This is a genomic window from Eubacterium aggregans (assembly GCF_900107815.1).
Classification (GTDB): Bacteria; Bacillota; Clostridia; order Eubacteriales; family Eubacteriaceae; genus Eubacterium_O; species Eubacterium_O aggregans.
Map to the genome: position 1 here is coordinate 1 of NZ_FNRK01000015.1, position 57671 is coordinate 57671.

51 protein-coding genes, 2 pseudogenes and 1 riboswitch (1 of these 54 running past the window's edge) are annotated in these 57671 nt (G+C 52.7%); of the genes and pseudogenes, 17 read left to right on the top strand and 36 right to left on the bottom strand.

Annotated features, from left to right (window positions below; genetic code table 11):
• Positions 1 to 157 precede the first annotated feature (157 nt).
• Entirely contained in the window at positions 158 to 745 is a 588-nt protein-coding gene (locus BLW33_RS09245) for a LysE family transporter (RefSeq protein ID WP_090307965.1), read from the bottom strand.
• 103 nt (positions 746 to 848) lie between these two features.
• On the opposite strand from BLW33_RS09245, the gene BLW33_RS09250 reads away from it, so the two are divergent.
• Together BLW33_RS09250 and BLW33_RS09255 are read left to right on the top strand one after the other, a co-directional pair.
• The gene (locus BLW33_RS09250; RefSeq protein WP_242911643.1) at positions 849 to 1664 is read left to right on the top strand and encodes a LysR family transcriptional regulator; all 816 of its coding nucleotides are present in this window, start codon (positions 849 to 851) and stop codon (positions 1662 to 1664) included.
• Between the two features lie 171 nt (positions 1665 to 1835).
• A complete protein-coding gene (locus BLW33_RS09255) occupies positions 1836 to 2357 on the top strand; it encodes a nitroreductase family protein (protein ID WP_090307966.1) in 522 nt (173 codons plus the stop codon).
• Between the two features lie 141 nt (positions 2358 to 2498).
• On the opposite strand, the gene BLW33_RS09260 is transcribed toward BLW33_RS09255, so the two are convergent.
• From BLW33_RS09260 to BLW33_RS09305, 10 genes are all read right to left on the bottom strand, one after another.
• The gene (locus BLW33_RS09260) at positions 2499 to 3254 is read right to left on the bottom strand and encodes an acyl-CoA dehydratase activase (RefSeq protein WP_090307969.1); all 756 of its coding nucleotides are present in this window, start codon (positions 3252 to 3254) and stop codon (positions 2499 to 2501) included.
• Between the two features lie 7 nt (positions 3255 to 3261).
• On the bottom strand, positions 3262 to 4413 hold the full coding sequence (locus tag BLW33_RS09265) for a double-cubane-cluster-containing anaerobic reductase (protein ID WP_090307970.1): 1152 nt from the start codon (positions 4411 to 4413) through the stop codon (positions 3262 to 3264).
• Between the two features lie 47 nt (positions 4414 to 4460).
• Positions 4461 to 4733 (bottom strand): putative Se/S carrier protein, encoded by a 273-nt coding sequence (locus tag BLW33_RS09270; protein WP_090307973.1) that lies wholly within the window; start codon positions 4731 to 4733, stop codon positions 4461 to 4463.
• Positions 4730 to 5350 carry a sulfurtransferase-like selenium metabolism protein YedF gene (gene yedF / locus BLW33_RS09275; RefSeq protein ID WP_090307974.1) on the bottom strand — a complete coding sequence of 207 codons (621 nt, stop codon included), beginning with the start codon at positions 5348 to 5350 and terminating at the stop codon, positions 4730 to 4732. Before yedF ends, BLW33_RS09270 begins: the two co-directional genes overlap by 4 nt.
• 32 nt (positions 5351 to 5382) lie before the next feature.
• Entirely contained in the window at positions 5383 to 6534 is a 1152-nt protein-coding gene (locus tag BLW33_RS09280; protein ID WP_090307977.1) for an aminotransferase class V-fold PLP-dependent enzyme, read from the bottom strand.
• On the bottom strand, positions 6531 to 7343 hold the full coding sequence (yqeB, locus tag BLW33_RS09285; RefSeq protein WP_090307979.1) for a selenium-dependent molybdenum cofactor biosynthesis protein YqeB: 813 nt from the start codon (positions 7341 to 7343) through the stop codon (positions 6531 to 6533). Before yqeB ends, BLW33_RS09280 begins: the two co-directional genes overlap by 4 nt.
• On the bottom strand, positions 7318 to 7917 hold the full coding sequence (locus BLW33_RS09290; RefSeq protein ID WP_176966690.1) for a nucleotidyltransferase family protein: 600 nt from the start codon (positions 7915 to 7917) through the stop codon (positions 7318 to 7320). Before BLW33_RS09290 ends, yqeB begins: the two co-directional genes overlap by 26 nt.
• Complete coding sequence (gene yqeC, locus BLW33_RS09295; protein ID WP_090307986.1) at positions 7896 to 8633, bottom strand: selenium cofactor biosynthesis protein YqeC; 738 nt, start codon at positions 8631 to 8633, stop codon at positions 7896 to 7898. The genes BLW33_RS09290 and yqeC overlap by 22 nt, the downstream gene beginning before the upstream one ends.
• On the bottom strand, positions 8626 to 9282 hold the full coding sequence (locus BLW33_RS09300) for a helix-turn-helix transcriptional regulator (RefSeq protein WP_090307989.1): 657 nt from the start codon (positions 9280 to 9282) through the stop codon (positions 8626 to 8628). The genes yqeC and BLW33_RS09300 overlap by 8 nt, the downstream gene beginning before the upstream one ends.
• Positions 9283 to 9440: 158 nt before the next feature.
• On the bottom strand, positions 9441 to 10436 hold the full coding sequence (locus tag BLW33_RS09305; RefSeq protein ID WP_090307992.1) for a uroporphyrinogen decarboxylase family protein: 996 nt from the start codon (positions 10434 to 10436) through the stop codon (positions 9441 to 9443).
• A gap of 202 nt (positions 10437 to 10638) precedes the next feature.
• Here BLW33_RS09305 and BLW33_RS09310 point away from each other — a divergent pair, with 202 nt between their 5' ends.
• On the top strand, positions 10639 to 12183 hold the full coding sequence (locus BLW33_RS09310; RefSeq protein WP_090307994.1) for a PucR family transcriptional regulator: 1545 nt from the start codon (positions 10639 to 10641) through the stop codon (positions 12181 to 12183).
• 74 nt (positions 12184 to 12257) lie between these two features.
• Here BLW33_RS09310 and BLW33_RS09315 read toward each other — a convergent pair whose 3' ends face one another.
• The 7 genes from BLW33_RS09315 to BLW33_RS09345 all read right to left on the bottom strand — a co-directional run bounded on the left by BLW33_RS09315 (position 12258) and on the right by BLW33_RS09345 (position 19790).
• Complete coding sequence (locus BLW33_RS09315) at positions 12258 to 13646, bottom strand: uracil-xanthine permease family protein (RefSeq protein WP_090307997.1); 1389 nt, start codon at positions 13644 to 13646, stop codon at positions 12258 to 12260.
• A 194-nt stretch (positions 13647 to 13840) separates the two neighbouring features.
• Positions 13841 to 14218: a RidA family protein gene (locus BLW33_RS09320; protein WP_090308000.1), complete on the bottom strand. Its 378-nt coding sequence runs from the start codon at positions 14216 to 14218 to the stop codon at positions 13841 to 13843.
• A gap of 9 nt (positions 14219 to 14227) precedes the next feature.
• Positions 14228 to 15160 (bottom strand): carbamate kinase, encoded by a 933-nt coding sequence (gene arcC / locus BLW33_RS09325; protein WP_090308003.1) that lies wholly within the window; start codon positions 15158 to 15160, stop codon positions 14228 to 14230.
• A 136-nt stretch (positions 15161 to 15296) separates the two neighbouring features.
• Complete coding sequence (ygeW, locus tag BLW33_RS09330; protein ID WP_090308005.1) at positions 15297 to 16493, bottom strand: knotted carbamoyltransferase YgeW; 1197 nt, start codon at positions 16491 to 16493, stop codon at positions 15297 to 15299.
• Positions 16494 to 16522: 29 nt separating this feature from the next.
• Complete coding sequence (locus BLW33_RS09335; RefSeq protein ID WP_090308008.1) at positions 16523 to 17836, bottom strand: YgeY family selenium metabolism-linked hydrolase; 1314 nt, start codon at positions 17834 to 17836, stop codon at positions 16523 to 16525.
• A 71-nt stretch (positions 17837 to 17907) separates the two neighbouring features.
• Positions 17908 to 19122 carry a diaminopropionate ammonia-lyase gene (dpaL, locus tag BLW33_RS09340; protein WP_090308011.1) on the bottom strand — a complete coding sequence of 405 codons (1215 nt, stop codon included), beginning with the start codon at positions 19120 to 19122 and terminating at the stop codon, positions 17908 to 17910.
• 17 nt (positions 19123 to 19139) lie between these two features.
• Positions 19140 to 19790, bottom strand: a complete 651-nt coding sequence (locus tag BLW33_RS09345) for a helix-turn-helix transcriptional regulator (RefSeq protein WP_090246949.1) — start codon at positions 19788 to 19790, stop codon at positions 19140 to 19142.
• 474 nt (positions 19791 to 20264) lie between these two features.
• On the opposite strand from BLW33_RS09345, the gene ssnA reads away from it, so the two are divergent.
• The 4 genes from ssnA (at position 20265) to hydA (ending at position 26534) form a co-directional block, all read left to right on the top strand.
• Positions 20265 to 21599 (top strand): putative aminohydrolase SsnA, encoded by a 1335-nt coding sequence (gene ssnA / locus BLW33_RS09350; RefSeq protein WP_090308014.1) that lies wholly within the window; start codon positions 20265 to 20267, stop codon positions 21597 to 21599.
• Positions 21600 to 21621: 22 nt separating this feature from the next.
• On the top strand, positions 21622 to 24609 hold the full coding sequence (gene ygfK / locus BLW33_RS09355) for a putative selenate reductase subunit YgfK (protein ID WP_090308016.1): 2988 nt from the start codon (positions 21622 to 21624) through the stop codon (positions 24607 to 24609).
• Positions 24610 to 24674: 65 nt separating this feature from the next.
• Positions 24675 to 24845: a hypothetical protein gene (locus BLW33_RS14135; RefSeq protein WP_176966691.1), complete on the top strand. Its 171-nt coding sequence runs from the start codon at positions 24675 to 24677 to the stop codon at positions 24843 to 24845.
• Between the two features lie 300 nt (positions 24846 to 25145).
• Entirely contained in the window at positions 25146 to 26534 is a 1389-nt protein-coding gene (gene hydA / locus BLW33_RS09360) for a dihydropyrimidinase (protein ID WP_090308019.1), read from the top strand.
• Positions 26535 to 26784: 250 nt separating this feature from the next.
• On the opposite strand, the gene BLW33_RS09365 is transcribed toward hydA, so the two are convergent.
• A complete protein-coding gene (locus BLW33_RS09365; RefSeq protein ID WP_090308022.1) occupies positions 26785 to 27288 on the bottom strand; it encodes a hypothetical protein in 504 nt (167 codons plus the stop codon).
• 194 nt (positions 27289 to 27482) lie between these two features.
• On the bottom strand, positions 27483 to 27803 hold the full coding sequence (locus BLW33_RS09370; RefSeq protein ID WP_090247028.1) for a helix-turn-helix domain-containing protein: 321 nt from the start codon (positions 27801 to 27803) through the stop codon (positions 27483 to 27485).
• Positions 27804 to 27964: 161 nt separating this feature from the next.
• On the opposite strand from BLW33_RS09370, the gene BLW33_RS09375 reads away from it, so the two are divergent.
• Positions 27965 to 29314: a putative bifunctional diguanylate cyclase/phosphodiesterase gene (locus BLW33_RS09375; RefSeq protein ID WP_090308024.1), complete on the top strand. Its 1350-nt coding sequence runs from the start codon at positions 27965 to 27967 to the stop codon at positions 29312 to 29314.
• 20 nt (positions 29315 to 29334) lie between these two features.
• The gene (locus BLW33_RS09380; protein ID WP_242911644.1) at positions 29335 to 29814 is read left to right on the top strand and encodes a pyridoxamine 5'-phosphate oxidase family protein; all 480 of its coding nucleotides are present in this window, start codon (positions 29335 to 29337) and stop codon (positions 29812 to 29814) included.
• A 12-nt stretch (positions 29815 to 29826) separates the two neighbouring features.
• Here the strand turns inward: BLW33_RS09380 and BLW33_RS09385 are convergent, their stop codons facing one another.
• From BLW33_RS09385 to BLW33_RS09405, 5 genes are all read right to left on the bottom strand, one after another.
• Positions 29827 to 32367 (bottom strand): ABC transporter permease, encoded by a 2541-nt coding sequence (locus tag BLW33_RS09385; RefSeq protein WP_090308030.1) that lies wholly within the window; start codon positions 32365 to 32367, stop codon positions 29827 to 29829.
• Positions 32364 to 33053, bottom strand: coding sequence for an ABC transporter ATP-binding protein (locus BLW33_RS09390; RefSeq protein WP_090308033.1), 690 nt, complete (start codon positions 33051 to 33053; stop codon positions 32364 to 32366). The genes BLW33_RS09385 and BLW33_RS09390 overlap by 4 nt, the downstream gene beginning before the upstream one ends.
• An 84-nt stretch (positions 33054 to 33137) precedes the next feature.
• Positions 33138 to 34139: a sensor histidine kinase gene (locus BLW33_RS09395; protein ID WP_090308035.1), complete on the bottom strand. Its 1002-nt coding sequence runs from the start codon at positions 34137 to 34139 to the stop codon at positions 33138 to 33140.
• A complete protein-coding gene (locus BLW33_RS09400) occupies positions 34126 to 34812 on the bottom strand; it encodes a response regulator transcription factor (protein WP_090308037.1) in 687 nt (228 codons plus the stop codon). Before BLW33_RS09400 ends, BLW33_RS09395 begins: the two co-directional genes overlap by 14 nt.
• Positions 34813 to 34849: 37 nt before the next feature.
• Positions 34850 to 35770, bottom strand: coding sequence for a DMT family transporter (locus tag BLW33_RS09405; protein ID WP_341456155.1), 921 nt, complete (start codon positions 35768 to 35770; stop codon positions 34850 to 34852).
• A 153-nt stretch (positions 35771 to 35923) separates the two neighbouring features.
• Here BLW33_RS09405 and BLW33_RS09410 point away from each other — a divergent pair, with 153 nt between their 5' ends.
• Entirely contained in the window at positions 35924 to 39397 is a 3474-nt protein-coding gene (locus BLW33_RS09410) for a S8 family serine peptidase (RefSeq protein WP_090308040.1), read from the top strand.
• A 345-nt stretch (positions 39398 to 39742) separates the two neighbouring features.
• Here BLW33_RS09410 and BLW33_RS09415 read toward each other — a convergent pair whose 3' ends face one another.
• From BLW33_RS09415 to ilvA, 7 genes are all read right to left on the bottom strand, one after another.
• The gene (locus BLW33_RS09415; protein ID WP_090308042.1) at positions 39743 to 40570 is read right to left on the bottom strand and encodes a LytR/AlgR family response regulator transcription factor; all 828 of its coding nucleotides are present in this window, start codon (positions 40568 to 40570) and stop codon (positions 39743 to 39745) included.
• The gene (locus tag BLW33_RS09420; protein WP_090308045.1) at positions 40551 to 41369 is read right to left on the bottom strand and encodes a LytTR family DNA-binding domain-containing protein; all 819 of its coding nucleotides are present in this window, start codon (positions 41367 to 41369) and stop codon (positions 40551 to 40553) included. Before BLW33_RS09420 ends, BLW33_RS09415 begins: the two co-directional genes overlap by 20 nt.
• A 24-nt stretch (positions 41370 to 41393) precedes the next feature.
• Positions 41394 to 41885 (bottom strand): xanthine dehydrogenase subunit XdhC, encoded by a 492-nt coding sequence (gene xdhC / locus BLW33_RS09425; RefSeq protein ID WP_090308048.1) that lies wholly within the window; start codon positions 41883 to 41885, stop codon positions 41394 to 41396.
• Positions 41878 to 42765 carry a xanthine dehydrogenase subunit XdhB gene (gene xdhB, locus BLW33_RS09430; RefSeq protein ID WP_090308051.1) on the bottom strand — a complete coding sequence of 296 codons (888 nt, stop codon included), beginning with the start codon at positions 42763 to 42765 and terminating at the stop codon, positions 41878 to 41880. Before xdhB ends, xdhC begins: the two co-directional genes overlap by 8 nt.
• 1 nt (position 42766) lies before the next feature.
• Complete coding sequence (gene xdhA / locus BLW33_RS09435) at positions 42767 to 45067, bottom strand: xanthine dehydrogenase subunit XdhA (RefSeq protein ID WP_090308054.1); 2301 nt, start codon at positions 45065 to 45067, stop codon at positions 42767 to 42769.
• A gap of 162 nt (positions 45068 to 45229) precedes the next feature.
• A riboswitch (purine riboswitch) is annotated at positions 45230 to 45326 on the bottom strand.
• Positions 45327 to 45343: 17 nt separating this feature from the next.
• The gene (locus BLW33_RS09440) at positions 45344 to 46726 is read right to left on the bottom strand and encodes a uracil-xanthine permease family protein (protein ID WP_090247009.1); all 1383 of its coding nucleotides are present in this window, start codon (positions 46724 to 46726) and stop codon (positions 45344 to 45346) included.
• Positions 46727 to 47172: 446 nt separating this feature from the next.
• Positions 47173 to 48411: a threonine ammonia-lyase gene (gene ilvA / locus BLW33_RS09450; protein ID WP_090308056.1), complete on the bottom strand. Its 1239-nt coding sequence runs from the start codon at positions 48409 to 48411 to the stop codon at positions 47173 to 47175.
• A gap of 201 nt (positions 48412 to 48612) precedes the next feature.
• Here ilvA and BLW33_RS09455 point away from each other — a divergent pair, with 201 nt between their 5' ends.
• Genes BLW33_RS09455 through BLW33_RS09465 form a run of 3 tightly spaced genes read left to right on the top strand, consistent with a single transcriptional unit; the run spans position 48613 to position 51446 of the window.
• Positions 48613 to 49338, top strand: coding sequence for a DUF5058 family protein (locus BLW33_RS09455; protein WP_090308059.1), 726 nt, complete (start codon positions 48613 to 48615; stop codon positions 49336 to 49338).
• A gap of 3 nt (positions 49339 to 49341) precedes the next feature.
• The gene (locus BLW33_RS09460; protein ID WP_090308062.1) at positions 49342 to 50004 is read left to right on the top strand and encodes a hypothetical protein; all 663 of its coding nucleotides are present in this window, start codon (positions 49342 to 49344) and stop codon (positions 50002 to 50004) included.
• Positions 49995 to 51446, top strand: coding sequence for a M20/M25/M40 family metallo-hydrolase (locus BLW33_RS09465; protein ID WP_242911645.1), 1452 nt, complete (start codon positions 49995 to 49997; stop codon positions 51444 to 51446). Before BLW33_RS09460 ends, BLW33_RS09465 begins: the two co-directional genes overlap by 10 nt.
• Positions 51447 to 51465: 19 nt before the next feature.
• Here the strand turns inward: BLW33_RS09465 and BLW33_RS14355 are convergent.
• A pseudogene (locus BLW33_RS14355) lies at positions 51466 to 51699 on the bottom strand (N-acetylglucosamine-6-phosphate deacetylase); the annotation flags it as partial.
• Here BLW33_RS14355 and BLW33_RS09470 point away from each other — a divergent pair.
• The 4 genes and pseudogenes from BLW33_RS09470 to BLW33_RS09485 all read left to right on the top strand — a co-directional run bounded on the left by BLW33_RS09470 (position 51671) and on the right by BLW33_RS09485 (position 55346).
• Positions 51671 to 52709: pseudogene (locus BLW33_RS09470) on the top strand (SIS domain-containing protein). The pseudogenes BLW33_RS14355 and BLW33_RS09470 overlap by 29 nt on opposite strands.
• Before the next feature lie 11 nt (positions 52710 to 52720).
• Positions 52721 to 53152: a PTS sugar transporter subunit IIA gene (locus tag BLW33_RS09475; RefSeq protein WP_090308067.1), complete on the top strand. Its 432-nt coding sequence runs from the start codon at positions 52721 to 52723 to the stop codon at positions 53150 to 53152.
• A gap of 8 nt (positions 53153 to 53160) precedes the next feature.
• Positions 53161 to 54030, top strand: a complete 870-nt coding sequence (locus tag BLW33_RS09480; RefSeq protein ID WP_090308122.1) for a tagatose-bisphosphate aldolase subunit GatY — start codon at positions 53161 to 53163, stop codon at positions 54028 to 54030.
• On the top strand, positions 54027 to 55346 hold the full coding sequence (locus BLW33_RS09485; protein ID WP_090308068.1) for a class II D-tagatose-bisphosphate aldolase, non-catalytic subunit: 1320 nt from the start codon (positions 54027 to 54029) through the stop codon (positions 55344 to 55346). The genes BLW33_RS09480 and BLW33_RS09485 overlap by 4 nt, the downstream gene beginning before the upstream one ends.
• A gap of 74 nt (positions 55347 to 55420) precedes the next feature.
• Here BLW33_RS09485 and BLW33_RS09490 read toward each other — a convergent pair whose 3' ends face one another.
• The 3 genes from BLW33_RS09490 to arsA all read right to left on the bottom strand — a co-directional run.
• Entirely contained in the window at positions 55421 to 55801 is a 381-nt protein-coding gene (locus BLW33_RS09490) for an ArsR/SmtB family transcription factor (RefSeq protein ID WP_090308071.1), read from the bottom strand.
• A gap of 65 nt (positions 55802 to 55866) precedes the next feature.
• On the bottom strand, positions 55867 to 56268 hold the full coding sequence (arsD, locus tag BLW33_RS09495) for an arsenite efflux transporter metallochaperone ArsD (RefSeq protein WP_090308074.1): 402 nt from the start codon (positions 56266 to 56268) through the stop codon (positions 55867 to 55869).
• A 32-nt stretch (positions 56269 to 56300) separates the two neighbouring features.
• Positions 56301 to 57671 carry the 3' portion of an arsenical pump-driving ATPase gene (gene arsA, locus BLW33_RS09500; protein WP_090308077.1) on the bottom strand. Its footprint extends 348 nt past the window's final position, so the window shows 1371 of its 1719 coding nt (coding positions 349-1719); its start codon lies off the right edge, out of view; it ends in the stop codon at positions 56301 to 56303.

Here is a 57671-nt window from a genome sequence, read left to right on the forward strand (position 1 = left end):
ATCCTATGAGCGAGAGCGAATAGGCCCCGGTACCCGATGGTCCGTAACTAAGATGGTTTTTTTATGGCATCTGCCGCACAAGCGGTATGATGCCATTATTGTATTACAGAAAAAATCATTTTGCGCCCAAGGGTCATGGGGATGGGGTGCATACGCCTTAAAGATTAAAGGCCAGAGCCACGGCACACCAAAGCAGCACCAGGGCCATCAGGCCATTGAAGAGACGGTAATGCTTCGTCAGGAAGGTCTGGAAGAGACCCCCGGCCGCCGCCCATGCCAGATTCCCGGCCACCCCAATGGCTGTCAGGACGACAGAATGGATGAGCAGTATGCCAAGATCTGTCGTATAGGGCATCACATAGCCGGTATAAACCGTAATGGCATAGAGGATAATCTTCACATTGACGAATTCCAGGAGGAAGCCCTTCATGAAGGACACGGGCTCCCCTCCGCCGTCCTCTGGCTGACTCAAAGCGACATGGATGGCCAAATAGACGATATAGGCCGCACCAATATATTTGAGCATCCCCACCATTGAGGGGATGAGCTGTGCCAGCTCGTAGCAGAACAAAGCACAAAGAACCATCACACATAAAAAGCCAAGGCCGATCCCCAGGAGGGTGTTCTTCCCCCGGCGCCATCCCCCATGGCTGATGGCATAAAAGGCGACGATGTTGTTGGGTCCCGGGGTGAAGGCCGTCACCAAGGTATAGGGCAGATAGGAAATAATAATGGAAAATAACACTTGCGCACCTCCGTTTCAACATCTATAATACAGCCATCAGATGATTTAATCAAATTGAAAGTATAGAATAAATAATTCGATTTTATCGAAGAATTGGAGCCAGATGATGGATTTAAAATACCTCAATACCTTTCGGGTCATCGCGGAGGAAGGCAGTTTTTCCAAGGCGGCGAAGCGCCTGAATTATGCCCAGTCCACCATAACCTTTCAAATCGCCCAGCTTGAGCAGGAGCTGTCCACCCATCTTTTTGAAAAGATTGGCAGGAAAATGGTCATCACCCAGGCGGGTGAGCACCTCCTGCCTTATGTAGAGGACGTGCTCACCTTGGTTACGCGGTTGCAGAACTTTGAAGACGATTTGACAGAATGTCAGGGTGATTTGCGCATCGGCATTGGCGAGACGCTGCTGTGCTACCGCATGCCTGCAGTCTTAAAAGAATTTCACCGGCAAGCGCCCAAGGCCCGCCTATTTCTGCGCTCTATGAACTGCTATGATATCCGGGATGCACTGATGGACGGTACACTGGATCTTGGTGTTTTTTACGACGACGTGGGCGGCTTTGGGACAAGCCTGGTGACCTGGCCCATGACACGCTGCTCCCTGGCACTGGTGGCATCCCCGGAACTCAAAGCCCAGTATCCCGACTTCATCACCCCGGACCAGCAGATCCCCGTGCCCTTCATCATCAATGAGCCAAGCTGTATTTTCAGACAGATCTTCGAGGCCTATCTACGGGAAAAATCCATTGTGCTGGACCACACCATTGAGCTGTGGAGTATCCCAACCATTAAAAACCTGGTAGCCAGTCATATGGGGCCCCCGATTTGCAGTGCAGGAGGAGCTGGAGGGCGGTACCCTGGCGGAGCTGCCCACCGACCTGATGGGCCGGGAGATTTCAGCGGTTTGCGGGCATCATAAAAACAAGTGGATCAGCCCATTGATGCAGCTTTTCATTGATTTGTGCAGAGAAAGTAAGCGGAGGTGAGGGACACATGGGTGTTATCCACATTTTGGCAGAAAATGTGGATAACTTTTCAGAAAAAGTGTTACAATAAAGACTAATCACAATACCGAGGAGGATAATCGAAAATGGATACCATAAAGGATTTAATGACCCGCCGCAGCTGCCGGAAGTATAAAAAAGACCAGGTGGACCCCGTGGTCCTCGACACCATTTTAAAGGCGGGCACCTATGCCCCCACTGCCCGGGGACAGCAGTCTCCCCTTATGGTCGTTGTCCAGGATCAGGACACCATTGCCCAGCTTACCCGGATGAACGCCGAATTCTTCGGAGCCCCGGGGACCGATCCCTTCTACGGTGCTCCCACCATCGTCATCGTTCTGGCGGACCGGACCAATGCCAACGCCATTAAAGACGGCAGCCTGGTCATGGGCAATCTGATGAACGCCGCCCATTCTCTGGGAATCGCCTCCTGTTGGATCAACCGGGCCCAGGAGGAATTCGACTGTGACGAGGGAAAAGCCCTTCTGGAAAAATGGGGTATCCAAGGAGACTACATCGGCGTGGGCCATTGCACCCTAGGCTATGCCGATGGCCCCACTAAGGAGGCTGCACCCCGGAAGGCGGATTATATTCACTGGGTGAAATAAACCGACGGGTTTGACAAAAGAGAAAAATATGCTGTAATGAGTACAGAAATCGTATTTCTTTAACAAAAAACTTTGTGAATTGAAAAACCCCGGGATGGCCGTCCCGGGGTTTTTCTTTAGATTAAGGCGAGAAGGCCCGAATCATTTCATCATCTGTTGCCCAATAACCGCCGCCCCAATGGCACCGGCCAGCTGCCCCATGGGGTGGGTGATGACCGGCAGGCCCAAATAGGCTTCCAGGGTGTGACGGAAAACCTCGGACTGGGAAAGACCACCACTGAAAAATACCGGGCTGCCAAGGGGCAGGCGGCTGGCAAAGCCAGCGGTGCGCTTGGCAATGGAATGGATCACCCCCAGGGCGATATTCCTGGGAGGGACCTCTTCGGCCAGTAGCCCGATGATTTCACTTTCGGCAAAGACGGTACACATACTGGAAATGGTGGCAGGGGCAGCTCCAGTCACAAAATCATCCAGTGCTTCAATATCCGCATCCAGAATACCCATCATGATGTCCAGGAAGCGGCCGGTGCCAGCGGCACATTTATCGTTCATCAGAAAGTCCGATACGTTCCCGGATGCATCCAGGAGGATGGCTTTGCTGTCCTGGCCCCCAATATCGATAACGCTGCCAATATCCGGAGCCAGATACCGGCAGCCCAGGGCGTGGCAAGTGATCTCCGTGACCTGCTTGTCCGCCGAATCCAGAAGGTGGCGGCCATAGCCTGTGGCTACGGTATAGACCACTTCGGGACTGGAGAGCTCCTGATAAAGGGCCTCCAGGGTTTTTCGGGGACGGGCTGAAGTGGATTGGATACGGGCCACTGTGATGGTCCCTTCCCCACTTAGTACCACCCCCTTAGTAGTGGTCGAACCAGAATCAATACCCAGGGTCAGCATGGGGCACCTAGAGCATTTCGATGAAAGCCGCCAGACGGGTGTTCAGCTGGCCGATATCCGCCGAGGAATAATCGGTTTCAATGGTAATGTAGGGCTTGTTCTTTTTCTCGTTAACAAAACGCTTGATGCTTCGGGCTTCCACCCCGTAGGTATGGCAGGCGGTCAGCACCATTTCCACCACCCCGTCCACGGCGTAGTCGTCAATCATAGTATCTAACATCTTCAGGCGGTTTGGATTGGGAGACATGACGGAGCAGCCGATGTTTAAATACTTTCGTGCCAGGGCGTCGTACACATCGGGATTATCCTCATCCACCAGCTCCTCCACGGCCTTGGTACCATTGCAATTTTCGAAGGCCACGGCCACACCGCCGTTATCCTCAATGGCTTTAATGACCTTTTCCGTGGCACCTCCCACAGGGCAGCCAGTGATTAAAATCCGGGGCCGCTTGTCTACGGCGGTACCCGCTTCGTATTCGCTCTGGATTTTTTCGGCAATGGCCGTCAGGTTTCCAGGCAACACTGAGCGGTCGAATTCGAAGGTGGAGCCGAGAAGGACCTTGAAGAGGTCCTGTCCCAGTACCGGGGCGGGGTCCTGCTTCATGAGGCCATAAAGGTGTTTCAGAGCCCGGCGTTCATCGTTCTTCAGTGCAATGGCTCCCCGGATATCTTCCTCGGTGATGGTGACACCGAACTGGGCCTCCAGGGCTTCCTTCATGCGAATGATTTCGGATTTCCAAAGGGCCAGACTGGCTTCTCCTTGATCGCTTGGGAGCTGCATCACATGGACGGGCTTGAATTCCCCCAGGTACTCGTACATCTTTTTCTTACCATCGCAGGTGGTCTCCCCCACCACCAGGTCGGAGAAGTAGAAGAAGGGGCATTTGTCCGTTTTGCCAAAGCCATAGCTGGATTTAATCAGGGGGCAAAGATTTCGGGGCAGGTCCATTTCTGCCTCAGGGATGGTTTCATCCGAGGTGGCACACAGCCCGACGATGGAGGCGCCCATAGCCATGGCCAGCTCCTGGGGAAAGTAGGTACAAAAGATCCCGATGAGGGGAACATTTTGGTCCTTGAGGGCCTTGGCCTTTAAAAAGGCCGCCTGTCGGGCATCGGCAAAGTCTTCAAAAATAGCGGGTAGATTTTTCTTTAATTCCATTGGTTTACTCTCTCTCGTGTATGAATTTTATGAATGAACGGACTGAATCAGCCCGGTAAAGCCTCGGCCCGGGGGGCCCCATCATCCGTGATGATACGGTAGGCCTGTCTTAGGGAGGAATCGAATCCGGCGGTATCCAACTGGGCCAGGGCCTCAGGCACCGCCTCAAGGGAAAGCCGCATGGCGATACCGCAGCCTGCGGCAATTTCCCGGGGGGTGGGCATGAGGATAAAGTCCAAAAGCCCGGTGAGGACCCGCTCCGCTGTCATGGCACTATGGGTGTTTTCAAAGGCGATGATGCCATAGTCTGAATCCCTCATAGGGTAATGACCTTAGAGGCAGCGGCCATGCGCTCGGTGATGTCGTACATATTGCTGAGCTCCCCAATTTTCAGCTGGTCCTTCAGACGGTAGTAATCCAGGCAGGTACCACACACCAGAATTTCCACACCCCGCTCGGCCAGGACCTTCAGATGAGTGACCACCTGATCATCCAGGGTGGGCAGCTTAACCCCATTGTTCATAAAAAGAATGGACTGGGGGATATCCTCGGCCTGGGAGATGGTGTAAAAATACATCCGGGCCAGGGATCGTCCCAGCTCGTAATCCCCGGAGCCGATAATATCCCGCCCCATAAAGATGGCCCAGCTGCCAGGAGTGGCGGAATCTATGCTGGACTTTTGAGGGGCTGGGGCTTGGGGTGACCCTGGGTTTTCCCCGGCGGCTTCTAAATGGAATTCCAGAATAAAGTGTGCTTCTTCTTCAAGAATAACGGTGGCTAAAAAATTTTGGCTATTGGCCAGTTTTTTTAAATTTTCCACCGCCATATCGTTGTCCACGGTAATGGTGAAATCCGTGGTACCCGCATCAATTTCTTTCTTGGCCATCATGACCGGCAGCGGGCAGGCCTGCCCGCTGGCATCTAAATGTTTGTTCATCATTGTCCTTTCTTATGACAGACGATTGTATTTTAATCCTTCAAAAGTGTTTTCAACGCATCCAGGGTGTAGGCGACCTCCTCCAGGGTGTTGTGGTGGTTAAAGGAGAAGCGCAGACTGCCGGTGGGATAGCTGCCCAGGGTCTGGTGGGAAAGGGGGGCACAGTGCAGACCCACCCGGGTCATTATACCGTATTTTCGATCCAGGGCCGTGGCGATTTCAGACAGATCCCGGTCGGGACAGCTCACAGAGACCACGGGGCCATGGTTCTCCGTCCGCAGGCTGCCGATGATGTTCAGTCCTGGGATGGTAAGCAGCCCCATTAAAAAGGAACTGGTGAGGAGCCGTTCCATTTTTTCAATTTTGGGAATCCCCACGGTTTCCAGATAGTCTAGGGCTTTATTCAGGCCGTAGATCCCCGGGAGGTTTAAGGTACCGGCTTCGAAACGATCCGGCAGGATTTCCGGCATGGATAGAGAATCGGAAAAGCTGCCCGTTCCCCCATCCAGAAGGGGAGTCATCCGACTGGCCAGGGAATCGCTCACCAGGAATCCCCCAATTCCCTGGGGGCCGCCCAGGCCCTTATGCCCGGTAAAGCACAGGGCATCCACGTGGGCATCGGCCACATTGATGGGGATGAGCCCAGCGGTTTGAGCCGCATCCACAATATAGAAAATACTGTGGCGCTTACAAATATCCCCTACCCATTTCAGGGGCAGAATGGAGCCGCTAACGTTACAGCCATGGGTTAAGACCACCGCCACCGTCTGGGGGGTGATGGCCGCCTCCAGGCTCCCCAGATCCAGGTGGCCATCCTGGTGGCAATGGGCAAAGCTGTGGGTGACCCCTTGGGCGGCCAGGCTGGTCAGGGGCCGAGCCACGGCATTGTGGCACAGACTGGTGGCTACCACGTGGTCCCCGGGCTTCAGTAATCCCTTGAGCACCATATTCAGGGATTCGGTAACATTGGCCGTAAACACCACATTGCTGTTCTTTTCACCTCCAAAGAGGCGGCACAGCTTTTCCCGGGCATCATACACCGTCCGGGATACGGAGAAGGCCCGGCGGTAGGTGCCCCGTCCGGTATTACAGCCGATATTCTCCATGAAATCCGTCATGGCATCGGTCACACCCGGCGCCTTGGGCCAGGAGGTACTGGCGTTATCAAAATACACACTCTTCATCCATTCGCCTCCAAATGGAGGATGGCTTCCAACACCCCACCGCTGATATTCCGGGCCTTGTCAGAGATCGTAAAGCAGTAATCCCCATCCCCCCGGGGGTCCACATCGGCAATCTTCATGCCTTTGGGAACCTGAGTGCCCTGGGCAATCATCCCCCGAAGCACCCCGGAGAGCTTCGCCTGAACAGGGACACCGTCAATGGTGGCAATGGTCTCGCCCGCTACAACCATATCCCGGATATCGTGGGCCAACACCACGGTACCGGCGGCAGGGGCATGGATGACCCGTTCGTGGGTAAAGCCGGCGATATTGCCGGGAATCCCCGTGTTGGTCGACGCCGGGCCCTCATAAATCACCCGCCCCAGATGATGGCCGCGGTTGGTTTCAATCACGGCATCCACATCCTCTCCGGCGGTAAAGCCTGGGCCAAGGCCCACCACAATGGGGGCCATACCCCGGGTGGTGCCCAGGTTGCGTTTGGCCAGAATGGCATCCACCACCGCGAGAGGCTTAAGCTGTGGAATAAGCTGACCCAAGGGGTCCACACACAGTGCCACTTCCCCCCGGCTTAAGGCCGCTTCGATGGTGGGGATATCCTCACAGCGGGTAGCCGTGACGCCCTCCACTTCGGCACTGCCGGTTAAAATCCCCGGGGCAAAGGCAACCGTTCGACGGATCACGGTGGGTTTTTCCACCTCCAGGGCCACTACTTCAAACCCGCATTGCCTTAGTCGATGGATGGTGCCTGTGGCAATATCCCCGGCACCCCGGACGATGATGCGTTTATGACTTATTTCGTTTTTTTCCATAGTTTAGTACCTTTCGATAATCTTCCTCACAATCAACATCCATTACGCTGGGGGCATCCCCGGGAATGCGGATGACGGATTCGGGGTGGGCCGCAATGATCTGCCGCCCCCCACGGTCCCCGGTTTCCCCGGAAAAGGCCTTGTACCAGGCGGGTCCGATAGCCACGGGATGGCCGGGTTTACCGTCGTACTCCGGTAAAATAATGGACTGGGGGTTATCCCGGTGGGCCTTCAGCACACGCTTAATCAGCTCCGGGGTGATGAGGGGTTCGTCCCCCAGAAAGAGGAGAATGCCCTCACAGTCAGGGATTTGGCGGCAGGTCTTTATACCCAGGGACAGGGAAGAGGCTTGGCCATCCTCCGGCCGGGGGTTCAGGATCACGGTAACATCCTCGGGAAAATCCAGGGCCGCGGCGATGGCCGCCTTGGTCACCACCACCCTGTGGTTTAAGCCAGCCCGGGAGAGGTTTTCCAGGGTTTCTTCCAGAAGGGTATGCCCTTTAAAGGGCAGAAGGAGTTTCTCCTGGCCCATCCGGGAGGAGAGCCCCGCCGCTAAAAGGAGTCCGATGACCATGGCATAATCCATCCTTCCTGAAGGGAGGCAATAAACACCTGCTCAAAATAAGGCGCGGCGACTTCGGCCATGGCTTGAGCCGCCGCCATCCGCCCATCGGCTTTGTTGATGATGAGCTGGGGGACCAGGGGGGTCAGGGGCCGAATGTGCCGGCGGTAGAAATCAAACTGGGCAGCCAACCAGGGACCATCGCATGGGGTGGTTGTTTCTTTTTGAGGATAACGATGGATAAAATTTTCCAGGGGTTCACCCCAGATTTCACAGCCGATGAGGTGGAAAACCCGGGTGCTGGCCCCTGGTATCACGGGTTCCCATGGACGGTAGAGCTTGTAGGGCTTAGTGGCAGAGCCGTCACCCTCACACAAAATTCCAAGCCCGGGACAAGCCTGGGCAAGATGGTCGAGGAATGCCACAGAAAGGCCCGATACCTTACGCTGGGGGAGCGGGTGGTCCGCGGCGTAAAGGGCCGGGGCCCGGGAGGCCATAATCTGCTGGCAGAAATCAGCCTCAGATGCCCCTTTCCGAAGGAGGATAGGGCCTTCAAAATCCTTGGGATAAGCCATTTTGGTGGTGGTCGTCCCCAGAACCGGGTATCCCTTTGTGGCGTACTCCCCCATCAAACGAAATAAGAGGGTGGTTTTCCCCCCGCCGCCGGTAAAGGTGGCGAAGGCGCCGGCATCCAAGCCAAGGGCCTTTGAAAAAACGGGCTTATTCATGCTCTTTTTTGATGGTGGACAGATAGCGGTAGACCGTGGGGACAGAAACCCCCAGAATGTCTGCAACCTCCCAAATGGTTCCCTTGACCATAAAAGTTCCCATTTCCTGGAGCTTTTCCACTAGCTCTACCTTTTCCTGGCGGCCCATCTTTTTCAGATCCTCCGCATGGCCGGGAACGATGCGGCGCAGATGGCTGGCCACCAGATCCTTGACATCCATATTGAACGTTTCCTCAGGCTCCTGGGCAGCCTTACTATTGGAAACCGGCATAATGGAAATCAGGCTATCCAGGACGTTTCGGGCATCCACCAGGCTTTGGCAGTCCATATTAATGCACAGCATACCAATGAGACTGCCACCATCGTCCCGGATAAAATAAGTGGCAGAACGGATGGTTCCCCCAGTAGAGGACGTCCCCTTATAATTCACCCGATAGGGAACGGTCCTCCAGGATTCATCCTTTACCATAGAAAGTCCCAAATCCGTAATGGGTGCCCCCACCTTTCGGCCGCTGATATAGCCATTACGGATGGCAACCACAGAGCAGTGCCAATCGGTCATATCATGAAGGACCACCTCTGTGTGTTCCCCCAGGTAATCTGCTAAAAAATCCACCAATCCAATGAATGGTTCAAGCTTTTTCGTCATCTTTATCTCCTCACCGGACAGCGTTATTCCCATCGCCATCTAATGATAGTATTATCTCAGACTTTTGGGGAATATTCAATAATAATTTATTACTGATGAAAGTAAAAATTTGACTGAAAGAAAAAGGCAGGAACGCCCTGCGGGTTCCTGCCTCAAAATTAGAAAAGTTCTTCACTCATTTTATCAATTTCCGCATCCACTGCGGGGTAAACTTCTGGGAATACTGAGAAGTTCAGGCCGTGGGAGGTACAGGGGATGAAGTAATGCTTACCGCAATCCCGGCAGAGCTGGTCGGTTTCCCGGGCAATATCCGCCTGGGTCCAATCCGCTTTGTCCACCTTGCCATTGTCGATTCCCCCCATGAAGGTGATGTCCTTCCCGTATTCCTTAACCAGGGCGGGTAAATCATTGACGGACATGCAGCCTTGCCACACATCGATTCCCATTTCGATCATGGTGGGGACCAGGGTGGCACTGTAGCTGTCGTTGTGGTGGATAACCAGCTCTACCCCGTGGTCGTGGTAGTATTTATAAATCTTCTTGTAACCCGGGAGGAAGAATTCCCGGAACATCTCCACACTGATGAAGGTGGACTTCTGGGTTCCCCAGTCATCGTGGTGGAAGATGGCATCGGGCTTCATATAGGTACAGATCTGTTCCGCCCACTTGAGCTCCCATTCGGTAATATAATCGATGAGCTCGTGCATGGCTTCAGGTTCCTCGTAGAAATTGATCATGGTATTTTGGATTTCACAGAGGTAGTGGCACATTTCGAAGAGGCCGGGGGCGATGAGGGGGGCGACGAATTTTTCATCCCGGTTGACCTTGGCCATATCCTCCCGGCATTGTTTCCAGTCTGCCTCGGTGTAGTCGATCGCCGGGGCCTTGACGTATTTTTTCCACTCAGTGATATCGGGGCAGACCAGATGCTCGGAATCGTGGAGGGGAAAGGCACCGGGAGCCCCTGCGGGCCAGGCGTTCATGTAACCCCATCCGCATTTTACTGCATCATCCCCCGGCTTGGCGGGCATCATGGGATACGCCATGGCGTAGGGGGTGGACAGAATAAATTCAATCCCCTCATATTGCTTGACAAAACGATCAGGATTCCCCCCGGAAATGACTTCCCTCAGATTCTCTTTGATGGATAGCATAAAACTACCTCCTCCTTCAATTTAATGATTACACAAACAGCCGCATTGCACCAGTGCCGGTTAAGAAACCCTTGACACTTCTGTATGTATTGATTATATTCTCTATAGAAGAGGGTGTAAAGTCCGCAATACGAATGAATTTTGAAGCCGGATTCCTATATTTTGTAGGAGGTGTGAAAGTGAGAAAAAGGGGGCACCGAAGATGAAAATATCCTTGGTTTTGATCCAGGATGAGCTGACGGTTTATGAGGGGCAGATATTGGGGAATTCCGCCAATCGAAAAAAAGGATTCTACCAGGCGGTGGGTTATCACACTGGGATGGTCGTGGATTCGGATTGTCTGTACCTGGCGCAGGGGGCAGATTTTGATCGGGAGATCAGAGGCTGTGGGCTTATCAGTCGGGGAATGCCCGGGGCGGAGGTCCTTGCCCGAAATACCGTCCTCGTCTTTTCCGAGGCCTTTCCCTTTCGGGCATTGGCGGAAGCGGTTCAGCAGGTATTTTTAAAATATGCCAAATGGGAAGCCGCCCTTCGCCAGGCGGTTCAGAATAATGCTTCCTTCTACAAGCTCTTTGAAATTGCAGAAAGGGTTTTTGAAAATTCCATGTTCATGCACGACCGCAATTTCATCGAGCTGGCCTGTGTCAACCGATGTCCTGAAGAGGAGGAGCTGTGGGAATACGATGAACGCCGGGGAAAGTACTACCTGCCCCTGGAGATTGTCAATAATTTTAAGATTAATCCTGATTATCTGGAAACCATGACCACCAAGGGGCCGGAGATCTTTCCAGATACCACCTTCAATTACCGCATTCTCTACGAAAATTTATGGCATAACGGCCAATACTGGGGAAGAATTTGCATCAATGAAATCAACCGCGCCCTCCGGCCCAGCGATTTTGAACTGTTGGATTACTTTTCCGACATTGTCACCGATGCACTCCATGCTATTGAGATGACGGAGTACAAGCAGGCCTACTCCCTCCCCCGCTTTCTCAAGGGTCTCATTGAGACGGGCCAGATAGATCAGATGACCATGGATACCCAGCTGATGCAGTACGGCTGGACGTATATGGATACCTATTTTTGTGCCTGCCTGTTTACCAATGAGGAAGACACCCACATCAATTCCATCCAATACCAATGCAACCGGCTGATGGATCAGTTTTCCCACACCTGCGTTTTCTATGACGGGCGATGCATGGTGATGCTGGTGAACAGCACCCTGAGTGAGATGGATATCTCCACCTTTCAGAACCATATCGCGGTGACCCTAAGGGAGGGCCTGATTAAGGCGGGAATCAGCACGGCCTTTACCGATCTCCGGAAATTTCCGGAGTACTATCGCCAGGCCATTGCGGTCTTCCGCGTGGGACAGCGGCGGCAGGAGATGTTCTGGAGTTACCGTTTTGATGAATACCGTCTGGCCTATATCCTCCAGACGGCAATGGCAGATTTACCCGTCGGTCTGCTGTGTAATACGGCCATCACCGTCCTCAGGGATTATGACAAAACCCACACTTCGGAATTAAAGCGGACCCTCAAAAGCTACCTGGGAAACGAACGGAATATTGTCCGGACCGCCGAGGAGCTGGATATCCACCGCAGTACCCTTCTGTACCGCATCCAGCGAATCAAGACGCTGACGGGCTTAGATCTGGACCTGCCCGAAACCCGCTTCGATCTCCTGCTGTCCTATTTTCTGGAGGAGGAACGCATTCGGTATTTTAAGCCGATGAAGGGGTAAAAAAAGAGACTGATCCCTGCCATTTTCATAGCAGCGGTCAGTCAGTATGTTCGGTAAAGGAGAATCTATGGTGTTTATTTCACTTCTTCTGAAATTTCTTCTTCTAATTCAGCATGGGCTTCGGCTTCCTGTACCGCTTCATCCGGCAGGACATCCGATTCTTCCTTGGGAATGACTAAATACAGAATGATGGCTACCAGGGTAGCGACGATGACCGGGGAATCCCCAAAGATACTGCCAACCCAGGCTGGGAATTGGTCCAGGCAGCCTTCCACCTGGGTAATCCCCAGGCCCAAGGCAATGGATAGACCAACGATGCCACTGTTCTTCATGGACAGGCCCTGCTGCATAATCAGCCGGATTCCCGTCATGGTGATACTGGCGAAAACCGAGATCGTGGCCCCTCCCAGCACGCAGCTGGGAATGGTGGTCAGCAGTGCCGAGAATTTTGGTAAGAAACCCGCCAGGAGAATGAGCACCGCAGCGACGGTAAAGATCAGGCGGTTGACCACTTTGGTGGTGGCCACAATCCCGACATTTTGACTGTAGGTGGCCGTCGGCAGACCACCGAAGAAGGCGCCTAGCATACTGGCCAAGCCATTACCGATAATCCCTCCGGAAAGCTCGCCGATTTTTGGACTTCGATCGAAGCCGCCGGCTGTGGTAGCTGACAGATCTCCGATGGCTTGAACCGAATTAACAATATAAAGGACCGCCATGGTGATGATGGCTGAGGTGTGGAATTCCAACCCAAAATGCAAGGGGGCAGGAACTGTGACCCAGCCAGCAGTGGCAACGGCATCAAAGGAGACAATGCCGCAAAAGAGAGAAATAATATAGCCCACGGCGATACCAATCAGAATGGAAGCCAGACGCAGGAACCCCTTGGCAAAATTGTTAAGGACAATGACGACAGCCAAGGTGATTAAGGAAATAATCCAGTAAATAGGGGCCCCAAAATCTGGTGCGCTGGCCCCACCAGCCATATATTTAATGGCGGTCGGATAAAGGGAAAGGCCAATGGTGAAAACCACGGTCCCAGTAACCAAAGGTGGGAAAAGCTTTCTTAAATATTTGACGAAGATACCAAAGACCACAGCAACGGCACCGCCGATGAGCTGTGCACCCAAAATTGTAGCCAGATTAAATTCACTGCCGATGCTGATAAGGGTGGGAAGATAAGCAAAGCTGGCGCCCATAATGACCGGCAGTCCGGAGCCGACTTTTCCGAAGATGGGGAAAAGCTGTACTAAGGTGGCCAGTCCGGAAATAATCAGGGCCGATTGGATCAGGATGACGCTATCGGCTGGAGACAGCCCACAGATGTTTGAAACAATAATGGCTGGGGTGACACACCCAACGACCATCGCCGCCACATGCTGCAAAGAAAGTGGGACGATTTCAACAGGGGTCGGTTTGCCGAGCCAGCTAAAAACAAGGGACTTCGTATCGATTTTATTCATAATATCACCTGGAATCCAGGGGGGCTAGTGTCATGGGAAAGACTTCGGTCGACGTCCGACATATAAATACATTTTAGTCTCCGCTCCGCGGACAGCTACGCTGTTCGCCTTAAGTCGACCTTAAATGTACTTTATATGACGGACATCTGTGGGGAACTTTTCTATGCGATAGCCCCTTAGGATTTTGAGTTCGCCTAGCGGGTAGCTATGGCTTCAATTTCGAATAAGGCACCCTTTGGCAGGCCAGCAACGGCCACACAGGAGCGGGCAGGGAAATCAGAAGTGAAGTATTTGGCATATACTTCGTTCACAGCGGCAAAATCGGCCATATCCGCCAGAAAAACGGTGGTCTTGGCAACCTGTTCCAAGCTGCTGCCGGCTTCGGCTAGAATAATCTTCAGGTTTTCGAAGCCGCGGGTAGCCTGGGCGACGACGCCATCGGCTAAATCACCGGTCTGAGGATCCACACCCAGCTGGCCGGAGATAAAAATCGTATCCCCAATGGCGTTGGCGTGGGAATAAGGGCCGATGGCTGCAGGAGCCTGGGAAGCGTTGATTGCTGTTTTGTTCATAAGAACCTCCTATTTAATAATGGTGCCGGTTTTCCCCTGGATTCCATCCTTGGCTTTTTCAAGGAGGGTAATGAGGGCAAAGCGATCTTCTTTAGACGATGCGAAATCCATGGCAGCCTGTACCTTTGGCAGCATGGAGCCCGGTGCAAATTGGCCTTCATTGGCGTAGGCCACGGCCTGTTCCACAGAGATTTCGGACAAGTTTTCCTGATTTTCCTTCCCAAAGTTAATGGCGACTTTTTCCACCGCCGTTAAGATGATCAGGCAATCTGCATCGATATCCTTGGCTAAAAGGCAGCTGCCAAAGTCTTTATCGACCACGGCTGCAGCACCCTTTAAGTGGTTACCCTGGGCATAAACCGGGATACCACCGCCGCCAGCGGCGATGACCACCTGTCCGGCATCGATGAGGGCCCGGACTGTTTCAATTTCCACGATTTCAACAGGTCTGGGAGAAGCGACGACGCGGCGATAGCCCCGTCCGGCATCTTCCATTATATCATATCCCCGTTCCTTTACCATCTGGTCGGCTTCTTCTTTGGTCATGAAGCGGCCGATGGGCTTGGTGGGATTCTGGAAAGCCGCATCCTCAGGATCCACCCGCATCTGGGTGATGATGCTGGAAACGGGTTTCTGGATACCACGGTCTAACAGTTCTTCCCGGATGGCATTTTGCAGGTCGTAGCCGATGTAACCCTGGCTCATGGCGACGCAGACGGATAAGGGAGCCACAGGATTACCGGGATCGACCTTGGCCAGTTCACCCATGGCTAAGTTGATCATACCAACCTGGGGGCCGTTACCGTGGGAAATGACGACTTCATTGCCCTCTTCGATGAGGTCAACGATGGCTTTAGCGGTTTCTTTTACCGCAGCCATTTGTTCTGGTAAATTATTGCCCAGGGCGTTGCCGCCTAAAGCAATGACGATTTTTTTACCCATTATAGTTATTCTCGCTCTCGTTGGATTCGTAATGATTTAGTTAGTACTATTGATTTAAAGGAGGTGGGACTACCCAGATGTAAGGGCAGTCCCGACAGTGTGAATGTTGATTGATTAAAATTTTGAAGGAGTCAGATTATTTGGAAAAGAAACGGGCGACATCGCGGTCTGCCAGTGCTTTCAAGGTTGCTTGAGGATCTTTTTCTTTTGCTAAGAAGATCATAGCGGCAATGATGTAAGGTTTGAAGCTGGCTTCCTTGTACAGCGGCACACGGTAGCGATCGAAGACAGTGTCATCCACTTCCCCTTCTGCACAGCTTAAACCGTTGATGTCAGCGGGCAGGCAGTGGAGGTATAAGGCTTTACCATCTTTGGTCTTTGCCATCATCTCTTCGGAGCAGGTCCAGTCTTTGTGTTCTGCATTCTGAGCCAGTAATTCCTGTTCTAAGGCGTCGATGCCAGCCTGGTCGCCTTCTGCGTACAAGTTGGTCCGTTTTTCCATGGCAGCGAAGGGAGCCCAGCTCTTAGGATAGACAATGTCGGCATCCTGGAAAGCTTCTTCCATGCTGTTGGTGCGCTTGAAGGAGCCGCCGGTGGCAGCAGCATTCTTAGCAGCCACTTCTTCCACTTCAGGCATCACTTCGTATCCTTCAGGATGAGCCAGAACAACGTCCATTCCGAAACGGGTCATCAGGCCGATGATCCCCTGGGGAACGGATAAAGGCTTGCCGTAGGAAGGAGAGTATGCCCAGGTCATGGCCAGTTTCTTACCCTTTAAGTTTTCAACACCACCAAATTCGTGGATGATGTGGAGCATATCGGCCATGGCCTGGGTGGGGTGGTCGATGTCGCACTGGAGGTTGACTAAGGTTGGGCGCTGTTCTAAGATGCCGTCCTTGTTCCCTTCATCAGTGGCGTTCATAAATTCGTGCATGTAGGCGTTGCCCTTGCCGATGTACATATCGTCGCGAATCCCGATGACGTCAGCCATGAAGGAGACCATGTTGGCGGTTTCCCGGACGGTTTCGCCATGGGCGATCTGGGATTTGCCTTCGTCTAAATCCTGGACTTCCAGACCTAAGAGGTTACAGGCAGAAGCGAAGGAGAAACGGGTACGGGTGGAGTTGTCTCGGAAAAGGGAGATGCCCAGGCCGCTTTCGAAGATTTTGGTGGAGATGTTGTTTTCACGCATATAACGCAGGGCGTCGGCTACAGTGAAGACTGCTTCTAATTCGTCATCCGTCTTTTCCCAGGTCAGGAAAAAGTCATTTTCGTACATTTCTTTGAAGTTCAGTTCGTTGAGGCGATCGATATATTTTTGTAATTGTTCCATTTTATATACTCCTTATAGATGGTTTTAAATTATTTGGCAGCGTAGATGGCCGGCAGGGCAGCGTAGACAGCAGCACAGGTGACCAGGTCCTGTTTCCAGGTTTTTTCGTTGGGGGCGTGGGCCTGGGCTTCTGCACCAGGGCCAAAGCCGATGCAGGGGATGCCATTACGGCCCATGATGGACACACCATTGGTGGAGAAGGTCCATTTGTCGGTTAATGGACGGGCTTTCCGCATTTCCACGGTTTCAGCAGCACCGATCCGTTCGTCGCCGTACATGGCTTTGTAGGAATCTTCCAAGGATTCAGTCACGGTGTGATCTTCTGGAATAACCCATGTTGGGAAGTAGCATTCGATGGGGTAGACACAGCCAGTGTAGGACGGACGGTCGTAGTTGTACATGGATACTTTGACATCGTCGCCGTATTTTTGCACAGCGGGCAGCGCGCGGATTTCATCCAGGCAGCTTTCCCAGGTTTCGCCAGCGGTCATGCGGCGGTCTAAGGACACGGCACAGGAGTCTGCTACAGCGCAACGGCTGGGGGAGGTGTAGAAAATCTGGGAGGTGGTGACGGTCCCACGGCCTAAGAAGTTGGCTTCTTTGTATTCCGGATTGTATTTTTCAGAAAGCATTTTGACTAAGCCCTTGATTTCAGTGCCGTCTTCCGCATCGTTTTCGTTGAGGGCACGGACATCCTGGAGGATATCCGCCATTTTGTAAATGGCGTTGTCTCCACGTTCCGGAGCAGAACCGTGGCAGGATACGCCCTGGACATCGATGCGGATTTCCATACGGCCACGTTGTCCCCGATAGATCCCACCATCGGTAGGTTCTGTGGAAACCACGAATTCCGGACGGTATTTATCTTCTTTGATGATGTATTCCCAGCACAGGCCATCGCAGTCTTCTTCCTGGACGGTACCGGTAACCATAGCGGCATAGCCTTCAGGGATGAGGCCTAAGTCCTTCATGATCTTGGCGCCGTAAACAGCGGAAACAATCCCGCCACACTGGTCAGATACCCCACGACCACCGATTTCGGTGTCGTTTTCGTAGCCTTCGTAGGGATCGAAGTCCCAGTTATCGATGTTCCCAATACCCACGGTATCGATGTGGGCATCGAAGCCGATGAGTTTGTCACCGGTTCCCATGAAGCCGATAACGTTCCCCTGGGGATCGATTTCGACCTTGTCGAAGCCGAGGGCCGTCATTTCTTCTGCGATGCGGTCGATATGTGCTTTTTCGTCACAGCTTTCGCCAGGGTTCTTAACGATTTCCCGGAGGAATTTGGTCATGTCGGCCTGATAGGCCTGGGCTGCTTCTTTGATTGCTTTGTAATCCATTTGTGTTTACCTCTCTTTTTTATATTGGTGGTTTTTATGTATTAAGGGGATGATTGAATTGACCGTTTGTATTATTTGTAGCTGGGGTGCAGGCCATTCCAGACGACTTCGCGATAATGTTCCGGGTCGGTGTCCCCTTCAGTAGAGAAGAACACGACCTTGGAGTTTTCATCCAGGCCAATGGCGTCTTTTAAGTCGGCGTAATCGGCATTGGTCATCAGCTCGGCCAAAAGACCCATGGAGACGGCACCGGATTCACCGGAGATCACTTGGGTATCGCCCTTTACGGGAGCACCCAGCATCCGCATGCCCTTAGCGGCTACCCAGTCCGGGCAGGAAACAAAGGCGGTGGAATGATTCTTTAGAATTTCAAAGGAGATGGTGTTGGGTTCGCCACAGGCTAAACCTGCCATGATGGTATCGAGGTCACCATCGACGTTCCGGGCTTCCCCATCTCCGGCGGCAGCGGACTGATATAAGCAGTTGGCGGCTTCGGCTTCCACGATGACGGTGGTGGGGCAATTGTCCGGGAACAGATTGGCGAAGACACCCTGTACGGCTCCGGCCAGGGAACCAACACCGGCCTGGACGAACACATGGGTGGGACGTTCACAGCCGGCAGCCTTAAGCTGTGCGGCGGCTTCCAGAGCCATGGTACCGTAACCCTGCATAATCCATGCGGGGATTTCTTCGTAGCCCTTCCAGGCGGTATCCTGGACGACGACACCGTTTTCGGTTTTGGCAGCTGCTGCAGCGGCCATACGCACACAGTCGTCGTAGTTGACATCGGTGATGGAGGCTTCGGCATTTTCTTTTAAGATATTGTCGAGGCGGATCTGGCAGGTTCCCTTAGGCATAAAGACCACGGCTTTCTGACCCAGCTTATTGGCGGCCCAGGCAACGCCCCGGCCGTGGTTCCCATCGGTAGCGGTGAAGAAGGTGGCTTGTCCAAATTCTTCCTTGAGCTTATCCGAGGTCAGGTAGGCATAGTCGATTTCCGACACATCCTTACCCAGCTTCTGGGCGATGTAGCGGGCCATGGCAAAGGAGCCACCGAGTACCTTGAAGGCGTTGAGGCCGAAGCGGTAGGATTCGTCCTTAACATACATTTCAGAAAGCCCCAGATAATCCGCCATTCCGGCGAGGCTCACCAAGGGGGTTTCGGTGTACTGAGGGAAGCTCATGTGGAAGGTTTTGGCCTTTTCCACAGCGGGAATAGCCATGACGGCCAATTCCTTATCGTCCGTTTTCGGCATCGTGTTGGATGCCCATTTGATCTTATCCATCGTGTGCGTGTTCTCCTTTATGATTTACTTTTTTCTTTTGAATCATTTTGGTCGATGTAGCTGTATAGTGTGTACTTGGAGATGTCAAAATACTGTGAAATTTTTTCGCTGGATTTGGTTACCAGCAGCGCGCCAGCATCATTGAGGAAGTTGATGGCCCGGACCTTGTCGGCCTTGGTCATCAGTGCAACGGGTTTACCCACCAGGCGTACCGCCTGGGTCAGGAGGTCGTCCAGAAGGTCCGCCACACTATTGGGAATGTTTTCTGCAGGCTCATCCGGCGTTTGCCCGATTAAGGAGCCCAGGGCATTCTCTACCATTAAAAGGCTGGTGATGTCATAGTTGATGGCGAAGATGGCTTCAGGCTGTCCTGCAGCGTCCCGGATGTACATGGTGCTGGACTTCAGCATCTTACCATCCTTCGTCTTGGTAATGTAATCCAAATGGTCCGTCAGGGAATCTGGATCCTTCTTTAAGGCTTCCAGCACCACGTGGGATGGACCATCCCCCAGGCTCCGGCCAGTCACATGACCGTTTTCAATAGCGACGACGGTATTTTCGGGGTTGGGCCCCTTTAAATCGTGGATCACAATTTCACAATTACTGCCGAATTGGCTTGCGATACCGCGGGCCAATTGTGTTAACAAATTTAACCTGTTCTCATCCATTGTATCATCCTTCACATCCTTCTTCTCACAGAGACCTAACAAATCATTTGGAAACCTAACAAATTGTTTGGTCTATCATTATCATAGCACCATCCCCGGGGCAATGCAAGTCTTTTTTGAATTTTTAATAAAAAAATATTATTAAAATTGAAAACCATTATTTAATGCGGCTTCTGGAGCCAATAATCTTAAAAGTATTTGAAATCCCTTCCTATTAAAGGGAATTTTCGGTGGACCATTTCAGAAAGGCCCTAGGATCTATCCGCCTTGTTTTGATAAATAATTTGATAAAAAGGCTTGCATTAGAATGGAAAACGTGTTACATTATCATCAGTTAATAAATTTTTATTATCGCATTTCTCACAACCTTCTCACACGTTTTTAACCGGGGAGTGTGGCGCTAAAACCGAACCCTCAGAGCTTGCCCTGCGCGACAACTCCAAATCCACGTATTGATAATAAAAGGAGAAAATCATGATTTTAATTGGAAATGGCCGGATGATTACCCGCGCGGAAGCAACGCCCTTTTTAGAGGATGGCTGCGTGGCTGTGGATGGCACCACCATCGCGGCAGTCGGCACCACTGCGGAAATGAAAAAAGCATACCCCGATGCCCAGTTTATCGATGCCAAGGGCGGCGTGATTATGCCAGGGCTGATCAATGCCCACAACCACATTTACAGTACCTTTGCCAGAGGCCTGTCCATTGACGGCCACAACCCTAAAAACTTCATGGATATTTTAGATGGCCTGTGGTGGACCCTGGACCGTAACTTAAACAATGATGCCAATAAGTACAGTGCCTACGCGACCTACATTGACTGCATTAAGCAGGGGGTGACCACCATTTTTGATCACCACGCCAGCTACGGCCAGACCGAAGGCAGCCTTTTCACCATCGCCGATGTGGCCAAGGAATTAGGCCTGCGTACCAGCCTGTGCTACGAAGTATCGGACCGGGACGGTCAGGAAAAGATGAAGGCGGCGGTTAAGGAAAATGTCGATTTCATCAAAGCGGCCCAGGCTGATACCTCCGGGATGGTCCACGGGATGTTTGGCCTTCATGCCGCCTTCACCCTGAGTGATGAAACCCTGGACTACTGCAACGCAGAAAAACCAGAAGGTGCGGGCTACCATGTCCACGTCGCCGAAGGACTGGACGATGTGTACGACTCCCTGAAAAAATACAATAAACGGGTGGTTAACCGTCTCTTTGATAAAAACATCTTAGGTCCCAACAGTTTGGCCATCCATTGCATCCATATTAATGGTGAAGAAATGGAAATCCTAAAGGCTACGGACACCATGGTGGTCCATAACCCGGAATCCAACATGGGCAACGCCGTTGGCTGTCCCCCGGTGCTGGAGCTGATGCGCAGAGGCCTGACCTTAGGCCTGGGCACCGACGGCTACACCAATGACATGATCGAATCCTATAAGGTGGCCAATATTCTGCACAAGCATTATAATTGTGATCCCAATGTGGCCTGGGGGGAAATCCCTACCATGCTCTTCGGCAATAACGCCATCATCGCTGAGCGGGCCTTTGGGAAAAAGCTGGGCGTGCTGGAAGCCGGTGCTGCCGCTGATGTCATCGTCACGGACTACATTCCCACCACCCCCATGAACGCAGATAACGCCAACTCCCACATCCTCTTTGGGATGTGCGGCCGCTCCACCGTCACCACCATGTGTAACGGGAAGGTCCTCATGCAGGATCGTGTGCTTCAGGGCATTGACGAGGAAGCTGTCCTGGCTAAAGGTCGGGAAGAAGCCCAGAAGCTGGCAAATCGGATTAACAAAAGATAGCAATTGAAGGAGAGAGTTAACAATGAGTGATCGTATGCGCGCCATTCCCTTTGGCGAAATGTTAAATTGGATTACCACGGAATACGATACCGAAGGCACCATCTTCGGCATCAGTAAATTTTACGCCAAGGATGATAATAAACGGATCAGCCTTTTTGGTGAAATGCTGGAAACCCCCTTTGGCCCAGCTGCTGGCCCCCATACCCAGCTGGCCCAGAACATCGTGTCGGCCTATGTGGCCGGTGCCCGTTTCTTTGAACTCAAAACCGTCCAGACCCTGGATGGTGAAGACCTGCCCGTGGCCAAGCCCTGCATCGCCGCACCCGACGAATGCTACAACTGCGAGTGGTCCACGGAACTGACGGTACCGGAAGCCTTTGATGAATATGTCAAGGCATGGTTCCTTTTAAAACTCCTATCCGCGGAATACGGCTTCGGCAGCCCCGATGGCTTTATCTTCAATATGAGTGTGGGCTACGACTACGAAGGCATTACCTCCAAGAAAATTGACGATTATATCGAAGGCATGAAGAATGCCCGGGAAACCGCCATTTGGAAGGAATGTGTGGCAGAAGCCTTGGATTTTGCCGATAATTTTGAAAATATTGATGCCGACTATATTAAGGGGATCTCTCCCCGGGTCAGCCGCTCCATTACCCTATCTACCCTCCACGGCTGCCCGCCCACGGAAATCGAACGCATTGCCAGCTATCTCATTAATACCAAGGGGCTCAACACTTTTGTAAAATGTAACCCCACCATGTTGGGTTATGAGGATGCCCGGGCGATTTTAGATACCATGGGCTACGGCTATATGGATTTTGATGATTATCACTTCCTCCATGACCTGCAATTTGTGGATGCGGTTCCCATGATCGGCCGCCTGAAGGCGGAAGCTGAAGCCAAGGATCTGGCCTTTGGTGTGAAGATTACCAATACCTTCCCCCAGAAGGTGGTGGATGGCATTCTGCCCAGCGAGGATATGTATATGTCCGGCCGTTCCCTCTTCCCCTGCTCCATCGAGCTGGCCCACCGTCTGGCAGATGCCTTTGACGGGGATCTGCGCATCTCCTTCTCCGGTGGTGCGGATGCCTTTAACATCGTCGATATCTTTAAGGTTGGCATCTGGCCCATTACCCAGGCGACCACCCTCTTAAAGCCCGGCGGATATAACCGCGAGCTCCAGGAGGCTGAAGCCCTGTCCCAGGTAAACTTCAAGGAAGCCCTGCCCTTAAAACCCGCTGCCTTGGCTGCTTTGGCAAAACGGGCACGGACCAATGCCCACAATGTGAAGGGCGCCATCAAGCCCCTGCCCTCCCGTAAGATTGATAAAAAGGTCCCCTTGGTGGATTGCTTTATCGCGCCCTGTACTGAAACCTGCCCCATCTCCCAGGATATCCCGGAATATGTGGCGCTGGTTGGCCAGGGAAGATCCAAGGAAGCCCTGGCGGTCATTACCCAGAAGAATCCCCTGCCCTTCATCACCGGGACCATCTGTACCCATCGCTGTATGGACAAGTGTACCCGGAACTTCTACGAAAAATCCGTCTGCATCCGGGACGTTAAGCTGGATGCCGCCGAGCTGGGCTTTGATGCCCTGTTAAAGGATATCCAGGCAGTATCTGCCAAAACAGATGCCAAGGTCGCCATTATCGGTGGTGGTCCCGCTGGGATTTCCGCCGCCACCTTCCTGGCCCGTGCCGGGGTGGATGCCACCATCTTTGAACGCAAGGATTCCCTGGGTGGGATCGTGAACCACGTCATTCCGGATTTCCGGATCGACGGCGAAACCATCGATCATGATATCGCCTTAATGGAAGCCCTGGGCGTCACCGTTGTGACCGGGAGAGAAATTGAGGATGTGGAAGCCTTAAAGGCCGAAGGATTCAAGTATATCATCGTCGCCACCGGGGCCTGGGCACCCAGTCCCTATAGTCTGGAAGGCACCCAGGCCATCAATGTCCTGGAGTTCCTGGAGGATTTCAACAAAGCGCCGGAAGCCTTGAACTTAGGCACCGATGTCGTCGTCATCGGTGGTGGGAATACCGCCATGGATGCTGCCCGGGTAGCCACCCGTGTGGATGGCGTGGAACGTGTTCACTTGGTGTACCGTCGGACCGTCATGGAAATGCCTGCGGATGAAGAAGAGCTGGCCTTGGCTTTAGAGGATGGGGTGCGTTTCTACGAGCTCCTCTCACCGGAGGCCTACAATGGCACGACCCTGACCTGTCGGGAAATGAAGCTGGGCGCCCCGGACGAAAGTGGCCGCCGTCGGCCGGAACCCACGGATGGAACCATGGAAATCCCTGCCACAACGGTTATCGCATCTGTTGGTGCGAAAATCGATGGCCCATGGTTTGAAAAGAATGGCCTGGGCCTGACCGCTCGTGGTCGGGTGGACGTCAACAGCGAAACCCTGATGTCCCGGGATAATATCTTTATCGCCGGAGATGCCCAGCTCGGTGCAGACACTGTGGTACGGGCCATTGCCGATGCCCGTAAAGCGGTGAATCATATCCTGGGCCTTGAAGGCATTGTGGATAATGATGCCGTTGAAATGGACATGGACTACGATGAAGCCCTGGAAAAACGGGGCATCCTGGCAGAACCCACCACGCCCGATCAGGAAGATGTGCGTTGCCTGGAATGCTCTGCCGTATGTGAATCCTGTATGGATGTTTGCCCCAACCGGGCGAACCTTGCCATCACCGTGCCCCACCACAAAATGCGTCAGATCATTCATGTGGACCGCATGTGTAATGAATGCGGCAACTGCATGATGTTCTGTCCCTATGACAGTGCACCCTACAAGGATAAGTTCACCCTGTTCCATACCCAGGACGACCTGGATAACAGTACCAACAGTGGGTTCCTCCTGGGAACCGGCAACCAGGTAACCCTTCGCTTGGATGGCGAAGTGCTCCAGACCACCATCGGTGATCCGTGCATTCCCGCTGGAATTAACGATATCCTAAAAGCCGTCGTTAATCACTACAATTACCTGATTTAAATAGTTCAAAATAGTACTACAACGACCTCTCCCTTGCCGGAGGGGTTGCTGTGGTTGGAGGAAAGATGGCGGGGCGTGGTTGGCGGCGGCTGCTGTCCCGGTGGGGATTACACCGCTGCGCCGGCGGATCCGGACAGGCAGTGCTTGCTGGTTTGCCGCTGATGGCAGAGGCTGGGCCAATTCGGGGTCTGTTGATTAATCAAATGTTTAACGGATATTGTCGGTTACTGCTTTAAGCCGAACACTCATAAAGGTCCCTCAACGGCGCAGCTATTTTAGTTTACAATGTGAGCCCTTATACACTCTCTGTTTTCTGATGCCTTTGTTGGCGGCAAACCAGAGCACGGCTCAGTCCGTCCCGATGGCTCCGCCGGTGTAATCCCCACCGGGACAGCCTGGGGCAACTCTCAACCGCCATTGTAGGCACGCTTGCGTTGATGAAGATGTAGAAAAAAGTGATTTAAAAGGAGAAGGGGGACACCAACTCACAACCTCTCATCGCCTCTGCATTCATTTAATCAAAAGAAAGGCAACCCATGAAACGTATAATCATAAAGAATGGACAGGTGGTCTCCCCCCGGTCCGTCGAAAAATGTGATATCCTCATTGAGGATGAAAAAATTGTAGAGGTGGCACCGGAAATCAGTGTCGATGGCGCCGAGGTGATGGATGCCAGCGGCAAGCTGGTTTTTCCGGGCTTTATCGACCCCCATACCCATCTGGATCTCACCACCGGCACCTGCCATACCGCCGATGATTTTAAAAGCGGGACCCTGGGTGCCATCGCCGGAGGGACCACCACGATTTTAGATTTTGCCACCCAGGAGCGAGGGGAAACCCTGGAAGAGGGGCTGAACCATTGGTTCGCCATGAGCGAAGGGGTGTGCAGCTGCGACTACGGCTTTCATATGGCCATTTCAGACTGGAATGACACCACAAGACGGGAGCTGGTGGACATGCGCGCCCGGGGAGTCTCCTCCTTTAAATTCTACATGGCCTACCCCTCCCTGCGCTGTGATGACCGCAGCATCTTTGAAGCTCTGGAAGCCATTGATGCCATGGGAGGCCTCAGCTGTATGCACTGCGAAAATGGCGATTTGGTGGAAGCCCTGACGGCAGAGCAGCGGGAACTGGGGCATCTCACTCCGGCCGCCCATCCCCTATCCCGCCCGGGGTTTGTGGAAGCGGAAGCCGTGGATCGGTATCTGGCCATTGCCGAGGCAGCAGGTGCCCCGGCCTATGTGGTCCACTTAAGCACCGCCCGGGGCCTAAGCCACTGCCTGGCCGCCCGAGATCGGGGCCAGCAGGTCCTCATCGAAACCTGTCCCCAGTATCTGGCCCTGGATGACAGCTGTTACACGGATGACTTCGAATCCGCTAAATACGTCTTTGCCCCTCCAGCGCGGAAGAAGGTGGACCAGGCCGCCCTGTGGCAGGCCATTACCGAGGATGTAGTGGATACGGTGGGCAGCGATCATTGCAGCTTCAATATGGTGGGGGGAAAGGATGCCGGTATGGCGGATTTCAGCCAAATTCCCAACGGGATGCCTGGCGTGGAAACCCGCCCCCTGCTCATGTACACCTTGGGGGTGGCCACTGGCCGGATGACCTCGGGGCAAATGGCGGCTCTTCTGTCCGAAAATCCCGCCCGTATCTTTGGGATGTACCCCCGAAAGGGCGTCATCGCCCCGGGAAGCGATGCGGATGTGGTTATCTGGGATCCCGAAGCCCGGGGAACCATCCATTACGCCGATCTCTACATGAACGTGGACTATAACCCCTACGAAGGCATGGCCACCGTTGGCCGGGCGGACACCGTTGTGCTCCGGGGCCAGGTGGTTGTCGAAAATGGGGTGGTCATCCAAGAGGACTGCGGGCGGTATATTCCCCGGGAAGCCTGTGTGGCTGAGCACGTTGGCAGCTAGAAATAATACAATAAAAGAGCGGTCGATTGATGACCGCTCTAAGAGCGTAGACAAAGTGCCTTAACGCGGTCAGGGAGCGGATAAAAAAGATTCACCCCGGACCCCAGGCGCTGACGAATGAAGCGAAACCGCTCATTCGTCAGTACGCAAAACCTTTGGTTTTGATAAGGTTGCAGGTGGGTTTGCTTTCTTAATGTGATAGAAATCGAAAACGCCAGCCCGCAGGGGCGCCAGGGTTCTCGTATTTTTATCAGCTCCCCTCCCTGGGTTTGTCGACAGGCTGAGCGCTCGATTGATGACCGCGCCAAGGCACTTGGTCCACGCACATTAGTAATTTTCTCAATAGAACAAATTTTTCTTGATCCATCGGCAAATCGATATCTGTGTTTATCATTTTTTCAACGCAGTCTTCTGGATTGTATTTGCCCCTTGGATAGATATAAATTCCAATGCGGTCCATTAATACATGCCGATCCCGCGTTTTAGGGTCAATGTCGAAAGCTTGCAAAGATATTAAATATTCTCTTTCGCCATTTCTTGCTGATATCCATTTCCAGTTGGATAAATCATAGGATTTTATTCTGGAATCTGAAGTGTAAGTTGTTTTCCCGGACCCTGTTAAATGTGGTGAAATTGAAATCTTGCCACTCATGGTTAAAATGTTAAACCCTTCAGACAATAACCAGTCAACGATCGCGTTCTTTTGATTTTGTCTTTCACGGATGTATAAGCGCTTGATCTCTTTAAAATCCATATTGCATCTCCATCGAATTTTTTAACCTTATCCTATCACAAATCCGTCCAAAATCCACAAGAATACATCGCAAAAATACGTTGCAACTTGCGTTGCATTATGCAACGTATTTTTTTGCGTTGCACAATAAAGGGTGAAGAAATGTCCGGGGCGGCAAAGGAATGGATGCGGATGTTAATGATTTAATCCCAGTGTCAGTGTTCGTGTGTTTTTCCTAAATCCTCAGCGATGGCCGTCAAATGCTCGATTTGGCGATAATTTAGGCTTTTAATGGTGCTTAATAAGGTGCGTTCTTCGATGGGATGATGGGAATCCATATCAAAAAACTCTTTGGGCGTAATTCCAAAGAAGTCGCAAATGTAGAAAAAAACGGCCATGGAAGGATAACTGACTCCGTTCTCGATATTGTTGATATAACCGGCACTTTGGCCAAGGGATAAACTCATATCCCGGGCAGAGACACCCTTGTCGATTCGTAGCTCAATGAGCCTCTTGATAAAGCGATCCTGATCCATTTTAAGACACCATCCTTATCAACAATTCTACTATATAAAAATAAAAATATATCTGATTTCAATAGTGATTTCCTTTGACCTATCTAAATAATTCATATATAATCAAAATAAAATATAATTAAAATAGATATTATGGAAGAGAATGGAAAAGGGGGATCGCGATGATTCCGTTCGTGTTGACGGTACTGACGATAGCTGTGATCATTTTGCTACGACAAGGATGGATGCGCAGGTCCTATCGCCAATGGATGACTTATGATAGAATAACGGGAGTATATAACCGCTTGGGGTTTTTAGAAGAGACTGCCCGGATTCTGGACAACGGTGGTGCTCAAGGGGGCTATGCTATTTTATCCTTTAATATTAAAGGCTTTAAAATAATTAATCTGCGCTTTGATGAAGAAGTCGGTGATGATGTGCTAATCCAGGTTGCCCGGGCCCTGGCAGAATCAGCGATAGATCCACTGGTGATTGGCCGGATGGAATCCGACCATTTTGTCTGTTTGGTGCGTCAGCAGGCTTTAAATTATTCTTTATTGACCAGCTTTTGTCAGCAGGCATGGGACAGTCCGGATGGTTTACTTTGCCTTAATCTACACGTTGGTGTTTATCTTGTACAGGAGGATTCCTTGAGTGTGGCACAGATGTGTGATCGGGCGAAGCTGGCTAAGGGATTTATTGAGGATGGCTACACCCAGCCCTATGCGGTTTATCGCCCTGTTATGGAGAATGGATACCTTGAAGAACAAGAGATTGTCAGTGGGATTCAAAGGGCCATTGCCCGGAAGGAAATTGTGATTTATTATCAGCCCATTGTGGATGCACGGACGGACCAATTTGTTTCTGCAGAGGCCCTGGTCCGATGGACACACCCGGAGCGAGGCCTGCTCTTTCCCGGAAGCTTTATTCCAGTCCTTGAGCGCAGTGGGTACATTACTGCTTTAGATCTTTTTGTTGCCCATGGTGTGAGTGCCTGGTTGGCAAAGCGTCAGAAACAGGGAAAGGTGCTGTTGCCGGTGTCCATTAATCTCTCCCGAATGGATTTTTATGATGATCATATATTGGATCAAATCGGTCAGATTTTGGAAAGGAGTGGTATACCATCGGGAAGCCTTGGATTGGAGATTACAGAGACGGCTCTTTCCAGCCTGACAGAGGCTAATCTGGCAAGATTGCGGGTGTTACAGCTTCGTGGCGTTTCGGTTGCCATTGATGACTTTGGTACAGAGTATGCGTCCTTTGCCACCCTCCTTGATTTTGAACAGGACATCATTAAATTAGATTTTTACTTTATACGGCGGATTGGAGAAAGCCAGAAGGCAGAAGAAATTATTGCGTCAATCATCCAAATGGCCCACAGCATCGGGGCCAAAGTGGTGGCAGAAGGGGTCGAGAAACAAGGACAGGCTGATTTTTTGCGCCAAAAAAATTGCGATTATTTGCAGGGATATCTTTATGCCAAACCGATGACCCAGGATGCTTTTGAAAAAATGTTGGACCAGAGGACTTAAAAGACGCCAAATGGAGGAAAATGATGTCACGAACAATGCGGCGCTTCAAACAAGCGCTATCCAAGCCAGAGTGTCAAGAAATTTTAAGGACAGAACCCCGGGGGGTTCTGTCGGTTATGGGAGATAATGGCTATCCCTATGGGATTCCCATGAATTTTTATTACGATAAGGCAGAAAATCGGATTTACTTCCACTGTGCCAGAACGGGCCATAAGCTGGATGCTATCAAAAACTGCAGCAAGGTCTGCTTTACCACCTGGGATAAAGGCTTTAAAGAAGGGGATGATTGGGCCTGGCATATTGGAAGTGTCATTGTTATGGGCCAGGCCACCCTGGTGGATGACCCAGCGGTTATTGAGGAAAAAGTTCGGCAGCTTGCCTTAAAATATTATCCCACCACCGAAGAGGTTGAGATGGAAATTGCCCGGGATATCCACCGGGTGGGGCTTATTGCCCTGGAAATTGAGCAGATGACAGGAAAGCGTGTGAAGGAGAAATAAGCACCTGCACCATCAGGTTAATTCATCCCGAAGGGCATCGATAATATTTTCTTTTTTTATTTTATGGGTGGCGTAGACCATGGTGGTCAGTACGATGGCAAAGACGCCGAGGGTACTGATGGCCAGACTGCCCCAGGGAAAGACAAAGGCGATTCCATCAAGCTTTTCCTGGGCCATCAGGCCCTGGTGGATCAGCCAGGCCAGCAGCCCGGAGATGGGGACACCAAACAAAAGGGTGCGCAAGCCATAAAAGAGGCATTCAAAGGCCATCATTCGGTTGAAATCCCCTTCGGACATCCCCACAGAACGAAGCATCGCCAGCTCCCGCCGCCGCAGTCGGATATTGGTGGAGATGGTATTAAACACATTGGCAATGGCAATAAGGGAGATCATAACAAGGAAAACGCCGGTAAAAACATCGACCACAAAGATTGCATTGCGAAAGAGATCCACGGTGGTGGATAAATTGACCAAGGAGTACTCCGTGGTGAGTCCGGCTTCATTAATCATGGACTGGATTTGAACCATGGACGCGGCCGGTGTTTCAGACCAGAGGGTCAGGCCATATTGGGCCGGAATGCCCAGGGTGTCAAACTGAGCCTTAAGCTGGTAGGGAACGACCATCATGAAGGTATAAACCGGCTGAGCTTTGGAGGGGGCCTGGGCCAGGGGATCCAAGGGATAGGAATCCACAAAAGTGGCACCAATGGTCTGCTGGGTACCCCCAGAGTCAGAGACCAGGGTGAAGGTCATGGTGCTCCCTGTAAAATAGGTGCGGTGCTCCTGGCTGTTGACGGCAAGGGCCAGCACCTTTGCCCCCGGGCCAGTATACTCTGAGAGGGGAAGCCCCTGGCTCTTAATAAAGTCCGTGTAAATTTCATCGGAGACGAACTGGACATCAATGGGAAGGGCCAGGGCATCTCCCGTGCTGGGGTCCCCTTCGGCAGCCCGATAGGCACTGACAAAATCGGCGGGTAAATTTGAGGTGATGCCAGGGTAGGTGGCATCGGCTTGAAGGGCACTTCGATAAACCCCGCTGGCAGTTTTAAGGGTATCGCTAATCTTTAGAAAGCGATCCTCCCCCATCTCCTCAGCGGAGAAGATAATGTCCCCGTCCATCTCCACTGTGTAGGCTTTTGCAAGCTGTTTCAGGGTGGTTCCAAAGGCACTTCCAGCCATAAAAAGAACAACGCTTAGGGTCAGTGAGAGCACCACGCTGCGATAGCGTTTTTTATTGCGCTTAAAATTTTTCAAAGCCAGGGTTCCCTCCAGGCCCAGAAGGTGCTGGGTATGGGGATTGGTTTTAACGGCCGAGTCATGGATTTTAATGGTATCGGTTTGGCGGATACAGTCCATCACCGGGATATGAGCCGCCCTTCTGGCAGGAAGATAGGCTGAAACTAAAATAGTGATGAGGCTGACGGCGGCAGCGACCCCAAGGGCCGGGAGGGATACCCACAGGGTTAAGGGGGTGCTGCTGGTGGTGATGGTACTGAAATTTTTAGCCACGACTGGAAGCAGGAGGGCAATACTGCCGATTCCTGTGAGGATTCCCAGGGGGATGCCCATCCCTCCGATGCACAACCCCTCAAAAATAACAGCGTGCTGCAGTTGTCTTTCGGTGGCGCCCACGGATAACAGGATACCGAATTGATGGGTCCGCTCATTTAAGGCGATATTAAAGGCATTATAGATCAGAAAAATAGAGCCAACCGTGATAATGGCAATGAGAATACCCCCGGTAGTATACAGCAGGGTATTGAAAAGACCATTATCGGAAAGTCCCATAAAACGGAGGACATCCTCATTAAGGTAATGGGGCGTCGTCTCCGGGAGCCCACTGAGATAGGTGTGGAGATCTCGGGGATTTTTTAAGGTGACAAAGAGGGTTGACGGGATGGCGGTGTTGGTGGAATCGGTCTGGGTAATGGCCGTGTAGCCCGGGGCAGACTGCTCTTCAAATCCAGGGCGCTCATAGGTTCCCACGATGGTATAGGCCTTTTCTTCCCGGGGGGTAAGGGTTTCCCCAACCGTATAGGGGGTGTGTTGGCTAAGGGTCTGTCCCCCGGCATTTCGGGTGCCCAGCGTGAGGGATAGAGTCTCCCCAAGGGCAAGCTTAATGCCGCCCTTAAGGGCCAGATGGGAGGGGATGAGGACCTCCGCGCTATTTTCAGGCAGGCGGCCGGAGATCAGGCTGATGGGCAAGGTCTCCCGGGCATTCTCCCCAAAGCCTGCGATAAAAAGATAGGGCTTTTCCGGGGTTTTGACATCATCGAGGGAGGCATACCCCATATCCTCAAAGGAAGCGATACTGGATACTGCCGGATCCTCGGCTTGGGCCTGGATAAAGGCAGGATCGACATTGAAGAAGGCGACCTGCCAGTCCCCGTATTTTGCCATGGAGCTCTGGACTAAAAAATGGAGAAGGGAGGTGCCAAAGGTGACCACCGCAGTGATCATGGCGGCGGATAGAATCACCCCAATAATGGTGACCAGGGTTTGGGTTCGGTTTTTTTTAAGCCCCTGGAGGGCAATGCGGTTAAAAATGGTCATGAGGGTTTCACCAGCCCTTCGTCCCGGACCACCTTGCCATCGGAGATGGTAATCACCCGATCAGCCTGGAGGGCAATGTTTTCGTCGTGGGTAACGATGATGAGGGTTTGATGGTAGCGCTTGTGGCTTTCCTTGAGAAGGCGGATGATTTCCTGTCCGTTTTGGCTGTCCAGACTCCCCGTGGGCTCATCAGCCAGCATGACCGCTGGAGCATTCATCAGGGCCCGGCCAATGGCGACCCGCTGTTGCTGACCACCGGAAAGCTGATTGGGTAAATGGTTTTTTCGGTCAGTGAGCCCCAGAAGCGTCAGTAGGTCGGCAAGGCGCTTTTCATTCACCGGCCGTTTATCCATCAGGATGGGCAGAGTGATGTTTTCCACCACGGTTAATGTTGGAATCAGGTTGTGAAATTGGTAAATCAGCCCCACCTGTCGTCTGCGGAAAATGGCCAGGGCCTCGTTATTGGCAGCGTAGACATCCTGTCCATTGAGAAGGATTTTGCCACTGGTGGGGGGATCTACCCCGGCAATGGCGTGGAGCAGGGTGGATTTTCCGGAACCCGAGGACCCGATGATAGCGGTGAATTCTCCTTTTTCAAGGGTGAGGGAAACGTGTTCCAGGGCGGTTATGGGGTTTTCCGCCGTGCCGTAGGTCTTACAAAGATTGTCGATTGATAAAAATGCCATAATTGATGGTCTCCTTTATGTGTTACCCCCATTATAACGGAGTGGACTGACATTATGGTGACTATGTGGTGAGAGATTCGTCACTTAAGGGATGGTGGGTTTGGGGAAATGGAGGATAAAGAGAGCACCGCCCTGGGGATGGTTTTTTGCAATGATCCGCCCACCCTGGCGGGTGATGATGCTGTGGCAGAGGGCCAGTCCGATCCCATAACCGGTGGGGTTTTCAGCTTCCCCCTGGTAAAAGCGGTCGAATAAATGGGGGATTTCTCCTGGTTTAAATCCGGGACCGCTGTCATGGATGGTGATGGTGGTAAATAATGGGGTATCCTCACCAGTAATGGTCAGGGTGCCGTGATCACCCGCACTGTTCATGCCATTTTTAAGAAGATTCCCCAGGGCCTCAGACAACCAGGCAGCATCTCCTAGGAGCTGGGCCCCCTGGGGAAGATGGAGTTTCAGGGTAATGTCGTGGAGTTCCATGGGAATACGGAGGGGGGTAAGGGCGGTATGGATCAGGCCTGGGAGGTCAATGGATACACTTTGAAAGGAGACGATGCCGGCATCTAACCGGGAGAGCTTAAGGAGGCTGGTAATCAGCCAATCCATTTGGGCGAAAAGGGCCTCGCTTTCTCGCAGCAGAGTCCGCCTCTGGGGCGCTTCGGGATCCTGCTTTAGAAGAGAGAGGATCAGATTAGCAGAGGTGAGCGGGGTACGGAGCTGATGGGCGATATCTGCAAGAGATTCGGCCAAATGGGCCTTTTCTTTTTTGAGCGCCATATTTTGCTCCTGGATGCGTTGGGTCATTTTGGCAATCTCGCATTTTAGGATCGATAACTCCCCCTCCTCCATTTCAGTGAGCACCAGGGCGTCATCGTAATGGAGGACCTCGTCAATCTGGTCGGCTAACGCTGCCAGGCGGCGGTATCGGGTACGGGTAAAGCATCCAAAAGCACCCCCCAGGGCGGTGGCAAAGGCCAGGATGACCAGGCCGGCCGAGGGATTAATGGCAAAGCCAGCCCCCAGGGCCCCGGCAGTGATGGCGGCGAAGACCAGGGTGAAGCGTCGAATTTCTTTATTTCGAAGCATGGCCGTTCCCCAGTCGATACCCCATGCCCCGAAGGGTGACGATAATTTGTGGCTCCCTTGGGTTATCCTCAATCTTTTCCCGGAGCCGCTTAATATAGACGGTAAGGGTATTATCGTTGACAAATTCTCCGGCGGCATCCCACACTTCGTCTAAGAGTCGGTCCCGGGTGATGATGCTGGTGGGAGCATTGATAAAGACCAGTAACAGGCGGTATTCCAGGGCTGAAAGGAAAACATCCTGGCCATCCCGCTGAACGATCCCCTTTGCGGTATCCACCTGAAGGCTGCCGATTTTAAAGGCTCCTGGGGTCTGTCCGCTTTTGCGCAGGGCTCCCTGGATCCGGGCGATGAGCTCCCGGGGGCGAAAGGGCTTCGTGATGTAGTCATCGGCACCCATGTTCAGTCCAGTCACCACACTAGCCTCATCATCTGAGGCCGTCAGAAAAATAACGGGGACATCTCCTGCGGCCTTGATGGCGGTGTAAAGGGCAAAGCCAGAGCCGTCCGGCAGAGAAATATCCACCAGGGCTAAATCAAAGGACCTTTCCTCTGTGAGTGCCACCGCCTCCCGTCGGGTGGCGGCGTGGATGACGGAAAAGCCTTCGGCACCTAGCAAAACCGTTAAATGCTTGGCAATTTCCTGATCATCTTCAACTAATAATATCCCGTTCATTCCACTTAGAATCCTTTCCTTGTTTTCAAACAAGATTTTAATCCGATTTGGCCGTGAGGCTACTGGCAATCATACCGCCGATAATAATGGCCAGACCCAGAAAGCCCGTGGGAGACGGCATGGGATCCCCCAGCCACAGGATGCCCCCCAGGAGGGTAAACACTACCTCCCCGGATTGAGTGGCTTCAATTACGGCCAGCTGGCGGTGGTTGTGCTTCACCAAATCCGTGGCTTTAAAGAAAAGCAAAGTGGCGACGATACCGGAAAACAGGGCGACGATAAAGGACTGGAATTGTTGACCGGCCGAAGGCGGCCCGGCGGCCATGACCGCGTAGCCTCCGGCCAAAAGCCAGAAGGGCATGCTGCACAGGGTCATGCCGAAAACCCGGCCCAGGGTGGTGAGGTGTTCTGCGGTACAGATGACCATCATTTTCCGGTTCCCCAGGGGATAGGCAAAGGCGGCCAGGACAATGCAGACCAGGGCCAGGAGTACGTCGGACAGACTGGTGGTGGCCAGGTGCTCCCATTGCAGGAGAAAAACCCCCAGGAGGATGATCCCTGAACAAGCCAGCTGTATCCCCGGGATGCGTTTACCGAAAAGCGGTGTCAGGAGCACCCCACAGACAATGGTGAGCTGCCAGCTGGCCGCCACAAACCAGGAGGCGCCATAGACCGATGCCAGGGTGAGGGGCAGATAAAAGAGCCCAAAGCCGACGGTGCTCCACAAAAGCCAGGACCCGGGCTTTTTTTTAACGGCCGTCCACACCGGGTACAGGCCGCCCTGTTTCCAAAGGATTAAAAAAAGAATGGGCAGGGTGTACACATAGCGCAGGACGGCACTCCACAGCCAGTATCCCCCGGCCAGGTTCATACTGCGGTTGAAGATAAAGGTAAAGGCGAAAAAGAAGGAACCCAGGATTCCATAAATGAGTGCTTTTTGAATAGTGATGTCCTCCATTTTATAAGAAAATTTTATACTATTTTATCATAAATTACCCAGGGGAGGAAAACAACCATCCCTTTTTTTAAACCGTTCGTTCTTTAAGAATTGTAAAAAGTGTCAGATTCATCTATAATAAAATCATCGATTTATATAGAAAGGAAAGCTACGATGAAAAAACGCTTACTCGCCTTATTGTTAAGTGCCGCCTTGGTACTGGGTACCCTGCCCATTTCTGCATTCGCCCAGGACGAAGGGGTGGTCGATTATGGAACGCCGGGCGTTGATTATGTGGAAGGTGAGGTCATCGCCTGCGTGAAAGGCGGTGCCGCGGCGCTGCAAACTTCAGTGCTGCGGAGGGCATCGGCCTACAGTACGGCCGATTTGCTGGCTGTCACTCCGGAATCCGAAGAAATCAGCACCTTTTCCCTGGAGGGTGGTTCGGAGAAATCCCTGGTCCTTGTCACCGGGAGTGATACCGAAGGGATCATTGCTGATTTGGAGAGCAATCCGGCAGTGGAATATGCTGAACCCAATTATATCCTCAAAATGACCGATATTGGCAGCCCCAATGATCCGGGCTATCCCTATCAATGGGGTCTTAATAATCAGCTGAATAGCCTAACCGGAGCAGATATGAAGGTGAAGGACGCATGGGCCCAGGCCCCGGCTTCTGCTGCCGGAGGTACGCCCGTGGTGGCGGTGCTGGACAGCGGCGTAGACTACCGCCATAAAGATTTGGAAGCGGTCATGTGGGACGAGGGCGAAAACTTCCCGGCGTTGACAGGCATGGGCGGTGGGAAATACGGCTACAATCCAGGGGGAACAGATACGACAGACCCCATGGATACCCTCGTTGGTCATGGCACACACTGTGCCGGCGTCATTGCCGCCCAATGGGATAATGGCCTGGGTGGAGCCGGCGTGGCGAAGGACTGTGAAATTATGGGCGTCAAAATGTTCGGCGAAACGGGCGGAGGAAACCTGTTGTCCGCCATTAAGGGCTATGCCTATATCCAGGCCGCCAAAGAAGCTGGGGTAAATGTGGTAGCCATTAACAATTCCTGGGGACCATCTTCCTACAATGGGACACAGATGCATTCGATTTCCACAGCCTCAGATTCCATTGGTCGGCTGGGGGTTGTTTCCTGTTTCGCCGCCGGCAATGAGGGAACGGATAATGATTTAAATGTCTCCGGTCTTGTGGACAGTCCCTATGTTTTAAACGTGGGCGCCATGGACAGCGAGGGCTATCCGACCTATTTCACCTGTTATGGCAAGCGCTCGGTGGATGTCTTTTCTCCAGGGGCGCAGATTCTGTCCGCCACCTCCACGGATACCACGGTGCCCATGGATAACCACGAGATGCCCGTCCAATATCTGCCGTGGATTCAGGCGCCTGGAGACAGTGTTTTTTATGAGAATTTTGAGGGTGGGTCTCCTTCTGTCCGTTTGCAGCTCTACAACCAGGCAGGTCGCTTAGTTGATACTGCGGCACAGGCGGCGGCATCTCCGGGTTATCTCAGCGATACGGGAAGTCAGATTAATCTATCGGCCATCCCCGATGGTGAGACCTTCTCCATCCAGCTTAGCTTTGACAAGGACAAGCTTTCAGCAATAACCGGAACGGAGGACCTCTATCTGGCCTTCCAGGGCAGTATGGGAAGCGCTTGTTACGGCAAGGGTCTGATCCTTCAGGCAAAAGGGACTGATGGAAGCTGGCAGTCCATGGACTCAAGCCAGGTTTACCAGGGGCAATCCATGCCCTTGCGGTTGAGATTTACCGATCACAATTGGAATGTTTCCACGGGAAAGGTGAAGGCGCCCCTGGACCTGCTGAGTTCTTTAGAGGGAAATGAAATCGTCCTGCGCCTGTCTGGGACCATGACGGGAAATATCGGTGATACGGTCTTCCGTTTAGATGATTTTGGCATTGGTACAAAGCCCTCGGATTATTATTACGCAGATGGCACCTCCATGGCCACTCCGATGATTACCGGCTTGGCGGCGCTGCTCAGCACAACGTATACCACGGCTGGCGGGACCATGGGGGAAAATGCCCTGGAAATGATTGCCCGGATTAAAGGCGGGGTGGACCGCAGCACCGCAAAAGCCACTGGGCTGACCGAAAAATCCGTTTCCGGCGGTTACGCAGATGCAGAAAAGGCCTTTACCGATCCGGTACCGGTGTTGAACGATCTGGTGGTATCCGGCAGCACGGCTGTCATTACAGGCTATTTCTTCGGTGCCGGTGTAGGCACCGTTGCCATCGGGGGCGAATCCGCTCCGGTGACAGCCTGGGGAGACCGGGAAATCACGGTCACCCTTCCAGATGGCATAAGCGGGATGCCCGAGGTGACCATTACCCGCAGCGATGGGGAGTGGGGCCGGAATTTCTTCACCCTTGAGCCGGATTACCGTGGATATTCAGATCTCGCGGTACCGGATATACGCTATGGTCAAGTCCAGGGGAATGACCTGACCTCAGCGGACGGCATCCCTGTTGCCATGGCGGGGGCCGGCCATACCCTTCTGTATCTGGGGATGATGGCGGAAACCAATACTCATTATATGGAGGCTTATGATATCCAGACCGGCACTTGGCGTTCCGTCCCGCTGCCCTCCCAGGGTATTGTGGGGTATGGGATGCGCTTCCTTTACCAGCTGGCGGGTGGAAAAAGCAAGATTTACATGCTGTACAGTGAAACAGAGGGCCAGACCAGCACCGTCAAAATTGGGACCTTTGATCCGGAAAGGGATACCTGGAGCAGTGTAAAAGCAGATTTGAACGGAACCGAGGCCCTGGCGGTTTATGGTAATCAATTATTGGTCATCGGCGGGGATGTTCAAAAAGACGATGCCTTTGAAGCGCTGACAACGGTGCGGATTGTAGATCCCACCACTGGTCAGGTGATCGGAAACCTGCCCGAGCTGCCGGAAGGGCGCAGCGGTTCAGTGGCCTATACATCTGGTAATACCCTGATCGTTGCTGGGGGCTATTCCAGTGTGATCAATAAATTAATGGGTAAGGCATCGACAGCCTACGGGAACACCATGGTGTTCGATGGATCAACATGGACGAAGAACGACGATAATTATTTCGATGCCAGTGCCAGTAATCCCAATTATGATTTACAACAGACCCTGGATTTTGCCGCTGGTGCTGTCGATCATGGGTTGATTCTAACGGGTCCGGTGAAAAACCTTGGGAAAAGTACGCTGAGTACATTTGCAGCGGAAGGTATGATGGACACCTGGCACCTTGATACCCAAACATCCTCCTGGAGCGGGGATTCCGCACTGTTGTACAGCAGCCAAAAAACAACGAAGAATGTTGGGGCTTCTTTAAATGGTCAGTTTTATGCCCTGGGCTATCGGGATGGGCTGTCAGACAATCTGGTTTTCCGTGCGACACCGGTGGCGTATACGCCGCCGACGGGAAATCCTGGGGAACAAAAACCATCGCCCACTCCCGACCCTACCGTCGAACCTCAGACCACTACCTCTGTAACGGCGGCCAATAGCAATACCGGCCTTAGCGAAACCGGCCAGGTAGGGGTTGCCATTGCTTTGCTCGCCGCATTGACGGCAGTCATTATTGCAGGCGTATATATGGGTAAGAAAAAGTTGGGTTATAAAGAATAAAGACCAGCCGGCTAAAAGAAGGGAAATGAACAAAGAGGAGGCCGAGCCACCTCTCAGTGTGTCGACAAACCCAGGTCAGAGTGATGATAAAAATACGAGAACCCCGGCGCCCCTGCGGGCTGGAGCTTTCGGCTGCCATCAACTTAAGAAAGCAAATCCGCCTTAAATCTTATCAAAACTGAAAGTTTTGCGCATTGACGAATGGGCGGTTTCCCTTTGTTCGTCAGCGCCTGGGGTCCGGGGTGAATCTTTTTTATCCTCTCTCTGACCGTGCTACACCACTTTATTGAAGCTTTGAATCGCTGATTCCTTCACCAGGATTCAGCGATTTTTTTAGTAGGGTGTTTAGAGGACGATGGCATCCAGGACCGTGATTAAGGCATGCCGTACTGCGGTGCGCATCCTCCGGCTCACGGGCAGCTGGGTCCCATCAATCAGGGTGAGGGTATCGGCGGTCAGGCTGCTTACTGCAGCCGCTGAAACCGCATAACTGCGGTGGATGCGGATGAAGCTGTCAGGAAGCTGAGCGAGGAGTTCGGTTATCCCATGGGGAATAATGAGATGATTCCCCTCCAGATGGAGGTCAGTCATCTTGCCCTGGGCCTCCAGATAGAGGATATCTGTTGGCGGGACAAGGTGGAGCGACTGATCATTACCCTGGAGCAACAAAGGTGCGATGGTGCTACCCGCCAGGGTTTCTTCTAAAACGGACAGTAAATAGTCGAAGCTGTAGTGTCCAGCGTAAACCGGGTATTTTTGATCCTCCGATGGGATGGTGATGGGGTTGGACATATGAAAATGGACAAGCTCCAGGCTACGGTGGTCCGGGGTAACCCGCCAAAGATAGGAGAGTCGCTGGTTGTCCATGAAAAGCTGATTGGTGTTAAGACCAGTTCGCCCCAAGTAATGGCCGGTTACGAGACAAAAATGGGATGAAATCGGGACGGCGTTGTAATGTACGTTGAAAATATCAACCTTGGGCAGTTCCAGAAACAGGCGATCCATGTGGGCCAGAAGCGCCTCGGGTGTATTAAAATATTCCAGTTCATGGGCGCCAATACAGGAAAAATCGGAAGCAAGAACCTTCGTCATGCGGGTGCGGCTGCCTGTCCACAGTTCATCGATGATTTCCTGGGTCCAGCTTCGGGCCAGGTTAATCAATGCTCGTTTCACAAGAACCTCCTTCAGCCAATACGGTCTGCAGGGATTGGATGCTTTGCCAATCGAGGGTCAGCTGGGAGCCATTTGTTAGAATAACGGTATCCTCCTCAAAGGTATCGATAAAGAAGCGGTTGATGGCGATACTGCGTCCCAGGGGGAAAAAGTAAGGGGGCAAAGCACTAAGAATGCGTCGAAAAGGACGATTAAGCTCCAGAAGAGCGGATTTGGCGTGAACCTGGGTATGGCCATCCTTCCATCGAATCCAAAGGATATCCATCGGGTGGAGAAAAACAACCTGCCCGTCAATGGTTTTTAGGGCCAGTCGCTGGGGAAGTGCTTTGGCTTTACACTGGGCCAGGTAGGATTTGAGAATATTAAAATTGGCCCGGCCAATGGTAGCAGGAAAAAACTCCTCTTCTGTGGCCAGGCCAAGGGCCCTGGAAAGCGCGCCGTGCATCAATTGGGGTCTTGGGGTTTCCTGGAGCCAGACAAAGCTTGCCCGATAGGGCTGATCCGGATTTTTGTCAGAGGGATGGAGGGCCCGAAGACAAAAGTTATAGGACACCAGAAAAACCTCGCCATAATCCCGGGAGACGGCAGCCTGAAAATAAAGTTCTCCCAGCTGTCGTGCATCCCGGGTTGCGGTGATGGACTGGCGCATGGCAGAGAGGCCCCGGGCGAAGGCCGGTTCCTCCGGCCCGATCCAGGAACAGTCCTCATGGGCATAGCGAAATAAGGTCTGACTGTCGCCGTGAAAGTAGTCCTGAAGGATTTCCTCGGTATAGCGCTGGATTGCCTCTTTTTTTGCCATGGTTTTCCCCCTGGTTTTATAGAATTACAGGGTCTTCCCCAACCGTGCCAGCATGGTCTTTTTAACCGCCCGAAGCACATTTTCATAGCCAGTACACCGACAGAGATGTCCCGAGAGGAGTTTACGCAGCTGATCATCGGTGTATTCGATGCCGCTATCTAAAATCTCCAGGGAGGTGAGTAAAAAGCCGGGGGTACAGAAGCCGCATTGGACGGCGGCCTCATCGATAAAGGCCTGCTGGATATCGGTTAGCTCACCATTGGGGCCAAGGAGACCCTCCACGGTGGTAATCCGCTTGCCATCGGCCCAGATGGCCAGATAGATACAGGAATTATAAGTGACCCCGTCGATGAGGACGGTACAGGCACCGCATTCCCCCACCTCACAGCCTTTTTTGACACCAGTCATCCGAAAATCATTGCGAAGGAGGTCCGTCAGGGAAGCCCGGACGTCCACCATGGTATCGACCTCCCGGTTATTCAGGGTAAAGTGGATGTGTTTGTATTGCTTATTCATAAAGGATTCCTCCTGCCCGTGTAATGGCCTTTTTCAGGCCGCGCTCTGCCATGACCTCTCCGATGTGGCAGCGGAAGGCCTTGCTGGCCCGCCAGCTGTCCCGGGGATTGATGTCCTCAAGGACGGCCTGGCCAAAGGCTTCAGCCAGGGCCGCCGTGGGACGCTGTCCCCGGACCAGGGCCTCGGCGGTGGGCACCCGCATTGGAATCGGTCCGGCAACGCCGTAGGCGATGCGGACATCCTCCAGGGTGGTCTTATCCGCCGATAGACGCACATTGACGGAGCAGCCCGTGGTGGCGATGTCCATAGCTCCACGCATGGCGTACTTGGTGTAGTGGCCATAGTAGCCGGTATAGGCCGCTTTGGGGATGATGATGGCGGTTTGGATTTCTCCGGGGTGCAGGTCTACCTTCCCAGCGGATAGGTAAAAATCGGCAATGGGGAGGATGCGGACACCCTCCGGCCCGGTGAGCTCGACCTGGGCATCCCAGGCAAAAAGGGTGGAGGCAGAATCCGCGGAGGTAACCCCATTACAGGTGTTGCCGCCGATGGTCCCGATGTTTCGGATCTGGGGCCCACCGATTTGGTCCACGGCCTCACCCAGTACGGGAATGATTTCATTGATTAAGGGGTCATGGGTGATTTTAGTAAAGCAGGTTAAGGACCCAATGCGCAGGTTTTCTTCGGCGTCCAGGGAGACACCCCGAAGGGCATCAATCCCCTGGATGCTCACCAGAGTGGCACCAGCCCGGCGGCCCTCCCGGATTTGGACCAGGACGTCAGACCCACCGGCGATGATTTCCGCCTCAGGATGGGCGGTGAGCAGCGCTGTGGCTTCCTCCACGCTGGCTGCTTCATATAATGCTTTAATATCGTACATATTATTTTACCTCGTGATTGTAGAATCCAGCGGTATCGAAGGCTTCAAACAGGGTTTGGGGGCGGAGGGGAATCTGGTTGATCCCGACCCCGGTGGCCTGGCGCACGGCGTTACGAATGGCCGAAGCTACCGGACATACCGGGGGTTCCCCCAGGGATTTGGTCCCAAAGGCACTGGTGGGCTCTGGGTTTTCCACAAACTTAGCCACCAGGGTGGGATGATCCACAAAGGTAGACAGCTTGTAATCCAGGAAATTGCCGTTTAAAAGCTTGCCGGATTTTTCGTTATACAGCATGGTTTCGGACAGGGCATAGCCAATCCCCATGCTCATACCGCCGTGGACCTGGGCCTCGGCCAGGGCCGGATTAATGAGGGAGCCACAATCGTGGACATTGACCAGGTTTAAAAGCTTGATCTTGCACAGATTGGTATCTACCTCCACCTCGGCAAAGGAGCAGCCAAAGGAATAGGCGTTGGATTTAATCTGATAGGTGGACTCGGAGGTAATGTGCTCGCTGTGCTCTAAGCTGTAGAGCACCTCGGTGGACAGTTCCCCCAGGGTCATGAGGACTTCACCGTCGGGCTTTCTGATAATATTGCCATCCACCAGATCCAGGTTGAAGGCAGGCATCCGGGTCAGGCGCTGGGCGTTTTCTAAAATCCGTTCCTTCATGGCCAGGGCGGTTTGACGCACAGCAAAGCCGCCGGCATAGGTCTGGCGGGAGGCGTAGGCCCCGGTCCCAAAGGGTGTGATGTCTGTATCCTGGGTGGAGATCATATGGACCATGTCAAAGGGAACGCCCAGGGTCTCTGCGGTCATTTGGGCAAAGGTGGTATCCGCACCCTGGCCGATTTCTGTTTCAGCCAGCTGGACCTGTACCGAGCCATCCTGATTTAACACCATGCGGCAGGAGGAGGATTCCAGGGAAATGGGCCAGACTCCGGTGTTGTACCAGAAGACCGACATTCCGATGCCCCGGCGAATATCACCGGTTTGGTCCGCATACTCCTTTAGTTTTTCATTGTAATGGATGGTTTCCATCCCCAGGTTAATACATTCATTAAAGGAGTCGGTGTACAGCTTGTTCTTGGAGAAGCCGTCGGTATAGCCCACGGGCATCAGATTTTTCCGTCTGAAGGCAATGGGATCCATGCCCATGGCCGCGGCTACATCCTCGGTATGGCTTTCAACTGCGAAGGCGTACTGGGGCATCCCATAGCCCCGCATGGCCCCGGCTACTGTTCGGTTGGTAAAGACGGTATAGGCATCACACTGGACATTGTCACAGGGATACAGCTGGGGGAAAGCCCCCATAGCCTTGGCGGCAATGCTGTGGCCGTGGGAGGCATAGGCTCCCTGGTTGGAGAAAATTTCGCATTTTCGGGCGGCAAAGGTGCCATCGGGCCGGACGTGGGAAATAATGTGGAACCGCAGGGAATGGCGAACCCGGGTATTGGCAAAGGTTTCCTCTCTTGTGGATTCCAGTTTTACTAAGCGGCCACCGACCTGGGTGGTCAGGAAGGCACACAGCGGCTCGTACAGCGCATCCTGCTTATTGCCGAAGCCACCACCGATGTAGGGCTTGACAATGCGGATTTTCCCCCAGGGCATTCCCAGGGCCTGGCCCACCACCCGGCGGACGATATGGGGAATCTGGGTGGATGAAACCACCGTAATGCGATCCCCCTCCTCATAGGCGTAGCAAACAGGGGGCTCGATATGGCAATGCTGGACCGTCGGGGTGTCGTACCAGCCCTCTACAACGGTCAGTCCGGGCTCTTTGGTGGCGGCATCGTAATCCCCGATTTCCCGATTGGTGTGGGCAAGGATATTGCCCGGGTAGTTGTCGTGAATCTGGGGGGCATCCGGGGCCATGGCCTCCTGGACATCCATTACCACAGGGTATTCCTCATAGGTAACCTTTAGGGCGTTGACGGCCTGGGTTGCAGCAACCTCATCCTCAGCGATGACGGCAGCCACATCGTCCCCGTAGTAGCAGACCCGGTCAGTAAGAACCAGCCGGTCCGCCACATCCTGATGGTTCGGGTCTGTGGACCAGGGGTGACCTGCCGTTGGAAAATAGTGCTTTTCCTTTAAATCAAAGCAGGTCACAATCTTAACCACTCCGGGGATTTTTTGGGCCTGGGTGGTATCAATGGCCGTCACCCGGCCATTACCGATGGTGGCATGGCAGATCTTGGCAATCAAGGCACCGGCATCGCAGATATCATCTGTATATCTGGCCCGTCCGGTGACCTTATCCCCAGCATCTACCCGAGGGAGTTTTTTTCCGATAATCATGGTTTGTTCCTCGTTCGATTAAAGTAGTAGTGTTTAACATCCCTCTCCAAGGATGGAAATGATTTCTTTGCCCGTGGTTAAATGATAAAATATTATACCACAGGACAGAGGGTAACAATATTTAAAAAACTACCGCTAAGAGGACACGAGCTACGGCCAGGACATACCGTGGCCATAGCTTATAGTCAACTATTACGGTAGTTGGTAGAAACACCCGACCAGATTACGGGTATATATAAGCAAGATAATTCGATATTCAGTTATTGGGCCTATTAACTAGTCTTGATCCATCAGGGCTTTTTTAGCCAGATCAAAATCTTCTGCATCCTTGATGGGGAACAGGATATTGGCTAGGATACCAACAATACAGGTGGCAGCAACAGAGTCGCCGAAGATGAAGCGCAGGACTGCGGGCAGCTGTGCCACGGCTTCGGGGTTGCTAGCTAAGCCTAAACCCAGGGCAAAGGTGATACCGAGGACTAAGATATTCCGTTCGCTGAAGCCTGCTTTGGCGATCATTTTGATCCCGTTGAGCATGATCATGGCAAAGACGGAGATAACCGCACCACCGAGCACGGGTGCCGGAATGGTTGCGAAGACGGCGCCGAGTTTCGGAAGGAAGCCGCAGATCATCAGGATGAAGGCTCCGGTAGCAATACAGAAGCGGTTAACGACCTTCGTCATGGAGACGATACCGGCATTTTGCCCAAAGGCAGTATTCGGCAGGGCGTTAAACATTGCTGCAACAGAGGAACCCAGGGCATCTGCCAGAATGGCACCAGCCGTTTCTTTTTCAGTCGCTTCACGGTCAAAGGCTGCAATGGTAATCCCCGAGGTATTCCCGATGGTTTCCAGGCCAGAGACGATGTACAGGGCCGCAAAACCAAGGATAGCAGAGGGCTCGAAGGTCATATTGAACTGGAAGGGCAACGGAATACTAAACCAGGCTGCGCTGGTCACGGCAGCTAAATCCACCATACCCAGTGCAAAGGCCACAATATAGCCAATCACCAGACCAAAGAGGATGGATGAATTGGCGACGATACCCTTACCAAAGCGTTGGAGTAGGATAATGACGATAAAGACGAAGAAGGCCACCGCCAGGTTCTGGACCGAACCAAAGGTTGGAGAACCCACACCGCCGGCAAAGTAATTGGCACCGACCTTGAGCAGGTTCACCCCGATGGTGATCAGGGTACTCCCAACAACCAGTGGGGGGAAGAAGCGACGGATGTATTTATAGAAGAAGCCCATAAATACTTCGGTCAAACTCCCCACAAGGCTACCGCCGAGGACAGCCCCCAGGCCGCCTGTGGCTGCGATGGTTGTAGCCGTAGGTACAAAGGCAAAGGATGTTCCCATGACGATGGGCAAGCGAGAACCAATCTGGAACTTGCCAATCTTAATGGGATATAATTGGACGAAGGTCGTTAGGCCGGAGACAAACATCGCACATTGCATCATCAAGACCGTATCGGCACCGGAAAGCGAGCAGGCGCCAGCGATGATCAGGATGGGGGCCAGGTTTGATGTAAACATGGCCAGGATATGCTGCATACCCAGCGGAACGGCAGTGCGCAGCCGTGGCCGGCCATCCAACTCGTAAATCAATCGTTGATCTTCTTTTTTACGATCAACATTTTTGTTATCAGAATTCATATTTCCTCCATTTAATGAACGTGAATGCCAAGCACCCACATGATGTATCCTCTGATGTTCCCAAATGCGGTTAGCATAATTGTGATAAAACCCCTAATTTGTTTTGATCGTCAAGGCCTTCCCCCTTTCTTTGGTGCCTTTGTCGTTAAAAAAATAACGATGCAAGCCGAAAATTCCCATCGTATTGGCAGTGCACCCGGAAAAAAACAAAAAAATGCGAGAAAATGGATGCCCTTCAACGAATGGACGCGACGATATGACATTGAGTATAATAGAAAATTATTCTCAATTAATAAAAATATATTATTATAAACTTTAAACATTTGCAACTTGTTTTTTAAAATTAAGAAAGAGAAGATTAAGAAAAGAGGGGTGGCTGTTTGCCACCCCTCTTGAGAACTTGCAGTACCGCCTGTAGAATCCTTTTGTGGATGAAATTTGGAAGATTAATAAATGCGATTGACAGAGAAGCCGTTTTCCCGCAGGGCAGCTAAGACACAGTCGATATGGTCATGACCATTGGTTTCCACTGTTACCTCGAGCATCACCTTATTGGCGTAGCGGTCCAGGGCCTTAAACTGATTGTGCTCCAATTCGATGACATTGGCACCATTTTCGGCTAAGAGGGTCGCCACCTTCACCAGCTGGCCAGGCTTATCCGGCAGCTCCACGGCGAAGCACATAATCCGTCCCCGGCTGATCATCCCCTGGTTAACGATGGAGCTAATGGTGACTGTATCAATATTACCGCCGCTCATGACGCAGACAATCTTCTTTCCGGCGGCGGCTCGTTTCTTGAGACCGGCCAGGGCCACCACCCCGGCGGTTTCTGCCACCAGTTTATGCTTTTCCATCACCAGCAGGACATTTTCCTGGATATCCTTCTCGCTGACCGTGATCAGTTCATCCACGTATTTTTGGGTAAGGGCATAGCTTAAATCCCCGGGCTGCTTGACTGCTACCCCTTCGGCGTTGGTACAAACAGAGGGCAGGCAGGCTACCCGTCCTTCGTTGATACTGGCCCGCATGGAGCAGGCCCCCATGGGCTCGACACCGATAATGCGGATACCCGGATTAATGGCCTTTGCCGCCATGGCAATACCCGCCACTAAACCGCCCCCGCCAATGGGCACCAGGATTTCATCGGCATCGGGGAGTTCAGAAAGGATTTCCAGACCAATGGTCCCCTGGCCGCAGATCACATCGTAATCATCAAAGGGATGAATAAAGGTATAACCCTCTTCTTTAGCCAGCTGGCAGGCATAATCATAGCTTTCATCGTACACATCCCCATGGAGAACGACATCCACCCCGTAGGATTTGGTGGCGTCTACCTTGAGCAGGGGGGTGATATTTGGCATGATGATGGTCGCTTTAATGCCCATTCTTTGGGCAGAAAAAGCCACCCCCTGGGCATGGTTTCCGGCGGAGGAAGTAATAATCCCCTTCTCCAGCTCTTCCGTCGACAGACGACAGATTTTATGATAAGCTCCTCGGATTTTAAAAGAACCAGTCATTTGGAGGTTTTCGGGCTTGATATAAATGTCACCGCCATACTCGCTGCTATAAAAATCACTCTTGATCAGGGCGGTTTTTTTAATGATGGGGGCCAGGTGCTCCTGGGCCTGCTTCACTTCTGCCAGGTGATCCTGGTCTAAATAATGGTTAATTTTTTCTTGATCCATATTGACTCCTTGTTTATTGGTTTGCGTAAGGGATACGACTGGAATTATATTCATGCATTCTTAAGTATACAGAATACAGAAATAATGTCAATAACCTGAGGATTGAAGTTTTAGGAGATATGAAAGGTGGTGGAGTGGCTTTAAAAAATGAGCATCACATGGTATGATTATCCTATATATTTTTATAGAGAGGAAACGCTTATGACCTTTAATCCCAACAGTTCTTTTTTATTCATTCTGGCGGCCATCGTCATTATCTTCGTGCTGGCCCAATCGGCCTTCTTTTTGGTGCGGGCATTGCGCCAGGCCAAGGCCTCGGGCATGGATATGGCCCGGATTCGCCAATCGGTTTTATCCACGGCTATTTTTACCATCGCACCAGCGGTATCCATTCTTTTAGGGGTGGTGACCCTGGCTAAATTCCTGGGGCTTCCCCTCCCCTGGATTCGGCTTTCGGTGATCGGGGCTATTACCTACGAGCTGCCCGCGGCATCCTCCACGGCCACGGCCCTGGGGATTTCCCTATCGAGCCTCATTGGTGACCCCAAGGTGTACACGGCGATCCTCTGGGTGATGACCCTGGGAATTCTGCCGAGCCTGATCTACGTCCCCATTCTGTTCAAGCGCATCCAGCGGGGGCTGGTTTCCATGAAGGCCAAGGATAGCCGCTGGGGGGATCTCTTTATCGATGCCATGTTTCTGGGGATGATCTCCGCTTTCCTGGGGATGGTTTTTTCCACCATCAGCCAGGGCTTTGTGGGGTGGATTCCGGTTTTCGTCCTATTGTTTTCCGCGGCGGTCATGGGGGTCTGTGGTCTGCTCATTAAAAAATTCCACCACGCCTGGCTGGAGAACTATGCCCTGCCCATCAGTATGCTCTGCGCCATGATTTTTGCCATCTGGGTCACCCCGGTGATTGGAGGTTAAGTGATGAAGGATTTTAAAACCTATAACGACGCGACCTATCGCTACGGACTGCTTTGGATTTGGACGGCCATTGCGGTGCTCCTGGCGGTGCCGGTTATTGTTTGCCTGGTGTACGATGCCTGGCCCGAGGGCACGGCGGTGCTCAAGGGACTTTTGGGAGTGGCGCCCATTTACTGGACCGTTGGCCTGATCGAGGTGATTACCTACACCCCTATGCTGGGGACCGGGGGGACCTTCATCGGTTTTGTCACCGGGAATGTGACCAGTCTGAAGGTGCCCGCCGCATTAAATGCCATGGAGGCCATGGAGGTGAAGCCCGGCAGCGAGGAGGCGGAAATTGTATCCACCATCGCCATTGCGACCTCGGCCATTGTGACCACCATCATCATTTCTGTGGGGGTCCTCCTCTTTTCACTGCTGACCCCGGTGCTGGAATCCCCAGTGCTGAAGCCGGCCTTTGACAATATTCTTCCGGCCCTTTTTGGCGGCCTGGCCGTGGTATTTATTGGCAAGAGCTGGAAGATTGCCATGGCACCCCTGGTCTTTATGGTTCTGCTGTTTATCGCGGTGCCCAGTTTAGCCAGCTCTGTGGGGGTATTGGTCCCCGTGGGAGCCCTCATTGCCATTGGGGCTGCCCGGCTGCTTTATAAGAAAGGATGGATCTAATGCTCATTGGATGGATTATTTTAGGGGCGATTTTAGTATTTCTGGGGGTCCTTCTGATTCGGACGGCGGCCTTTGTGCCGCCAGTGGTGGAGAAGCCCGCAGATGTGGATCTGCCAGCCATGGATGAAGAAAAGATTTCCCGGGATATGGCAGATATCATCCGGTGCCGGACCATTTCTTATCGGGATGACGACCAGGTGAACTGGGATGAATACCAACGGCTTTATGGGCTTATCGAAGAACGCTTTCCATTGGTCCATAAAAATGGCCATCGGGAATTTATTGGAAAAACCGGATTACTCTTCACCTGGAAGGGGAAGCACAGCGATGCCCCCGCTGTGTATATGGCCCATTACGATGTGGTGCCAGTGGATGCCGAGGCCTGGGAACGCCCCCCATTTGAAGGGGTTATTGAGGATGGTGTGCTTTGGGGACGGGGGACCCTGGATACCAAGGGAACCTTCTGCTCTATTTTAGAGGCGGCAGAAATCCTCATGGCCCAGGGCTTTGTCCCCGACCAGGATATTTATCTGGCCTTTTCCGGGGAAGAGGAAATCGACGGGCTGACGGCAGTGGCCCTTTCAGATACCCTGAAAGACCGGGGTGTCCATCCGGCCATTGTGTTGGACGAAGGTGGTGCTGTTGTGGAGAATGTGCTCCCGGGGGTTACCGTGCCCTGTGCCCTGATCGGCACGGCGGAAAAGGGAAAGGTTAATGTGGAGCTTCAGCTTAAGGGGGTACCGGGCCACGCCTCCACCCCACCCCGGCATACGGCAGTGGGGCGGCTGGCCAAGGCGGCTGTTGCCATTGAAGCGCATCCCTTTGCCCCTAGGTTAATCAGCCCCGTGGCAGAAATGTTCGATTGCCTTGGCCGGCACAGCAGCTTTGCCTACCGAATGCTCTTCGCCAATCTCTGGTGTTTCAAACCGGTGTTGTACGCCATGGCCAAGAAGGGCGGCACCGAGCTATCGGCTATGATGATGACCACCGTCGCCCTGACCCGGATGTCCGGGAGCGATGCCTTTAATGTCATGCCCCCGGAGGCATCTATGGGCGGGGATATCCGTATTTTACCCGGGGAGAATGCCCAAAGCGTCGAGGCCCATCTCAGATCCGTTATCGGGGATGATGATATTACCATTCATCGGGTGAACGGTACCGATCCCAAGCCTGTTTCCCCCATGGCTGGGCCGGGCTGGGAACGCCTGACCCGGGTCATTGGACAAACCTGGCCAGAGGCCGTGGTCTCCCCCTACCTGATGCTGGCCTGCAGCGATGCCCGCCATTACTGTCGGGTTTTTGACAAGGTGTACCGTTTTTCCGCCATGGCCCTGTCCAAGGAAGAGCGTGGGATGATCCACGGTCACAATGAACGTATCCCTTTGTCAAAGCTGTATACCACAGTGGCCTTTTATCTGCGGATGATGATGGCTTCTAATTAAGAGAAAGACGACCGCCTGCCCCCAGGGAATAATCGCCGTCGGGCATCCCGCAGGCCATCATAGCATCAGCAATCAAGAGCACCTTATCGGTGCTTTTTTATTTGAAGGTAATGCGCAGAATGGGCCAAACAATGTGGATGCCGTCCGCAATGACTTCGGTGGTCATGGCATCCAGATCAAAGGTCGCCCCGACAATGCCGGGCTTTCGGTGATGGAGGCCAGACATGCCGTTGAAGAGATGGGTGGAGTGGGAGGCCCTGAAGGGGCTTTACACCGAATCGGAGATTAACAGGCAACCTGCCCTTTGGCGGGAAACCGGGGCCATTATTGCGGAGCGAAGGGATGAAATTGCCCGGTTTATGGCGGACAACATAACCCCCAAAACCCGCATTGTATTAACCGGTGCGGGGACCTCGGATTACGTTGGAGACACGGTTGTGGGAGCATTAAAACAATGTCTGCCCTGTCGGGTTGAAGCCATTGCCACTACGGATATTGTGGCGGCACCCGATGAATATATTGAAGCAGAAACACCGACTATTCTGGTTTCCTATGCGCGTTCTGGCAATTCACCGGAAAGTATGGGGGCCTATGATCTGTTCCAGGATCAGGTCTCTCATTTACAACAACTGGTCATTACCTGTGACACAGAAGGGGATTTGGCCCAGAAGGCTTTTAAGACTGAAAATGCTTTGGTTTTGCTGATGCCGGAGGAATCCAATGATAAAGGGTTCGCCATGACCGGTTCCTTTAGCTGTATGATGATGGCAACGCTGCTGATCTTCAATCTGGATACCCTGGAGGAGAATCACCGGTATCTTGAAATCCTGGCGGATCAGGCCGAGGCGTTCCTCACCTGGTCAGGTTTTAAGCTTCAGCGAAAGCGTCATGGGCTTCCGTCATGGTCCTAAATCCATTATTAATGATGAAACCTTCGTGGTGGTCTTTGTCAGTGGGAATGCGTACACCCGACAATACGATTTAGATCTCATTGAGGAAATCCATGAGGATGCGGGCAGCCATAAGCTGGTGGCTGTTACTTACAATGGACCAGGGGATTTAGCCCATCGCTGTGATCAGCTCATCGACTTTAAAGGAGCACCTGTTCCAGAGATTTTTAAGGTATTTAATTATATGCTGGTGGGACAGATTTTTGGGCTTTTTGATTCCGTCGCTTGTGGGGTTACCCCGGATAACCCACGTCCGGACGGTACAGTGAATCGTGTGGTAAAGGGTGTCACGCTGCATCCCTATTCAAAGTAGAGGTGAATAAAATGATCGGAATCATCTTAGCGACCCATGGCCGTATGGCCGATGGAATCCTGGTTTCCATGGAAATGATTGCCGGGGCCCAACAGGGTGTGGCCACGGTTTGCTTTAATGACGGCGAAGGAACTGAGGCACTAAAAGCCCGCCTGGAAGCGGCAGTGGACGGGCTCAATACGGATCAAATCCTGATCCTGTGTGATTTGGCCGGAGGCTCCCCCTATAATGTTTCTTCCCAAATCAGTACCGAACGTAGTGGGCAGAATATTGTGGTGATTGCTGGGCTCAATCTGCCCATGCTCCTAGAAGCGGCCCTTAGCCGAAGCTATCTCGAAATGAATGCTTTGGTATCAGCGGTGCTTAAATCCGCGGGAGAAGGAATCCGTCAGTACACAGTCCCCATGGCAAAAGCGTCAGTGGACGCAGAAGAGGGAATTTAGGTGGTATGATGAATCAAATCCGATCAACCCGGGACATGTTAAACTGGGCCCAGGCAGAGGGCTATGCCGTTCCTGCCTTTAATATCCATAATATGGAAAGCCTGCAGACTGTGGCTCAAACCGCTGCAGAACTGGGTTCTCCTGTTATTATCGCCGGGACGCCCTCAACCATTGATCGCTATGCCGGCGGGGATTTCATCCAGGCCATGGCGGCCGTTTGTGCCGGCCGGTGGGAAATCCCCATCGCCATCCACTTAGATCATTTTGAGGATGTGGCGGCCATTGCCCATAATATTGATCTGGGATTTCGATCCTGTATGATTGATGCCTCCATGCTTCCCTTTGAGGAAAATATTAAACAGGTGCGCCAGGTGGTGACCTATGCCCATGAACGGGATACTGTGGTAGAGGCTGAGCTTGGCCGTCTGGGTGGCCGGGAGGATGATCTGACGGTGGCCGACGGAGAAACCGCCCTCACCGATCCCCAGGCAGCAGCAGAATTTGTGGCACAAACAGGCATTGATTCCCTGGCGGTGGCCATCGGAACCGCCCATGGCCTGTACAAGGGGGAACCCTATTTGGATTTTGAGCGATTATCCGAAATCCGGGAGCGGGTCACCATCCCCCTAGTCCTCCACGGGGCATCGGATGTTCCCGATGAATTGGTGCAGGAAGCCATTCGACGGGGAATTTGCAAAGTTAATGTCGCCACGGATTTGAAAATCCCCTTTGCCCAAGCCGTTAAGGAATTCTTTCAAAGCAATCCAGAAGCCTCAGACCCTCGGTACTATATGGCGCCCGGTAAGGTCGCCATGGCTGAAGTGGTTGCCCATAAGATTAGGGTCTGCGGCAGCGAAGGACGGTATACGGTAAAATGACAATGAAAAATCCACTTTTAACCCAAATCATCGAAGGCCGCCAGAGGGATAAGAGCATCGGTATTTATTCTGCCTGTAGTGCTAATCCCTTGGTTTTAGAAGCCGTGGTGGAGCGGGCACTGGAAACAGATTCTGTGGCATTAATTGAAGCCACTGCCAATCAGGTTAACCAATTTGGGGGCTATACTGGAATGACGCCCCGGGATTTTTATGACATGGTCTGGAACATGGCCAGAGAAAAGGGAATGCCCGGGGAACAGCTGATTCTTGGTGGAGACCACCTGGGGCCCCTAACCTGGCAGGATGAAGAGGAAGCCATCGCCATGGATAAGGCCGAGGCGTTGGTCCGTGCCTTTGTGGCCGCAGGCTTTACCAAAATCCATTTAGACACCAGTATGCGCCTGGCCGATGATGATCCAACCCTCCCCCTGGCGGACACCACCATCGCCCGCCGGGCCGCCCGATTGGCCGCTGCCTGTGAAGAAACCTTTAAAAATGAGGTTTTAGGACAGCATCCCGATGCCATCGAGCCGGTGTATATCGTCGGAAGTGAGGTGCCCATTCCCGGGGGTGCCCAGGAGGAGGAATCCATCCACATCACAACACCCGAGGATTTTGAGAATACCCTTGCCCATTTTAAAGCTGCCTTTGAGGCAGTCGGAGCATCCGAGGCCTACACACGGATTATTGGTGTGGTGGTCCAGCCCGGTGTGGAATTTGGGGATAATGCGGTGGAGGCCTACGATCGGGAGCGGGCGGCAGCCCTTTGCCAGAGTCTAACCCATCATCCCGGATTGGTATTTGAGGGACATTCCACCGACTACCAAACCCCCAGGGACCTCCGACGGATGGTGGAGGATGGCATCGCCATTTTAAAGGTGGGGCCAGCCCTTACCTTTGCCTGCAGGGAGGCCTGTTTTGCCCTGGAAGCCATGGAGCAGGAAGTGGTGCGGGACGAGGAAAAGCGGTCCCAATTTAAGAGTACGCTGTTAAAAACCCTTTATCATACCCCGAAATATTGGAAGCGGTATTATGATGAAGATCAGCTGACCCTCAAAATGAAGTATAGCTACTCAGACCGGGTGCGATACGTCTTTGGAGAAGCACCGGTACAGCAGGCCCTGGCCGAATTAATGGATAATCTGAATAATGAACCCGTTCCCCGGGCACTCATTAGCCAGTATATGCCAAGACAGTATGACCGGGTCTGTGCCGGGACCCTGGAACCCCGGGCCGAGGCCCTGATTAAAGACCGCATCAAGGATTTGATTGACCATTATCTTTACGCCACGGGTGTTGTATCCCCGGGCCGGTAACACTTAAAAAACCGCCAATACCCTGTAGTCTGCCATGTGGCAGTGCTACAGGTGTTGGCGGTTTTTAAAATGCCCTATCCTCTTTTTTCCTTCAGCCGATCCTCCAGAAGCAGGATCGGCAGGCAGTCGCAGGTTAGGGGGCTTGCCTGATAGTCCCGATATTTTTGTTCATCGGTGCAAAAGGGCTCCTCGTATTGGATGAGGGACAGAATTTCCCCAGGGAAATCGTACTGATGGAGCCCCTCCTCGTTAATCTGGCAGAACACAAATTTATTCACCCGGTTCCGGCGGATAAAATGATTCCGGTCCAAAATGCCCAAATGCTTGGAGAGATTGGACTGCTTGATACCCAGAAGGTATTCCAACTCACACACACACATTTCCCCGTGGGAGAGCAGGTTTAAAATACGCAGCCGGGTGGGGTCTGATAAAGTTTTTAGGATGTCGGTGATCATGGTGTTCCCCTTTCACGTCGTCCTTTTAGTTTAACCCATTTTCGGGGGCTTGTCATGGAAAATGTTCAGCCGCAGCAGCCACCGTCTCCGCCTTTATCACCACCGCAGCAGCAGGAGGATTTGGAGAGTTTTTCCTGAAGCATGGCCATGGCCATTTCAGAGCGGTCGGTTCCTGTCCACTCCATGAGTTCTTCATTGCTGGGGTAGCTTCCCTTTCGGTAGACCTCCCCATCCACCAGGGTAATGGGCAGGGAATCGGCGCCTTCGTTTAACAGGACGGTGTTGACTTCAGCATTGTCCACATAGACCTGGGGCTCCTCGGACAGATTGTGGCGGATGACATCCTTGTGCAGTTTCACCAGATTGCTGACCATGGTGGCCATGCGGAGGAGCTCAGGATCCACTCCAGGACCGCAGACCCCAGTGGAACAGCACATTGCCGGATCAAAAATTTCTACTTTACTCATTTTAACAACCTCTTTCTAATATTATTTTCAAATTACGCTTGCCAGGGAATCACAATGGCGTTGCCCTGGCTTTCCTTAGCAATACGGGAAATCCATGCTTCTTCGGCGGCGGCCCGGGCCAGCAGGAAGGGATCTCGTGTATCCGTCGCGGATAGACAGGCGTTAACCACCCAAAATCGGTTATTGATGCCAGCCCGGTTCAAATCAGCCTGGAGGCGGTCTGCCTCAAAATAGGGCGTGGCTTCTGGCAGAGTGACGATGACCACTTCCGTTTCATCTGGGTTTTTAAGCCGGGGCAGCAGATGGCGGACGGAATCGGGAATCTCCGCATGGGAGCGCTCCATTTCCTTATGATAGCTTTCAGTGGAATTAAGGAGCAGGAGGGTATGGCCCGTGGGAGCGGTATCGATGACCACAACCCGGTCGTCAGCCTTTTCCACAATATCTGCAAAGGCCCGGAATACAGCGATTTCCTGGGTACAGGGTGAACGCAGGTCCTCTTCGATATAGTCGATATCGGCCTGGGATAGTCCGTTTTTCCGGGCCTTGCCAATCACCTCATCCCGATAGCGGGCCAGCTCTTCGGCTTCATCGATATTGCTGATGGTGATGTTGGGGTGCTTCAGGGACTGAGTACTGATATGGCCGGCGGGGTCCGTGGTGGTCAGGTGGACCCTTTTGCCCATCTGGGCCAGGCCCAGGGCAATGGCACTGGCCACGGTGGTCTTCCCTACGCCTCCCTTACCCATGGTGAAGATAACCTTCTTTCCCTTCTGGTTCAAATCTTGAATCAGGGTGGAGAGTCCGGGGTAATCCACAGCCTTGGTTTTCGGCAGGACGGTAATGGGGGGCTCGGGCTGAAGCATCCGGCGGATATTGGCAATACCGCTGATATTGTAGGAACGCAGGGGAATCATGGAAATGGGGTATTCCCTTAAACCCTGGGGCATGGACGCCAGGGCTTTTTGTTGTTTGCAATAAAAGCTTTCCGAGATGCAATCCCCCAGGACCTCACCATCCAGCAGACCGTTGATAATGAGCTGCTGGTTCGTGACTCCGATATCCCGCAGTTCGGCGGAGGCTCGCATGGCTTCCTGGAGTGGGGCCTTTTCCGGTCGAGCCACCAGCATGAGGGTGGTCATCTTTGGATCTGAGAGGGTGGCCACCGCTTTTTCGTACATGGCCTTCTGTTCCCCCAGCCCCGAGAGCTGTCCCATACAGGAGGCCCCGGTGGTGTTTTCATCGATGAAGGAATTCCAGGCCGATGGCAGCGCAAGCATCCGCAGGGTGTGCCCAGTGGGGGCGGTGTCAAAGATGATATAATCGTAGGCATCCTGGATGGTTTCGTCGGTAATGAAATGGGAGAATTCATTAAAGGCGGCAATTTCCACAGTACAGGAGCC

Coding starts and splice junctions, on each gene's coding strand:
- BLW33_RS09250 (WP_242911643.1), top strand. CDS start 849: ATGATGGATTTAAAATACCTCAATACCTTTCGGGTCATCGCGGAGGAA.
- BLW33_RS09255 (WP_090307966.1), top strand. CDS start 1,836: ATGGATACCATAAAGGATTTAATGACCCGCCGCAGCTGCCGGAAGTAT.
- BLW33_RS09260 (WP_090307969.1), bottom strand. CDS start 3,254: ATGCTGACCCTGGGTATTGATTCTGGTTCGACCACTACTAAGGGGGTG.
- BLW33_RS09265 (WP_090307970.1), bottom strand. CDS start 4,413: ATGGAATTAAAGAAAAATCTACCCGCTATTTTTGAAGACTTTGCCGAT.
- BLW33_RS09270 (WP_090307973.1), bottom strand. CDS start 4,733: ATGAGGGATTCAGACTATGGCATCATCGCCTTTGAAAACACCCATAGT.
- yedF (WP_090307974.1), bottom strand. CDS start 5,350: ATGAACAAACATTTAGATGCCAGCGGGCAGGCCTGCCCGCTGCCGGTC.
- BLW33_RS09280 (WP_090307977.1), bottom strand. CDS start 6,534: ATGAAGAGTGTGTATTTTGATAACGCCAGTACCTCCTGGCCCAAGGCG.
- yqeB (WP_090307979.1), bottom strand. CDS start 7,343: ATGGAAAAAAACGAAATAAGTCATAAACGCATCATCGTCCGGGGTGCC.
- BLW33_RS09290 (WP_176966690.1), bottom strand. CDS start 7,917: ATGGTCATCGGACTCCTTTTAGCGGCGGGGCTCTCCTCCCGGATGGGC.
- yqeC (WP_090307986.1), bottom strand. CDS start 8,633: ATGAATAAGCCCGTTTTTTCAAAGGCCCTTGGCTTGGATGCCGGCGCC.
- BLW33_RS09300 (WP_090307989.1), bottom strand. CDS start 9,282: ATGACGAAAAAGCTTGAACCATTCATTGGATTGGTGGATTTTTTAGCA.
- BLW33_RS09305 (WP_090307992.1), bottom strand. CDS start 10,436: ATGCTATCCATCAAAGAGAATCTGAGGGAAGTCATTTCCGGGGGGAAT.
- BLW33_RS09310 (WP_090307994.1), top strand. CDS start 10,639: ATGAAAATATCCTTGGTTTTGATCCAGGATGAGCTGACGGTTTATGAG.
- BLW33_RS09315 (WP_090307997.1), bottom strand. CDS start 13,646: ATGAATAAAATCGATACGAAGTCCCTTGTTTTTAGCTGGCTCGGCAAA.
- BLW33_RS09320 (WP_090308000.1), bottom strand. CDS start 14,218: ATGAACAAAACAGCAATCAACGCTTCCCAGGCTCCTGCAGCCATCGGC.
- arcC (WP_090308003.1), bottom strand. CDS start 15,160: ATGGGTAAAAAAATCGTCATTGCTTTAGGCGGCAACGCCCTGGGCAAT.
- ygeW (WP_090308005.1), bottom strand. CDS start 16,493: ATGGAACAATTACAAAAATATATCGATCGCCTCAACGAACTGAACTTC.
- BLW33_RS09335 (WP_090308008.1), bottom strand. CDS start 17,836: ATGGATTACAAAGCAATCAAAGAAGCAGCCCAGGCCTATCAGGCCGAC.
- dpaL (WP_090308011.1), bottom strand. CDS start 19,122: ATGGATAAGATCAAATGGGCATCCAACACGATGCCGAAAACGGACGAT.
- BLW33_RS09345 (WP_090246949.1), bottom strand. CDS start 19,790: ATGGATGAGAACAGGTTAAATTTGTTAACACAATTGGCCCGCGGTATC.
- ssnA (WP_090308014.1), top strand. CDS start 20,265: ATGATTTTAATTGGAAATGGCCGGATGATTACCCGCGCGGAAGCAACG.
- ygfK (WP_090308016.1), top strand. CDS start 21,622: ATGAGTGATCGTATGCGCGCCATTCCCTTTGGCGAAATGTTAAATTGG.
- BLW33_RS14135 (WP_176966691.1), top strand. CDS start 24,675: ATGGCGGGGCGTGGTTGGCGGCGGCTGCTGTCCCGGTGGGGATTACAC.
- hydA (WP_090308019.1), top strand. CDS start 25,146: ATGAAACGTATAATCATAAAGAATGGACAGGTGGTCTCCCCCCGGTCC.
- BLW33_RS09365 (WP_090308022.1), bottom strand. CDS start 27,288: ATGGATTTTAAAGAGATCAAGCGCTTATACATCCGTGAAAGACAAAAT.
- BLW33_RS09370 (WP_090247028.1), bottom strand. CDS start 27,803: ATGGATCAGGATCGCTTTATCAAGAGGCTCATTGAGCTACGAATCGAC.
- BLW33_RS09375 (WP_090308024.1), top strand. CDS start 27,965: ATGATTCCGTTCGTGTTGACGGTACTGACGATAGCTGTGATCATTTTG.
- BLW33_RS09380 (WP_242911644.1), top strand. CDS start 29,335: ATGATGTCACGAACAATGCGGCGCTTCAAACAAGCGCTATCCAAGCCA.
- BLW33_RS09385 (WP_090308030.1), bottom strand. CDS start 32,367: ATGACCATTTTTAACCGCATTGCCCTCCAGGGGCTTAAAAAAAACCGA.
- BLW33_RS09390 (WP_090308033.1), bottom strand. CDS start 33,053: ATGGCATTTTTATCAATCGACAATCTTTGTAAGACCTACGGCACGGCG.
- BLW33_RS09395 (WP_090308035.1), bottom strand. CDS start 34,139: ATGCTTCGAAATAAAGAAATTCGACGCTTCACCCTGGTCTTCGCCGCC.
- BLW33_RS09400 (WP_090308037.1), bottom strand. CDS start 34,812: ATGAACGGGATATTATTAGTTGAAGATGATCAGGAAATTGCCAAGCAT.
- BLW33_RS09405 (WP_341456155.1), bottom strand. CDS start 35,770: ATGGAGGACATCACTATTCAAAAAGCACTCATTTATGGAATCCTGGGT.
- BLW33_RS09410 (WP_090308040.1), top strand. CDS start 35,924: ATGAAAAAACGCTTACTCGCCTTATTGTTAAGTGCCGCCTTGGTACTG.
- BLW33_RS09420 (WP_090308045.1), bottom strand. CDS start 41,369: ATGGCAAAAAAAGAGGCAATCCAGCGCTATACCGAGGAAATCCTTCAG.
- xdhC (WP_090308048.1), bottom strand. CDS start 41,885: ATGAATAAGCAATACAAACACATCCACTTTACCCTGAATAACCGGGAG.
- xdhB (WP_090308051.1), bottom strand. CDS start 42,765: ATGTACGATATTAAAGCATTATATGAAGCAGCCAGCGTGGAGGAAGCC.
- xdhA (WP_090308054.1), bottom strand. CDS start 45,067: ATGATTATCGGAAAAAAACTCCCTCGGGTAGATGCTGGGGATAAGGTC.
- BLW33_RS09440 (WP_090247009.1), bottom strand. CDS start 46,726: ATGAATTCTGATAACAAAAATGTTGATCGTAAAAAAGAAGATCAACGA.
- ilvA (WP_090308056.1), bottom strand. CDS start 48,411: ATGGATCAAGAAAAAATTAACCATTATTTAGACCAGGATCACCTGGCA.
- BLW33_RS09455 (WP_090308059.1), top strand. CDS start 48,613: ATGACCTTTAATCCCAACAGTTCTTTTTTATTCATTCTGGCGGCCATC.
- BLW33_RS09460 (WP_090308062.1), top strand. CDS start 49,342: ATGAAGGATTTTAAAACCTATAACGACGCGACCTATCGCTACGGACTG.
- BLW33_RS09465 (WP_242911645.1), top strand. CDS start 49,995: ATGGATCTAATGCTCATTGGATGGATTATTTTAGGGGCGATTTTAGTA.
- BLW33_RS09475 (WP_090308067.1), top strand. CDS start 52,721: ATGATCGGAATCATCTTAGCGACCCATGGCCGTATGGCCGATGGAATC.
- BLW33_RS09480 (WP_090308122.1), top strand. CDS start 53,161: ATGAATCAAATCCGATCAACCCGGGACATGTTAAACTGGGCCCAGGCA.
- BLW33_RS09485 (WP_090308068.1), top strand. CDS start 54,027: ATGACAATGAAAAATCCACTTTTAACCCAAATCATCGAAGGCCGCCAG.
- BLW33_RS09490 (WP_090308071.1), bottom strand. CDS start 55,801: ATGATCACCGACATCCTAAAAACTTTATCAGACCCCACCCGGCTGCGT.
- arsD (WP_090308074.1), bottom strand. CDS start 56,268: ATGAGTAAAGTAGAAATTTTTGATCCGGCAATGTGCTGTTCCACTGGG.